This is a genomic window from Metabacillus indicus (assembly GCF_046603695.1).
In the GTDB taxonomy this organism is placed as follows: Bacteria; Bacillota; Bacilli; order Bacillales; family Bacillaceae; genus Bacillus_P; species Bacillus_P indicus.
Window position 1 is genome coordinate 515,091 of sequence record NZ_CP176757.1, and the last position, 57,671, is coordinate 572,761.

The following is a 57,671-nucleotide window of genomic DNA, read 5'->3' on the forward strand; positions in this document are numbered from 1 at the left end:
TTTGGGCATCGTTGACGATTTGCACAGACGGGTCGTCCTGGACAAGCGCAAAGAAGCTGTTAATCGGAGCTTCGGTTGTTCCGACCGGCTTTCTTACGTATTCAAGCGTTTTTTCGTGAACATCTTTAATGGATGAGGCAATCGTTTGGTCTTTTGCTGTGACCGTAGTGATCGGCACGGCCTTTGACTGTGAGTCTGCTACTGACCAGTCGCCGTTTTGCTCAGTCAGCTTCAGGTCGATTACCCCTAAATGACTGCCCCAGTTTTTCGGCATGACAACAGGCACGCCGTTCACCGTTCCTTTTACATTATCAATGGAAGCGATGCCGTCATATTTTTTGTCGCCGGGGAAGATGCCGTGCTGATGGCCTGATACGATGGCGTCAATGTCTTTCACTTCTTTAGCCAGGTCGAACACCATGTTTTCAGAGCCTGCAGAGCTTGAAGCTGTTTCAATCCCGGAGTGAGCCATGACAACGATCAGGTCTGCGCCCTGGGCTTTCATTTCAGGAATGACTTTGTTTGCTGTATCGACAATATCCTTCGTCACAACTTTTCCTTCAAGGTGCTTTTTGTCCCATACGTTTATTTGCGGCGGAACAAAGCCTGTGTAGCCAATCTTGACAAGATGTTTATTGCCGTTTGCATCGATCAGTTCTTTTTCCTGGATATCGTACTGCTTAAAATACGGCTCATTTGTTGCAGCATCGTAAACGTTCGCGCTTACTACAGGAAAATTCGTATTCTTAAGCGATCCTTTCAGATACTCAAGACCGTAGTTGAATTCATGATTTCCGAGTGTCCCCGCATCATAGTCAAGTGTGCCAAGTGCATCGAATATCGGATTTGTTTTCGTGCCGGCCGCAATCTCTGCGCCAAGGTTTTTGAAAACATATTCCCCGAGCGGATTTCCCTGGATCAGATCTCCGTTATCGACAAGGATGCTGTTTTTGGCAGAGCTTCTGTACTGATCAATCAGGACTGCTGTTCTGGCGAGCCCGTACGAAGCTGTTTCTTTATCAGAATAATAGTCATAATCCATAATGTGTGCGTGAATATCAGTTGTTTCAATCAGGCGAAGATCGACTGCAGCCGTTACCTCGGCTGAAGCTTTTGGGGCAGAAAAAGGAAGAATACTTAAAAAAACAAGAGAAGCAGCAAATGAGTGCAGGAATTTCTTACTGACTGTTTTCGGTTTACTTTTCACAAACATCCACCTTTCGGAAATTTTCGCAACAGTTAAATTTTATAAATAATCTGTCTATAATGCTATGAGTATTTTGTCTAATATTGTTAAAAAATCGTAAATGATAGGAGAACAAAAGATTTACAATTGGCAGAGTTTTGCAGGAGGATGGACCTGTTTGAAGAGGGGATGACCGTATTTTTCAAAAGAAGGCAGGTCATTAGTCTTAGACGCGGAGATGATTCTGCTCCATCAATCGACAAAAGCATCGTGTGTTTTATTTTTGGGGCAAAAGGGTAATTTATACATTGTCAATCAAATAGGAGGGTTCTAATCGATGAGTAAAAAAATCGCAGTAGTTATGACCGATCATTTTGAGGACTCTGAATACACAGATCCTGCAAAAGCGTTCAAAGAAGCAGGACATTCGCTGACAGTTATTGAGAATGAAAAAGGAAAAACCGTTAAAGGGAAACAGGGACAGGAATCTGTCAAGGTGGATGCGCCCATTGATGACGTAAAGCCGGAAGACTTTGATGCACTGTTCATTCCAGGAGGCTTCTCGCCGGATATCCTCCGCGCAGACGATAAATTTGTAACGTTCGCCAAAGCGTTCATGGATGAGAAAAAGCCGGTGTTTGCCATCTGCCACGGCCCGCAGCTTCTCATTACAGCAGAGACGCTTAACGGACGCGATGCAACAGGCTACACGTCGATTGCCGTTGATCTTAAAAATGCAGGTGCAAACTTCCATGACAAAGAGGTTGTCGTTTGCGGCAATCAGCTTGTCACAAGCCGTACGCCGGATGATCTGCCGGCATTCACACGTGAATCGCTTACCCTTTTAAAATAAAAAAAAGAGCCCGGGCGTAAAAACGCACCGGGTTACTTCTTGTCTTCAGCTTCCTCTTTTTCAGGCGGATCTTCTTCAGCATTTTCTTCCGAATTCTCCGCTTCAGGCAGCGGATCAATCGTGACAGCATCCTCTGTATGAATAGCCGATTTTAAGGCGTAAATGACAAAAACGATACAGACGACCAATAATAAGAACAGCACAAGTGTTGCAAACCACCACATTACAGCCATGATTTCAGCCCCCTTTTTACACATATATGCAAAAGGGGACTGGCTTTAGAATCTTTTTCTTTGCCGGAGCTTATACTTTGCGGAGGTTGCCTAGCTCTTCAACGATCGCCTGCATTTCATTAGGCGAGAACGTGTTCTTTTTCATCACATGATCATAAATGTCTTTCAGTTCTTCATACATTTCCTCGTCAAAATGAGAAGGCTTGATGGCGCCGATATTGATGACGCGAAGCTTTTCTTTAATTTGCTCAATCATAAATTCTACGTTTTCAACCGATTTTTCAGACAGATTATTCAAACGGATTCATCCTTTCAGCTTGCCAATGTAAGTATGATTTATTGTAACATGTTTTATATGGATTAAAGATGCTAATTCTTGAATCACTTATGAAAGAATAGAGAAAAGTACCATAAAGGCGGCATGTACAGTCATACATATAAAATAACGTGCGGTTTATGGACATCACCCGGGAGGATATTGATGATTAAAGTAGTATTTGTTTGTTTAGGGAATATATGCCGTTCGCCGATGGCAGAAGGGATCATGAGACATTTAATTAAAAAAGAAGGCTTGAGCGGGCTTATTTCCGCTGATTCAGCAGGGACCGGGAACTGGCACATCGGGAAGGGCCCCCACGAAGGCACAAGGCGGATGCTTGAAGAGAACCAGATCAGCTTTGAAGGGATCACGGCAAGACAGGTTTCAATGGGAGACTTAACAGAAAGTGATTATATTATCGCCATGGATAATGAAAATCTGGGTTTTCTCAGAAGGCTTGCCGGTTATTCAAAGACAGGATACGTCGGCCGTTTAATGGATTTTGTACCGGATTCAGATATAGCTGATGTGCCGGACCCTTATTACACCGACAATTTTGAAGAAGTATATGACATGGTTTATAACGGCTGCAGGCTTTTGTTAAAAAGGATTATGGAAGATCATCATTTAAAAGAAGCGGGGGATATTGATGAGTGAATCGAACAGTTTGTTTTTAAAGGGTGTTTTTGCAGGTGCAGCAATCGGAGGAGCCATTACTCTTTTGCACAAGCCGACAAGAGACCAGTTTGTCCGGCAGGGAATCGCACTGAAGGATAAAACAGCTGTCTACATTGAAAATCCGTCGCTCCTGACTGAAGAGATTAAGGAACAGATCGATAAGGCGAGGGCCGTTGTGCAGGAAGCGAAAGATGATATTGATTTTATTAATGAAAAAATCAATGAACTGAAGGAAACAACTCCGCAGGTACTCCAAATGATTGAAGAAACAAAAGAAAGGTTTCTGACGGATAAATAAGCGGAGGAGCGTGCAGCAAGTGAAGGAATCCATCATCAGAAGTCTGATCAGGCGTTTTTCAAAAGACGAGCTGATTGGCCTCTCAGCAGAGCTTGCATACTTTTTTCTGCTGTCTCTCTTTCCGTTTTTAATCTTTTTAATTACATTGATTGCTTTTTTGCCGCTGTCCCAAGATGATCTGCTGAATTTCCTCGCGCAGTACGCACCGGGGGAATCCATAAAATTAATTGAGAGAACACTGACTGAAATCGTGGCCGGATCAAGCGGGGGATTACTCTCCTTTGGAATCCTGGCAACCCTCTGGTCGGCGTCAAATGGCATCAATGCCATCGTCCGCGCATTTAACCGTGCCTATGAAGTGGAAGAAAGCAGGTCATTCATCGTGGCACGGGGGATGGCGGTTCTTTTAACGGTTGCGATGGTATTTGTCATTCTTGTTGCGCTTTTGCTGCCTGTTTTCGGAAAAGAGCTCGGGATTTTTCTGTTTTCTGTATTTGGACTGTCAGATGCCTTTCTTGCACTTTGGAACATGGCAAGGTGGCTTGTGAGTGCCGTCATTCTATTCATCGTGTTTACCGCTCTGTACTTTTTTGCGCCGAATAAACGGCTGCATATCAAGGATGTTTTTCCGGGTGCTGTCTTTGCAACAGTCGGATGGGCAGCGGTCTCCTTTGCTTTCTCTTATTATGTTTCAAGCTTCGGAAATTACAGCGCCGCTTACGGGAGCCTCGGTGGGATCATCGTCTTAATGATTTGGTTTTACTTGTCCGGCATGATCATCATGCTTGGCGGTGAGCTGAATGCGGTTCTTTATTCGCGGAAAAAACAAACGTAGCTTTCCAGTGATTGTGACTCATACTCACCGGCTGCCTGTGAGACAGTAATGGAGAAGACCCAGGTCTTCAAACTACAGCCGGGATGGTGACCAATCATGACAAAGCATACGAAAAAGGGCGGAAGCCACACAAAACAAAGCTCGAAAAGCAAGCCGCAGAACAAGACAAGCGGAAGCGCCAACGGGCAGAACGGCTACCATTAAATATAAAAAAGCAAACCGCATGGGGCGGTTTGCTTTTTTGGTGTGTTTTGCTTTTTCTCACTGTCCAGCTCCGCCTCCCAGCCCTTCCGTCAGAACAAAATCGCCTTAAAAGTCAAACCCGGACTTTTAAGGCGATTTCTTTTCTGCCTGTCAGGGCTAAGCGGTCGGCTCCGCTTTTCTTTATTCACTCCATTGAATATAAGAATGATAAGCCGATGTGTAGATATGCTCGATGTCCTCATCCGTCATGTACATAAGTGTTTCTGACTCGATATCCTTCATTTTAGCGATAAACTCAATCATATTTTTGCGTTCCTGTCTTTTCATTTCACTCATCCTCCTGTTATTGTTTGTTATGATACAGTTTGTATTTGTTAATGCTATTATATAACAGATAATTCAAAATGTTCAACCTATATTTTAAAAAAACCGCCAATTTTTTTGATTGGCGGTTTTGGTTATGAATTTGCGTTTACAGGTTCCAGCTTCTTCTGCCTGTAAAAGGCGAGTGTAATAAAAATAAGAAGCAGGATAAAGCTGACGACGTGCAGGAAATTGGCTGAATCCACGGCTTCGATGTAGAGTCCGCCAAGGAACGGGCCTGATATGCTGCCGATGCTGAAGAAAATGCCGCAGAGCAGATTGCCCGCCGGCAAAAGGTTTTTAGGCAGAAGGTCAGCCATGAAACTGATGCCGAGAGAAAAGGTCGATCCGACCATCATTCCAGCTGTGAAAAAGCAGATCATGAGCGGGACAAGGGTTTCCGCAAAGCTTGCCGCCATAAACGCAGCGAAGCCGGAGAGCATGACAAATAACAGGGTGTTTCTTCTGCCGTACCGGTCACTGATGATGCCAAGCGGCAGCTGAAAAAGAATGGCGCCGACGGCGAATGAGGTCAGGATAATGGATACAGATGCGACATCAATCCCTGTTCTGAGAGCATAAACCGGATAGTTGCCATTCAGGGAAGCTTCAAGAAATCCATATCCGAAGGTCGGTAGGAAGGCAACCCAGGCAAGACGCGATGCTTTGGCAAATCGTTTAGCTGTTCCAAAGAAAGAGGTTGATCCTGTATCATGCTCAGGAAAGTCGTTTCTCAGGAAAAAGACGAATGCCCAGGCGATCAGACTGATGCTGCCTGATACGATAAACGGCAGGGACGTATTGATTTCTGCAAGAGGGACCATCAGCGGCCCGGCTGCAAATCCCAGTCCGAAAAACAGACCGTAGAGCGAAATGTTCCGTCCTCTCCGCTCTTCGGAGGAAATCGATGTAATCCATGTCTGGGTGGAGAAGTGGAGCATATGGTCTCCAACGCCAATTAAAAGCCTCAGCAAAAACCAGAACCAGAAGGACTGAAGCCATAAAAAGCCGAACAGGCTCAGCGCCACCATAAGTCCGCCGACAAGGATCAGCGGCTTAAAGCCGAATTTTTTCAGCGGGCCTTCCATGAACGGGGACGCAAGCAGCACCCCAATATAAAGTCCTGTGGCATGAAGACCGTTTACAGAGGAGGAATATCCTTCTTTTTCAAAAATAACGGCAATCAGGGGCAGCAGCATCCCCTGGGAAAAGCCTGAGATGGCAACAATGCTGACTAAAATCGCAAATTTGAATTTTGACATATGTATGACTCCTAATTTGAATTTCCACCCTGAATGTTACACGCAACTTTTCATGCAGACAAGCGCATTTCTTTTTCTCTTTAAGAAAGTTGGGGTATGATGGCAAAAAAGAGAGGATGATTCAGATGGAATTTAAAATGAGGGAAGTTGGCTTTTCTGCTGAATTTGAATACGGGGAACTGCATGTGGCAGGGAACGAAGAATACGGTTTCCGTCCCTATCAGCTGATGGTCTCATCCATTGCTGTCTGCAGCGGGGGTGTTCTTCGCGGAATTCTTGAGAAGAAAAGACTTGAGGTAGAGGATATCACGATTCAGGCATCCGTGAAACGAAATGAAGAGGAAGCGAACCGCATTGAGAGCATTGCCATTCATTACGTCATCACAGGAAATGATTTAAAGGAAGAAAAAGTGGATGGGGCCGTGAAGCTTGCAAGAAAAAACTGCCCGATGGTGCGTTCCGTTGAGGGGAGTATTCAGATCACAGAAACATTTGAAATCAAAAATTAAGACCGTGCGCAGGCACGGTCTATTTGTTTACATATTGATGACTTCAGGCTCGCTTCCCGCCTTTTGATAATACCTGATTGATGAAGGCTGAATCTTCAGCAGCACGTAGTTTGGATCATCCGGTCCTGAAATCCACTCTTTCAAATCCTCCTGCCAGAATTTCTTTTTCAATTCGGCAGATTCTTCAAAAGATGCTGTTCCCTCAACTTCTGCGTATTCATTGTTCCAACCGCTGCCTTCAAGCCCCAGGAGAACATGGACATTCGGATTGCTTTCAATGTCATCTGCTTTATGCGTTTCTTTATTGGTTGCCGTGTATAACGTCAGATCTTCGTGGAAAAACAGCATGAATCTCGAGAATGGCTTGTTCTCGCGAATGGTCGCAAGTGTTCCGATTTTATGGTCTTTGAGCATCTGCTGGACTCTTTGTTTTGTATCGCTCATCATCATCCACTCCTTTCATATCTATCATTAATCTGCATCAATTTACCCGTTTCATACGCAGGAAAAGGGTGTGGTTTATTTTTTTGCAAAATAGAGAAAGAATAAGACATAGAAAGGGTGGGATATGAGTGAATCGAATCTTTTTCATCGTCGTTTTGGCCGGTGTGCCGCTTTCAGTGATCGGAAGACTGCTTCACTGGCCTGAAGTGATCATGTTTGCCGTATACTGCCTGACGATTATTGCTCTTGCAGGCTATATGGGGCGGGCAACGGAGAGTCTTGCTGTTGTGGCGGGCCCGAGAGTCGGGGGGCTGCTTAATGCTACGTTTGGAAATGCCGTTGAGCTGATCATTTCAATATTTGCCTTAAAGGCTGGTCTAATCGGGGTTGTGCTGGCATCCCTTACTGGCTCAGTACTTGGGAACCTGCTGCTTGTCGCCGGTCTTTCTTTTTTTGTTGGAGGGTTAAAATACAAACGGCAGGAGTTCAGCGTGTATGATGCGAGGCATAATTCAGGGCTGCTGATCTTTGCAGTCGTTGTCGCTTTTGTCATTCCGGAAATTTTTTCGATGGACATGGACGAGACAAAGACGTTAAACTTGAGCATAGGAATATCTGTCATTTTAATTCTTTTATATCTTGCCGCGCTGTTCTTTAAGCTTGTGACCCACCGCGGTGTTTATAAGCATAAGACAGATGAAGCCGGACATGACGAAGAAGCGGAATGGTCGGCGAAAAAGGCGCTGCTGATTCTCCTGCTTGCAACCGCTGCTGTTGCCTATGTGTCTGAAAGCCTTGTACATACATTTGAAGCAGTGGGAGAGAGATTCGGCTGGAGCGAATTGTTTATCGGGGTCATCATCGTAGCCATCGTCGGAAATGCTGCAGAGCATGCTTCCGCGATCATTATGGCTTATAAAAATAAAATGAATGTTGCAGTCGAAATTGCGGTCGGGTCAACGCTTCAGGTGGCCATGTTCGTGGCGCCTGTTCTCGTCCTGATTTCACTGCTGTTTACAAAGAAAATGCCTCTTGTCTTTACAGTGCCGGAACTGATCTCCATGATTACAGCTGTTCTTCTGACGATATCAATCACCAATGACGGTGATACGAACTGGTTTGAAGGGGCGACGCTGCTTGCAGCTTACCTGATTATGGGCATCGGGTTTTATCTTCTGTAAAAAAAGAGACTCTGTGCAGACAGCACAGAGTCTTTTATGTGTAGGACGAAACAATTTGTAACGATTACCTCTAAGGTAACATATTGGTTAAACTTTGTAAATATTCAGTTATTTAGAGTGGCTGCGTGGACATACATATAGAACATAAAGGAGTTGGGGGAACATGATGTTTCGGTTGATTTTTTTCGCGGCCGGTCTATTTATTCTGGCCTTTGGGGTGACATTAACGATTAAAGCAAACCTTGGCGCCGGCGCCTGGGATGCGCTGAATGTAGGACTGACAGATCAAATTGGGCTGACAGTCGGAAGCTGGATCTTCATCGTCGGCATTCTGATTATTATCCTTAATGCCCTGATCATGCGGGAGACTCCTAAAGTGCTTGGCATCATCACGATTTTGCTGATCGGCTTTTTTGTCGACTTCTGGATGCTGCGCGTTTTTCAGGATTTTGAGATGCAGAGCTTTGCAGGCAGAGCGGGTATCCTGTTCTCAGGAATTTTACTGATCGCGATTGGCGTTTCCATCTATCTTCAAACGAATTTCCCGGCTAATCCGATTGATCAGCTCATGCTCACACTGCACGAGAGATTCGGGCTCAGCCTGATGGCGGCAAAAACGATCGGTGAAGTAGCTGCTTTGCTGCTTGCCCTCCTGTTCGCGGGACCGATCGGCCTTGGCACCATCATCATCACATTCGCGATTGGACCGCTTATTCAGCTCTGCAATCCAAGGGTACATGCGGTGCTTGGAAAATGGATCGCAAAAACGTAATGAAAGTGTGGATAAAGACATAAGGGCTTGAAAACAATAAGGGAAAGCAACCGAAAGGGGTTTAAGAAATGAGAAAATGGATGCTCGTTTCAATGGCTTTGCTCTTATCAATCAGTTTTTCAGGCTCTGTGTCTGCGGCACCGAAAGCAAAAGTCCCGAGTTCGGTTTTGGATATCTCAAAAGAGAACACGTATCCGAATCCCACCCAGGACCTTCCGTATCTGCAGCCTAGCGAGTTTACACAAGGGTTAATCGATACATCAAAAATAGCGATTGTGAATCCGAATCTGATTCGTCTCTTAAACGAATCATCGATTCCGGACAATAAGCTTGCAATCGGCTACAGAGCAACAATTTTTCTCGGCCAGTGGGCACTGAACTATGAGTCGTCCGAAACCGCAGTAAACTGGGAATACCAAAAGATCAACACAAACTTTTTCGACAACAGGGGCGGAAAAGCAGCCGTTCAGATCCATTACAAGCAGGAATCTCAAAAGCAGGTCAAAGGCGGACTGACAGCCCGGATCCCGAACGAAGAAGATGTGAAAAAGATGATGCTGCTTAAAGCGATGAAGAAAACAAATCTTCCACTGTCTTTTCAAACCATCATCGGGACAGGCTCTAAAAAAGACCAGGTCTATAATGTCCCGGTTAAGCGCCTTGGCTATCTAAACGCCTACGCACCTGCCGTCAGTGAAAAAGGCAAGGTGACTTACGGCGAAGTGTACTTAGTACTGAAAGGCAGCAAGCGCAAAATCGTTGTCCAAAACGTAACATCACAGGGAATTGGAGCCTGGATTCCTGTACAGGATCACGCTTCCTTCGGATTTACCGTTTCTGAACAGCCACGATAAAAAGCGAGCCATTTGAAATGCACCCCAAATGTTAGACACACAATCTAACATTTGGAGGTGCATTTTTGTGGCTCGCTTTTTGGGTTTAAATCACTGATTTTCTCGTCATGAAATCTACATCAGGGTAGTAGGCGTTTTTAACAAGCAGGTTAGGTCCAAGACAGGATACGGCCGGGCAGTGGCAGTTCAGACCGCGCGCAAGCTCTGTATCATTCCAGCGGTCGTAGGCAGACTGGAGGGTGTCGCGCTGAATGTTCCCAAGCTCAGGCGTATCCCCGAAATCCGTCACAATGATATCGCCGTTAAAAATGTTGACATTCAGTCTTGAACGGCCGTCGGGATCATTCCTTACTGTCACGTTTTTGGAAGCGCGAAGCCTCTTAATCAGTTCTGTATCCTCAACATTCGTGCTGCACGCGTAAAACGGCAGCGTGCCGAACAGCATCCAGACATCCTCGTTCCGAATATCAAGCAGGTGATGAATGGCAGCTCTCGTTTCTTCGAGAGACAGCGTTTCGAGCGTGCTGGCAAAGTCAGATGGGTACATAGGGTGCACCTCATGCCGCTGGCACTTCATATCCTCTGTAATCTGTTTATGTATCTTTTCCATATGAGGAAGCGTCCGCTTGTTCAGCATCGTTTCAGCAGAGACCATGATGCCGCCATCTACAAGCGCCCGGCTGTTTTCAACAATCCTGTCAAAATACGCCGTGCGCTGAGCGTAAGACGGTTTTTTCTCCATCATCGCAAAGCCGCCTTCAGCGAAATCTTCAAGTGTTCCCCAGTTATGGGAGATATGCAGCACATCAAGGTACGGGGCAATCTTTTCATACCTGGCCAGATCAAGCGTCAAATTCGAATTTATTTGCGTACGCACCCCGCGTTCCCGGGCATACTTTAAAAGAGGAAGCACATACTGATCAACGGATTTTCTTGAAAGCATCGGTTCTCCGCCTGTAATACTGATCGAACGGAGCGTCTCAACCTCTTCAAGCCGTTTCAAGATAAGCTCGAGCGGAAGTGCCTGGGGATCCTTTGGAGAAAGGGTGTATCCCACGGCGCAATGCTCACACCGCATATTGCAAAGTGTCGTCGTTGTAAACTCCACGTTTGTAAGGGTCATTTTTCCATATTGTTTAACATCTAAATAAGCCTCCCACGGGTCGTGAGAAGGGGTGATAGGCAGCAGATTCACAGCTGATGCATTCATTCATAAAACTCCTTTTTCAAGTTCACATAAAGAACATTCTAACATGAACCCGTCAGTTTGGAACACCTCGCGTTCAGGAGCGGTTGTCAAAGTTCCCTGAATGAGCTACGATAACTGTAACAGTGAAAGGAGAGATACATCTTGGGCAACGCCGTTCATGATAAAGACTCACAACTACAATATTTAAAATCACGGCTGAATATGTTCATGAATGTGATTGATTCAATGGATCCCGAATCAACCGACCTTGAAGACATCGACCGTTTAATAAACATGCTGGACGAACTTGAAATCAAGCAGGAGCAGTTTAAAAAAGACTGGAACAAAGAATAGATGACGTGAGAGCACCTGATGAGGGTGTTCTTTTTGTTTGTTTTTTTTTCGAAAACACTGTTGATGGTTCCGTTCTTCTTGATAAGTGCAATTGATCAAGAGAAAAACAATGGAAGGGGCACAAAAGCAGTTAGATTGTGCCTTTCAGCAAGCGGAAATCCGATCGAAGGTCACAAAAGCGTTAGGATTGTTTCCTTCAGTAAGCGGCAACCAGAGGGAAGGTCACAAAAGCGTTAGGATTGTGCCCTTCAGCAAGCGTCAACCAGAGGGAAGGTCACAAAAGCGTTAGGATTGTGCCCTTCAGCAAGCGTCAACCAGAGGGAAGGTCACAAAAGCGTTAGGATTGTGCCCTTCAGCAAGCGTCAACCAGAGGGAAGGTCACAAAAGCGTTAGGATTGTGCCCTTCAGTAAGCGGCAACCAGAGGGAAGGTCACAAAAGCGATTGGATTGCTCCCTTCAGCGAGCGGCAACCAGTGGGAAGGTCACAAAAGCGGTTGGATTGTTCGATTCATCAAGTGGTAACCAGTGGGAAGGTCACAAAAGCAGTTAGATTGTGCCCTTCAGCGAGCGGAAATCGGTGCGAAGGGCACAAAAGCAGTTAGATTGTTCCCTTCAGCGAGCGTAAATCGGTGCGAAGGTCACAAAAGCAGATGAAATGTTTCCCTCAGCAAGCGGCAACCAGCGCGAAGGGCACAAAAACTTCTGGATTGTTCCCCTCCCTACCCGCAGGAAAGGAACGGGTGCCGACTGCCAAAAAAGAAAAAGGTACGATAGAAACAAAAAACAAAACAGCCTCCATCCTTTGCCAACCCAAAGACCTGAATTAAATGTAATTTTCTTCTATTTTATCTAGTCCATACCTCACCCCTTTACACAAAATCCACACTCACCGGTACTTTTAGCCCTAAAAAATTTACAAGCATTAAAAAAAATACCAAATCCTATCAACAATTCCCTTCTAGAATAGAGTAGTACAAACTACGATCCGGAGGTGCAAGATGAAAGGGAAAAACAAGCTTGCCGTCATGCTGATGGCCTGCACGCTTTTGATTCAGCCTGTTTCTGTTCTTGGAGAAGATACCGTGCCGTCAGAAAAAAGCACAGTGTTAAAAGCGGAGCAGATTTCTTCAGGCATTACACACACTGAGAAGCAAATCGAGAATTTCGGGGGAACCGCGGGAAACAGCCAGAGAGTGAACGTTCTTGAGGCTGATCTTTCAAATCCGAATGTATCCGTTGTCACATCGAAGGCACTTGAACGAGTTGTTGCTGCAGAGACCCTCCCGTCACAGGCTGCCAGAGAAGAATTCAAGGGAAAAGACATTGTTGCAGGCGTGAATGCGGATATGTTCAATATGCAGACAGGCATCAATATGACGCTCCAGGTGCAAAACCGTAATCTTCTTATTAATCACAGCTATCCTTCAGGCGTTGCTCTTCATCCTGTTTTTGCCATTGACCAAGACAAGAAACCTTTTATCGGAGAGGTTGAAATGAGAGGTTCGCTGTCCTACAGCGGCAAAAATGTAAAAGTGGATACACTAAACCGCAACGAAAACGCGGGAGAAAAGCTTGGCATTTTCACACCAAAGCTAAACCAAAGGGGTACATTAACCTTTGATGACCGTAATGAGACCTTCATTAAAAATGGAGCCATGGCAGTCGTTAAAGAGGTTAAGGATGCTTCTGCCATCAAAGCTGGACATGCCTACACAGGAAAAATTGAAAAGATCTACCCTGCTTATGAGAGCATTGATATTCCATCAGACAGTGTCATCATTGCCGGATTCGGGTCAAAAGCGGAAATGATCCGGAATGAATTAAAAGAAGGCATGGACATATCCTTCCAGTTTGATCTTTTCACTGGAGAAGACAGAGTACTCAAAAATGATATCACAGAGGCTACAGGCGGCTATAACTGGCTTGTTAAAGACGGAAAGGCCCTCACAAAAGATGAGCTCCAGTCCAAATACGGCAGCCACGTGAATCTTAAGAGCGCCAGAACCGCCATCGGAATAACAGCAGAGCAAAAGGTCATCACGATGACGATTGATAAACCAAGCACTCTTTTTGATAAAAGCCAGGGGGTAACGCTAGTTGAAATGGCTGAAATCATGGAAGAGCACGGCGCGGTTTCGGCTCTTGGCCTTGACGGCGGAGGATCGACCGAGATGATCGTCCAGCCAAAAGGAAAAAGCGCGCTTGAGACGGCCAATCACCCGAGTGACGGGCAGTCAAGATCGATCACAAACGGCCTTCTCTTTGTCAATCATTCAACTAAAACAGGTGAAATTGGCGAAGTCATCGTAGAAAAAGATCTGACCATTTTCAAGAATGCAGCTTTTCCATTTGGAGTAAAAGCGACTGACAGCAACGGCAACCCCGTCATGATTGCAAGCCGCTCCATCCAGTGGAAAGCTTCAAAAGGAACCATTGATAAAACGGGTCTTTACAAGGCCCCTGCTCAGGCAGGGACAGACACAGTGGAAGCTGTCATCAACGGAGTAAGCGGGAAGGCATCCGTTACGGTCATCGACCAAGTGGATGACTTCCAATTTGCCGATCAGGGTCCGGTCATTCTTCAGCCTGGTGAAGAAAAGAAACTAGAGGCTGCAGCCGTGAAAGACGGCAAAGAAGTCATCCTCACAGGAGACGCAATCGACTGGGAGATGGACGAGCAGTTTGGTGAAATCACTCCAGACGGCACCATCCAAATTAAAGAGGATGTACCTGAGGGAACAAGAACAACTGTTACTGCAAAGCTTGGCTCCATTGAAAAACAGATTGAGTTATTAATAGGGCTGAAAGAACAAGTCATCGATGACTATGAAACGTATCCAAAGGAAGGGTATGAAGTATCAGGCTTCATGGGCGGCACACATCAGCTGTCCGGGGACGAGGCTAAGTTCGGAGAACGCAGCCTGCGTGTGGATTACGATTCGAAAAAGTGGGAACGCAAATACAACGGCACGATCAATGTCATCCCGCACTGGTACAAGTCAGCATCTGGTGCATGGCCAGATGAGCTTGCTGATTCCATGTATGAAACGTATAAAACAGACATCCGACCGAAGAAATTCGGCGTATGGGTTTACGGCGACGGCAAAGCTCCGTGGGCACGCCTGATTTTCAAAGCAAACGGCGTCAACAAGACGCTTGATCTTGCACCGAAAGTAGACTGGACCGGCTGGAAATACCTTGAGGTTGAGCTTCCGCAGGACTGGGCGCTGCCAATCGTTTTCAACTATCTTTATTTTGTAGAAACGAACAAAAGCATCCCTGACTACAGCGGCAGTGTTTACATCGATCACATGCGATATATTTACACGAACGAAACAGAAGACTTTAACGGTCCGGAATTCAAAGAGATCACACCTGCCGGAAATACTGTGTATGAAAACAAAATCGCATTTTCTTCCCTTCTTGTTGATGAAGAATCGGGTTTAGATGCTGAATCGATCGAAGTGAAACTAAACGGTGAAAAGCTTCCTCATACCTATGATGCTGAAACAGGCAAAGTGGAAGCAACAGCTGAAAACCTTGCAGAGGGCACCTATCATCTGACGGCTTCAGCACGAGACACAAACGGAAATATGTCCGTTCCGTCCGTCGATAAAATGATCAAAGTAGACTTGAGCGATGATACAGAAAAACCGGTACTTTCAAACGTGACGCCAACAGGAAAAGCGGTTGAGAAAACAGCAGAACCGCGTATTACCTTTAAACTGAAAGATGAAAAAAGCGGAGTGAAGAAAAACAGTATTGCCGTGAAAATTGACGGCAAACCTGCACCTGTTCACTACGATGAAAAAACGGGCTGGGCATACGCCGTTCCAGAGAAACAGCTAAAAGACGGCCAGCATTCCTTTATCATTGAAGCAAAAGACAACAGCGGTAATGTCATGACACCATTTGTGAAGGAATTTAATACAAAACAGCTTCAGCAGCCGGAAAAGGCCAATCAATTCGCCATTTCTGTCCTGCCTGATACACAAGGGTTTATGTACTCGAAACGCCTTTTTGACCGTGCCGCAAAAGAAGAAACAGACTTCGTGATGCATGTCGGCGACATCGTGGATACCTCTTCACAGGCAGAATGGGACAGAGCCGTTAGTGACCTTGCCCTGCTTGGGGATAAACCGTTTTTCGCAACGCCTGGAAACCACGAATCGTTCCAGGGCAACATTGATTTCTACTCAGACATCATTGGATCCCCAACGTATCATTTAGAATATGGAAACACGCTGATTATCAGTTTGAACAGTGCGTTCGGACAAAGTATTTCAGCATCCGACTCGACCCAGTTCCATTACCTTCAAGAGCTCCTGAAGGAAAATAAAAAGAAGAATGTTCTTGTCGTGACACACAACACGACAAATGACGATTTCGGCACGAAGCACGAAATGAACCCGGCTGATGCCAAGCAATTTGAAGACATTCTCGGAGCCTATAAAAAGAAAAACAGCGGCGTGAACGTTCAAGTATTGTTCGGTCACCTTCACCTCCTGCAGTCATGGGAAAAAGACGGCGTCAACTACACAATCACAGGCAACGGCGCAAGCAAAGGATATGTCTCAAACGACAAAGGCAATATCCTTGGAAGCGGAGTGCTCCAAGTGACGAAGTCTGGAATGGACTACAATTTCAACCCATTGCTGACGGAAGTATCCATCGTCGATGATGCACTCAGCGAACAGCGCGAAATGAAAATGGCAGCAGGTGCAGAGCGCACACTCAACCTTTTCGGCGATTTTAGAGAAATCTACGGAAACTATCTCGTCAACCTGAGCTCGTTCGAAGACGTTCATACAGTCTGGACCTCTGATAATGAAAAAGCTGTAAAAGTACTTCAGGACGGAACCATCCAGACAATCAAACCAGGTACAGCGAACATCACGGCCGTTTCAGGAGGTAAAAGCAGCACCATTAAAGTGACTGTAGTTGACCCGAACACAATCAAGCCTGTCAACGTTGAACTCAATCCAAATAACGAAACAGTCATTGAAGGAAAGAACATCCGCCTGACAGCAACAGCCATCGACAAAGACGGCAACCGATTTGCCATGGACCCTGACAAGCTCTTCATGGAGCTTTCGCCCCCAGACCTCGCAGAATGGAAAAACGGCAAAATCAAAACAAAGAAAAGCGGAACCCTGACCATTTCCTATCAGTACCTTGATATCAAAAAAAGCATGGAGATTAACATTCTTCCTAAAAGATAGAATTAGCAGAAGCCGCCCGGTCATTAGCCGGGCGATTTTTGGTCTTTAAATGAAACGCCAGTGGATTGCAGCGGAAGGAACTTGACTCCTTGTCCAGCTGCAGCGCCCAACTCCTCTGTCAGAACAAAATCCCCCAAAAAGTCAAACCCGGACTTTTCGGGTGATTTCTTATCTGACTGCCGGAGCAAAACGGGCGCTTCCGCTTTTCCAGGGGATGAAGAGGGCACGGAAGATCCCGCAAGCGCAGCGAGGAAGCTTCCGGCACTCCCCGCGGAAAGCAAGTTCCTGGAGCGAAAAGGAACGGGTAGGAAGTCAGGCAATTAGCGCAAAGACACTCTTGTCGGGAATGAAAAGGCATTCAAGATGAAAGCCTTTCCAACCATTTAACAAAGGAGTATAATAAAAATTGAATGAAATTGACCGAATTCTATAGACAATAAGGGGAGAAACAGGATGGATCGTTTTTATGAGAGCATGTATGAACTGATCGTGGAAACATCAACGAAGCTTCCGAAGGATGTACGCCGCGCGATTTTAAGAGCGAAGCAGCAGGAGAACGCAGGCACGCGCGCTGCGATGTCTCTTGCGACAATATCCGAGAATATCAAAATGGCGGACGAGAACGTATCGCCGATTTGCCAGGACACAGGACTGCCGACATTTAAACTGAAGGTTCCCGTAGGAGCCAACCAGCTGAATATGAAAGAAGACATCTACCGTGCGATTGCACAGGCAACAAAGGACGGAAAGCTGCGCCCAAATTCAGTTGACTCGCTGACTGGCGACAACAGCGGGGACAACCTTGGCTTCGGCACTCCTGTCATCAAATTCGAGCAGTGGGAAAAAGACTACATCGACGCGCGCCTGATTTTAAAAGGCGGCGGCTGTGAAAATAAAAACATCCAGTACAGCCTTCCATGCGAGCTTGACGGACTCGGCAAAGCAGGACGCGACCTTGACGGCATCCGCAAATGCATCCTTCATTCCGTGTATCAGGCACAGGGTCAGGGCTGCAGCGCAGGCTTCATCGGCGTCGGCATCGGCGGAGACCGGACTTCAGGCTACGAGCTTGCGAAGGATCAGCTTTTCAGAAGCGCGGATGACACGAATCCGAATCAGGATCTGCAACGACTTGAAGAATATATCGTAGATAAAGCAAACAAGCTTGGCATCGGTACAATGGGCTTTGGCGGGGAAGCCACGCTTCTCGGCTGTAAAGTCGGCGTGATGAACCGGATTCCGGCAAGCTTCTTTGTTTCTGTTGCGTACAATTGCTGGGCATACCGCCGTTTAGGCGTCAAGATTGATGCGGGCAGTGGAGCGATTCAGGACTGGCTGTACCAGGAAGGCGACATGCCGAACCTCCAGGACGACGAGCCTGCAGAGGCGCCGGCAGAAAGCCCGCGTGAAGTCGTGCTTGAAGCGCCAATCACAGAAGAAAAAATCCGCGAGCTGAGAGTCGGAGATGTAGTGCGCATCAACGGCATGATGTACACAGGACGCGATGCCATCCACAAGTACCTTTCAACCAATGACTCACCAGTGGATCTGAACGGCCAGATCATTTATCACTGCGGACCAGTTATGCTGAAGGATGAGGATGAAAACTGGCATGTAAAAGCAGCCGGACCGACAACAAGCATCCGCGAAGAGCCTTACCAGGGCGACATCATGAAAAAATTCGGCATCCGCGCTGTCATCGGAAAAGGCGGCATGGGTCCGAAAACACTGAAAGCGCTGAATGAACACGGCGGCGTTTACTTGAATGCCATCGGCGGAGCTGCCCAGTACTATGCAGACTGCATCAAATCTGTTGAAGGCGTAGACCTAATGCAGTTTGGGATTCCTGAGGCGATGTGGCACCTGAAGGTAGAAGGCTTTACAGCCGTTGTAACGATGGATTCCCACGGGAACAGCCTCCATGCAGACGTAGATCAGTCGTCTCTTGAGAAGCTCTCACAATTTAAAGAACCAGTATTCATTTAATGAGGAGCCGGAGAAATCCGGCTTTTTGTATTCCATTTATTACATAATTATTCCCAGTATGTAATTCCCTCACTTCCCGACACTATAAGTAGAACAATGTCAGGGGAGTGAAGAAGTTGAAATATTGGACACTTGCAACATGCCTATTGCTGTTTTTCCTTTCAGGCATTCAGCCAGCAGCAGCTGTTTCCAACCAGCCGATCAACTGGGGCTTTGAAAAAAGCAGAAACCACAAATCCGCGAACCCCGGGGAACCGCTAGTGAAGCTGCTTGAGAAATATGACGCTTTTTTTATGGGAGATCCGAGCCAAAAATACATTTATCTCACCTTCGACAATGGCTATGAAAATGGCTACACAGAAGGGGTTCTGGATGTTTTGAAAAAGCAGAAGGTGCCGGCAGCCTTTTTTGTGACGGGACATTACCTGCTTGACCAGCCAAACCTTGTAAAACGGATGGCAGATGAGGGGCACATTGTCGGAAACCACTCGTGGCACCATCCCGATCTGACAAAAGTCACGGACGAACGACTGAAAAAAGAGCTGGACTCCGTGAAAGAAAAGACGGAAAAGCTGACGGGTTATCAGGGAATTCAGTATCTCCGTCCGCCGAGGGGCGTTTTCAGCGAGCGGGTGCTGGCCAAGTCAAAAGAGCTTGGGTACCAGCCGGTTTTCTGGTCGCTTGCTTTCGTAGACTGGCATACGAACGCACAAAAGGGCTGGAGATATTCCTACGATCAGATGATGAGCCAGATCCATCCCGGCAGCATCCTTCTGCTTCATACTGTTTCAAAAGACAACGCGGAGGCGCTTGACAGAGCGATTACTGATCTTCGAAAAGAGGGCTATATCTTCAAGAGCCTGGACGATCTCATGATAGACCGAACTTTTCATCAGCCTTACTTTTTCTCCCTCTGACACACGTCACAGGGAGTTTTCTCTTTTCCCCGGGCGTTTCATGATATAATAGTCAGTATCAAAATTAAGGGGTTTGAGAACGAATGTGGGAAGAGCGAGTGAAAATAGATCCTCCATATGATTTTGACCGTGTCCTTGACCGTTTATCCATGGATCCGCTGCATCACGTGAAGATGGCTGAACGCGAGGTATCCATTCCGATGAGGGACGGGGATAAAAAGCCGTTTGTTGTAAAGGTGAAGGCTCTTGGAACGAAGGATGCACCTGTGTTTTTAGTGAGCGGAAGCGGGAACCGCGAGGCTGCGCTCCAAGAAACGATGCGCATTTTTCAGTGGGATACGTCCCTTCTTGACGTTCAAACCCACTTTCGTTCCTCAAACATCGCCGGTATTTTTCAGGAGCATGACGGCACGCCGCTCGTGCTGGAATTTGGCCTGTATGAGTGCCTGATGAAATGCATCATCCACCAGCAGCTGAACCTGAAGTTCGCCCATACACTGACAGAACGGTTCGTCCATACATTCGGCGAGCAGGTGGACGGAGTCTGGTTTTATCCGCTTTCTGAAAAAGTGGCGGCACTCGACTACAGCGACCTGCGGGAGCTGCAGTTCAGCGGACGCAAATCAGAGTACGTCATTGATACATCAAAGCTCATTGCAGAAGGCAAAATAAACCTGGAAGAATTGAAGGATCAGCCGGACGAGGACATCCTGAAGGAGCTCGTGAAAATCCGCGGAGTAGGGCCATGGACGGTCCAGAACCTGCTCCTGTTCGGACTTGGGCGTCCCAACCTGTTCCCGGTTGCCGATATCGGCATTCAAAACGCGATGAAAAAGCATTTCGGACTCGACCGCAAGCCAACCATGGAAGAAATGCAGGAGCTGAGCAGGGAGTGGGACCCTTATTTAAGCTATGCTTCCCTTTATTTATGGAGAAGCATTGAATAGAAATGGAGCGTCAAACATGAAGACCAATGAACAAAAGAACAAAGGTGTGCCTCTGGAAAAGGGACAAACCTTTCCATTAACCATAAAAAGACTCGGAATCAACGGAGAAGGAGTCGGCTATTTCAAAAAGCAGGTCGTATTCGTACCTGGTGCCCTGCCAAATGAAGAAGTGGTCGTGGAAGCAACGAACATCAGCCCCAAATTTGCCGAGGGCAAAGTGAAAAAAATCAGGAAGGCCTCCCCTCACAGAGTGGACCCGCCGTGCCCGATCTACCACGAATGCGGCGGCTGCCAGCTTCAGCACCTTTCCTATGAAAAACAGCTGCATGAAAAAAGAGACATTGTCGTCCAGGCGATGGAGCGCTTCTCGGGACTTGACCTCGGAAAAACCGACATCAGACAGACGATCGTCATGGAGGACCCGTGGAACTACCGCAACAAAAGCCAGTTCCAGACAGGGCTCAGAAACGGGAAAGTCATCGCGGGACTGTACAGCAAGAATTCCCACCACCTTGTAAACATCGATCACTGCATCGTGCAGCACGAAGCTACAAATAAAGCTGTTCAGACAGTGAAGCAAATTCTGCAGGACCTGAAAGTATCCATCTACGACGAGCGAAAACGCAAAGGCATCGTCCGGACCATCGTCAGCAGAGTCGGCTTCAAGAGCGGACAAGTTCAGATCGTCCTCATCACCGCACAGGATGACCTGCCGCGCAAGGACCTGATTGTCAGCGAAATCAACAAACGTCTCCCTGAAGTCAAATCCATCATGCAAAACATCAACGGCGAAAAAACATCCCTGATCTTCGGCGAAAAAACCGTCCACTTAGACGGGGAAGAAGTCATCCAGGAACAGCTCGGCGACCTGACCTTTGACCTCTCAGCACGGGCCTTCTTCCAGCTCAACCCCGTCCAGACCGTCAAACTCTACGACGAAGTCAAAAAAGCCGCCCAGCTCACCGGCAAAGAAAAAATCGTCGACGCCTACTGCGGCGTAGGCACCATCGGCATGTGGCTCGCAGACGGCGCCAAAGAAATCAGAGGCATGGACACCATCGCCGACTCCGTCGAAGACGCCAAAAAGAACGCCAAAAAACATGGCTTCCAAAACGCCACCTACGTAAAAGGCACAGCCGAACACTGGCTCCCAAAATGGCTCGGCGAAGGCTGGCGCCCAGACGCTGTCGTCGTCGATCCGCCAAGAACAGGCTGCGACCAAAAGCTGCTTGGTGCGATATTGAAGGTGAAACCGAAGAAATTTATCTATGTGTCGTGTAACCCGTCTACATTGGCGAAGGATATAAAGACACTTTCGAAAGCGTATAAGGTTGAGTATATTCAGCCTGTGGATATGTTTCCGCATACTGCGCATGTGGAGTGTGTGGTGAGGTTTGTGTTGAAGTAAGGAAAAAGAGGGAATCTGGATAATATAATGCTTCTGGCTGTTGAAAAATCCCCCTATTTGGGGTGATTATCCATAGTTTTTTATAATGTAGATAGATTAAACAAAGCCAAGCATTGATCTCATTATTAGGTTTTAAATGACATTCATTCAACACCCTATCAATATTCGCTCGATGAGACGAGATCAACTATTGAAGAGATTAAAATGCATATAGCTACCGATGGTTTTTAGGTTCCTAATTTCATGACAGGTGCCTATCTTCTCAACTTTCGATAAGAACTATGAGAGACGTTTTAAAGTTACGGATCTATTTGAGCAGTTCTTTACTTCATCTTAAATAAAGCGGTGGAAAAAAATCTAAACGTAAAGAAACCATTAAAAAGGTCTCTGCGGATGCTTATTTTTGCTACCATGAACTTGAAAATGCACTTCCTGTACATGGAAGTCTAAAGTAGGTTAAAAATAGCCAATAAAAAGACTCATATTAATGTATAAATCCCTCATAATGACAGAATGCAACCGGATGGAGGCCATCCGGTTGCATTCTGTTTATACTCTGAAAAAACTGCTCTTGGCAACTTACTATCAAATGATATTCATCAATTTTTATCTTTTAATAAAGATGGGACTAACTAGAATAGCTTTAAAGTATAAAACTTTAATCTGAAAATTAAGCTCCAAGAAAGTGCGGGTTACTTGACTTAATCCAAATCTTAAACACGGAATGTATTCTGTTTCTAGTTCTGGTCATCTTTTTTAAAAATTATCCTTAAGTATTTATCCACATCTTCACTCATTATCACTTCAGTATCCTCTGTGAAAATATCATATTTTTCAGTGGATAGGAAAGAATGGATCTCAGATTTGTTGGTATCAGGGCTTCCGAATTTTGCAGAGACATATTCCCCTAAAGCAATAAAGTCCTTTTCTAAGAATGGGTTGTATTCAAAACAAGCACTTATTTCTAATAGTTTATCACTATCATTAGAAGATTTTAAAACTTCTTTGAACAAATTTAGAATGTGATAGTAAGTCACAGAGTTCTTTTTAAAACTAATGCTTTGACTTTCTTCATTAATAAATTTTCCTTTAAGCTGAACTGTAGCTCTACCTTCATAGTTTGATTTGTAAATTATAATCTTAAAGGACTCTCCTCCTATCTCTAAATACGGCTGCTGATCTTCTCCAGAGAATAAACTCATAACTGTTATCTCAGTTTGAATGTTATTAAGGACACCTTTATATAGTTTTTTATAGCTTTCAAATTCTGACCGAGTCATAAGAGCAACATTGTGGGCCCAGAAATTCCTTAAATTATATAATTTCTCCCAATCCGAAGCCAGTGGAGGTGTCAGATGAGTGTAAAGCTGAGTATAACTTATATCTTTATTTTTATTATTATTTGGCAAATTCGTAAGCTCGTCTATTTTTAAAAGAACATCGTCTTTAATTTTATCGAGATCACTTGAGGAATTAATATTTAAAATACTTTCCCCTATTAGCTTTAACTTTGTTTGTAGAGCTTGATCGATAATACTAATTTGCTCTTTGACAAATCGGTTGAGATGAATAAAATCCCAATCGTCTAGTGGGTTATCTAAGTATGTAATCGGTTTACCTCTTTTGGCCTTTCTATCATGACCTAGAGTAGGGAATACTTCCTTCCAATTAGATTTAAATTTTTTTAAGAATACGAATTCTATTAATGTCCGAAAACCGCGCTCCAAGTCATATATGGTTTTCCCAATCTCTTCTATATAATTCTTTGTAATGGAATCATGAGAAATAGATAAATACTCTGTAATATTATTTAAATACTGGATTAGGAGATCGCGTTTTTTCTCAAATGACTTGTGATCTTTAGAATAGACCGTAAGTGTATAGATATCTTCTGATTGAGCCTGGTATCTATAAGATAGTCCATCAAACATCTCTTCTTTTAGTAGGGATTTAAGAGTATTTTCATCCAATCCATTTTTATTGAGAAATTTAAGTAAAATGTGGGTATGTACTACATTCATTGTTGTTCCCCCTCGGGTATCTTAACTAGCTCTTGGATTTGAGTAAGTGTCAACTTTGGTATCTCTCTAGTAGAAAGTTGCTCTATTTTCTCTTTCACTAATTCAAAGCTCTTAATAAAATCTGCTATTACTTCTATTTGTCCGTCTTCTTCAAAATCAATACCTAATTCATTCTCAGATAAATAAATATATCTGTTTACAAGTGGAATAAATAGGTCGAGCTCTGGCTCCATTACTTCAAGAGTTTCCAACTTTCTGTTTATGTAAATATATTTTTGGATGGCATCATACGTAGATTTTGTTTGACTACTACTTCCGGTATATTTGTAGTACATAGAAACTGGGAGCAAGTCATTTAGTTTATCTGAAACAGTTTCTCTTATTTTACTTGTAATATCCTCATGTTGTTGTTCTGTACTTTTTAAGTCAAGAGCTTTAAGCGAAGAGATTAAAGCATCTGTTACTGCAACTAAAGCAACTCGTTTGACCCAAAATTCTCTTTTAAGTTTTACATTGCCAATCTGATTAATATGATTAAATACTGCATCGAGGAAACATTTCTGTATACCGAAGTAAGTTTCATCTTTATGATATGGCTGTGTAAACATGGTATCACGTTGATCTTTTTTCAATATTCGTGGAAAGGCTTTGTTAATTAATTCAATACATTTTACAAGGTGTAAATAGACAATCTTTTCATCAGACTGCTCACTTTCCCATTCCACCCATTCTTTATATTCTAAATTATCAGCAATGTAACGTAGACAAATTAAATTTTGAGTGTTAGGTTCAAATCTCTCAGATACTACGCTTCCAACCTTTTCTGCATTTTGGTTGATCTCATTAAATAGAGTACGATGTTCCTCTGGTTCTAAACTTTCAATAAGAACAAATGGTATTACGTGGTTTTTCACCTTTAGTGCTATATCTTTAAACTCGCCTTGGGTAAGAATCTCTTTAATAGCTGTTAAGCGATGTTGGCCATCAATTATTTTCACTTTATTAAGGTGATCAAGAGATATTTCCATATCTTTTGAGTTGAATTTTATCCCATTTCCACTATCACTATTTAATATTACTGGTGGAAAAAATAGATTATCAGCTTTATTATCGATGTGCTTTATAATTTCTGCCACTCGAGCTTTATCTACATCACGGTTCATGGAGAAATCAACATCATTGTTAACTAGGTGTTCAACCTGATTAAAAGGCAATAAGCCTAAATAGTTATTATATTTCCCCCAAGTATACTGTAGTACTTTTATCTTAGTCATAGTCTTCCCCCATAATTATTGCTTTGATTTTCTATCCAACTTAAAAGATAGTGCATTATGTTTACTGAATTATCTACAATTTTTAGTAGACCAATTGTGATAAATAAACTTTAACATATTTACCAATGTTTATATTATATTTAATAATTTTATCTACTTAGTTTAATCATAAATATAAGCTTATTTATTAAATAGCTGCCCTAATGTTGTTTACCTGATTTAAATTTGTGGTAGTTTAAATTCAGTCAATAATAATAATCAATTTGTTAGAAATCTAATAAATCAAAAAAAGTTTTTACGTTGAGAATAGCCGCCTAGAAGATTTCTTCTGTGAATTTTTTTTCAACAGATGTGGAGTGTGATGTGAGGTTTGTATCGAAGTAAGAAAAAGCAGGAAACCAGTTTGAGGTTTCCTGCTTTTTCTCGATTAGATTAATACAAAGTTAAGAGTTTCAAGTAGGTGCAGTACACTTACAAATTGTTAAATAACACTAAATCTTCTTTATTAACTATGTGTGAAAGAGAAAACCGAACAGTATTTCTAACTTGTTCCAAACTAAAACCAGCAGATTGGAGAACATGACTTGGCTTACTAGAACTACAAGCTGATCCAGTAGAAACTGCCATAATAGGGGCTAATTTTTTAACAAGAATCTCATTATTAATTCCAATGAATTGTACATTTAAAACACCTGGAATTTTATCTTTGGAATCATTGTTAAAAAGAATATGACTTGAGAATTTCTTTTCTAAGACGGTGATTAGTTCTTCTTCAAGCTCGACTAATGTTTCAATATTTATTTTGAGATTTCGTAATGCAAGCTCTGCAGCTTTCCCCATCCCAACAATGTTATGAACCGCGAGTGTTCCGCTTCTCAGCCCATTTTCCTGCCCCCCTCCATGAATGAGAGGAGTTATAGGTGTGGAAATACCGTACTGATCTTGTCGAATGTATGCAGTACCAGTTCCCTTGGGCCCGTGAAATTTGTGGGCTGAACAAGAGAGGAAAGTAATTCCGGGATAATCTTCTAGTGAAAAATGTATTTTTCCAACTACCTGTGTAGCATCAGTATGAAATAATACGTTCCTATTCAAACATATATTGGAGATTTGTTCTATAGGGTTTAAAGAACCTAATTCATTGTTTCCCCACATGAGAGTAACTAAAATCGTGGTGTCTTTAATTGAACCTTGTAAGTCTTCTACAGAAATTCTCCCATACCGATCCACCTCAAGATAAGTAACTTCATACCCTTTTGATTCTAAGAATTTACAAGTATCAAGAACAGAAGGATGTTCTGCTTTAGAAGTGATTATATGGTTTCCCTTTGAATGGTAATAATCTGCTGTGCCTTTAATAATCATATTGTTTGTCTCTGTAGAGCCGCTGGTAAACGTTATTTCATTATTAGAGCAGCCTATCAACCTTGCAACATGTGTTCTAGCTGATTCCACAGCTTCCTTTGCATTAATTGCAAGGGAATAATACTTGCTTGAAGGGTTTCCGAATTCTTCAAGCAAGTATGGTAACATTGCGTCTTTTACTTCAGGGAGCAGGGGAGTAGTGGCGCTGTTATCTAGATATAACATAGTGAACTCCACCTTTAAGAATTAATTTTCAACAAATTATTTAACAGTTTATCGTAATTTCCTGCGTGTTTATATTCGTTATCTAGAAGTTGGATGCCTCGCTCCAGATGAGCATTAAAGTAGTCTGGGAAATATTCTTCATCTCTCAAATTTCTTTTCGCATGTTGGCGAATTAAAGCTTTATAGATATAATCGTGCTCCCCGGTCATAGAATTACGATGAATATCTACTCCGCTTTTATCTTGGATAAGCTCTGGAATTTCCGGAATTCTTAGTGAGAGTCCAACTGCTATTCTTGAAAGAACATTCCATGTAAGTCCAGTTGAGGCTTGGAGGGACTTTAGTTTTTCACCAGTTCTTTGAGATGTTTTTATTCTGAAATTCATAACTAAACCTCCAAGCCTTTAAAAGAAAAATAATCTGAAACAATATTGGTTTCTTTTTTACTTACGTCAAAATCTAAGGTGTATTCTCTTGCAGTATATGTGTGCAGCAACTCATAAGTTTTCTCATCAATTTCAGAATCAGTTGAAAGTATAATGGCTTGCTTTCCGCAGTTCGGAATATAATGGTTGAGAATGCTGTTTTTATGTGTACGATCTAATCTTCCTAATAAGGTATCAAATATGAATGGGACATTTCTGCCAGAACATTTAAAAACTGCCCATGAAATGGATAGCAATAAGATTTCTTTTTCTCCGGCAGATAAAGTGGATTTTTCCATTTGTTCTCCATTTTGATCAAACAATGTTACTTCAAATGTGGATGATTCTACTTTGAGAGAAGAAATATAATTTTGTTTTCTCATTAATTTATTTAGCATTTTAGTCGCTTCGATTTGCACTTCCTGAAGCTTTTTCTTAAGCTGAAGATCTCTAAACTTTTTACTTAAAGAGATGATTTTTTGAGATTCTACGAAAGAGTTACGGCTTTTCTCTTGGTCTTTAAATTGAATTTCAATTGCCTCAATTGAGGAATTAATTTTTCGCAATGAATTTACTACTTCTTCCTTTACTGATTCTGTTTTTTCAATTTCTTGATTGATCAAAGCCAAACGTTTGCTGTGTAGTTCCATAGAAGCTAGCATATCGGCAAATTCAAAAGAAGTATCATGAACTCTTTGTTTTTCTTTAAGTAATTGAATGTCTTTGAGTTTAGTCTTATTTTCTTCAATAAGATCGATATATTTTAGTAATTGATTACTCTGGACGTCATTGAATATTGTTTCTACCTGTCTGCTTTCTGAAAAAGAAGCTCCATGAACAAGATTAATATCCTCAGAAGGCTTTACAGTAGAAAGAATTTCTCTTTTTAAGAGCTCTTGATTATTTTTCTCTGGCAACGTTTTAAGTCGTGTTAATATGCCAGTTAATTTTTCACTTGTTAATTTATTTTCTAATGAAGAAAAAAGCTGGAATTTTTCTTCATTAACCAGTTGAGAACGGGTTTCTTCCACAAGTCCTTTTGCTAAGAAAAATGGAAGAGAGTTTGATACAAATTGTCTAATTGTCTCATGATTTTGTTTACGCTCATTTTCAATCAAATTAATTTTCTGATTCAATTGATCGCGTTCTTCGCGGGCCAAGCCCCCATGAATTTGGAAATCGTTTTTTAGATTTTGATATCTTTCTTCTAAATCTTGTTGCTCGACAAGTAAGTGAGAGAGAGTATGGTCAATCTCATTTATTGCTAATATAGATTTATTTTTTTCTTCTTTAAGTTCAATTAATTCCCGTTCTTGCTTATTTAAAGAAGAGAGGTTTTCATTAAGAAGGCTGTACTGGTTTAAATCATCTTCAAGGACTTCAAATATGTCTAAATTAAATAAAACATATGTTAGTTTTTCTAGATAACTTGATAATTGATTATTGTTAATGATTCTTGAAATTTCTTCCCCATCAAATAGGCAGAGGTCTAATAAATGTGGAGGCATAATTTCTCTTAGTTTCGACTGAAAGATGTCTTTTTCATAATCGTTCATATGCTTTCCGTTTTGAATGATCTCAACCTGCTCTTTAATCACTGAGTTTTTGATTTTCCATGAACGGTACAGGGAATAACTCTTTCTAGATAGATCATCTGTTATTTCAAAATCTAATCTCAATCTAAAGTTATTCTCTTCTTTGAATCTGGCAGAGTGGTTTAGCATTGATTCAACTTTTTTAAAATATTCTTTATTCTCGGTTTTATAGCCGTATGCAAATGAGCCGAATAGTCCTAATTTAATCGAGTTAAGGAAAGTAGTCTTTCCTGCCCCATTTTCTCCACCAATTAGAATAGTATTGTTATTAGCTGTTGTGTCTAATTCAATGGAGTGGAGACCTCTATAAGGACCGATGTTTGTTATTTGAATCTGTTTTAGATACATGAAATAAACCCTCTCAAAGATGTAAGTAGTCTTGTTTTAATACTTTAGATATTTCATCCATTAATCCTCTTCGTACTTTATAACCGGAAAAATCCTTTTCAATGGAAAGGAGTTTCTTTAACACTTTAATATCTACTTTGTATTCGTCACATAGGAGATCCAAGTCTGAAAGTTGATCTTTGTTAAATAGAGGTCGGTCATCTACTTCCCAGTCTAGATCGTATCCCATTACTGAATTGAAAATAACTGGTAAATGATCATCCCATTCTCCCTTTTTGTACCAAACTTTACGAATTGCTTTTAGTTCTTCTTCTTTGATTAACTCGTAGTTGGGATCATCAGGATGTTGTAGATCTTTTTGAACTTGTAAAAGCCTCTCTAAGATCTCTCTGCGCGTTTCCATTGTAAATGGTCCTAGACCGAGTTGAGCAAGTTTTTTAGTATTTGTTTCTTCATCAAAATAGGAAACAAGAATTTTATGATCTTCAGCCGCACTCAAATCAATTCCATTTTCATCTACATATGCTTTTAATTGATCCTTTTCAACAATGACATATTGCTCAAGAGGAATAAATTGTTTAGGGCGGCTCCCTTTTTTTGGGATTACATGAGTTTCTACACCGTCAATTGTTTCGACTTTAATATCTTTAAAATAGATTTGACCGTTCATTCTGTATTTCATTCGTCTGCTGCGGTCATCACGAATAGATGAAAGCCAGTTCCTGAAATCTAATAGAGGTTTCATCCAATCATGCCCGCTTTGAATAAATCCTGATAAAGCCTTGTCTTCATTTACAACTGTACATACCCAGCAGCCAAACCTGCTGTTTCCACAAGAACCTGCAGTATCTTTTACTGTCTTATCAACAACCAAAGGACATTCGCCGCTGCTAGAATCCTGATACAAACGATGAAGTTCAAAATTATCGTCTCCCCATGGAGAAGGGCTGCTTAATAAGTAATCCCATACATCGTCCAATTTGAATCCTTTAATTGGTGCATAAACATAGGCATTAGACAGGGTAGAGTGCCTCATTAGCACTTTTCCTTCTACTGTATGTGATTTGATCACGTTTGCTCTCGTTGCACTTTCATCTTCACGAACTCCGAGAACCATAATAACTTCACCAAAAGAATTTACTTTGTCAGTAATAAATTGGTTTGCAGGATCAATTTTTAGCCGGTCAGTACACCATCTGAATTGCTGGTTTGGGGACGGATATCCTTTTCCTATGATGTTTAGCCAGAATGATTGTTCAACAACTGGCTTCACTTTATGTGTTTCAATAGGAAGTCCTAAGTCTAAGGACTTTTCTTGGATTTTTCGTAGGGTATGATTAATTGATTGAATAATCAATGGCGTTTCCACTAAGGTGTCTGAAGAAATGACATACACTTTCTTGTGCAGCTTCTTGCTTGGTAATTCTCGCAGTGCTTCAAAAACAAGCTGAACCACTACGGTAGAATCTTTACCACCGCTATATCCGACAACCCATGGCCGATCGTCTTGAAGATATACGTCAGTAATTTGACGTTTGGCATCCTCTATTATTTTCTTCTCATTACTGAGAAGACTTGAAATAATTCCATCACTCATGTTACATAACTCCCTGTTTAAATTTGTCTTCAATAGATTGCTCTGTTTCTAGTAATGGCAAATCTAATAAAGATTTAATTTTATTTGCGGTTAATTGAATCGTGTAATTGTTTTTTTGAATTCTTCCATTCTCATTAAAGGCACGACCTAGCCAGAAATCCGTATTTGTTCTGTTCCAGTCAATACCTGCCAGTTGTTCTATTTTAGAACGCCATTCGTCCGGGTGATATTCTCTTAAATATCTTCCTATGATCCCAATCGCTTCTATAAAAACTCCGTGACCAACAATATAATTTGCTCTTAAATCTCTCGGAGAAAGCTCTTTATTTAATACTTGATTCCATTCAGTCATTGAATTTGTTAGGATTGTCCAAAAATCAATTAAAAAATGAGTGTCTTCCTCAGTTATAGATTCACCTTTATGTTTTCCAAGCAACTTAAGATTTGTGTTGTATAAGTGATTAAGAGCTAATATCTTAGGTGAGTTTTTAGATAGAGATACACGTTCTTTGTCTGTATATCTTTTTAAAAGTGGAATCTCATTAATTATTTCTTTTGTCACAAGTGAAAGTCTATCCCGATGATCGTACAAAATTCCTATGGAAGAAGTAGTGTTGACCGCATGACGATTGAGATCGGAAAAGATTTGCTGAGATTTCTTTAATCCTTCATCATGAAAGAAGACTACAGAAATTGTTTCAGATCCTATTTCCGGTGATACCTTGAGAGCCTCTTCAATTGCCGCACGTCTGTGCTGTCCATCATTAATAAGAAAACGCGCATCTAATGAAATCCTTAACTGTCCTAAATCTTTTTCAGAGGAATCTTCACTAAATGAAACAAATTCAATTTCTCCATCAACAGAGGCAGTAAGCGAAGAAAATACATAATCTTTGTTATTCTCCACTATGTAGTTTGTTATTTCTGGAATTCTTGTCTTGTTTAAAATTCTTTGCGATCTATGTTCAGGCGGAATTTCTTCCTCATCGAATAAGAAAATTTTCGGGATAATTCTTAGAGGACACATGGCAACATAATACTCTTTATTTGCCTGAATTCCTCTAATAGCTGGAAAGCTATAGTTAAATGCTGCATCCATTGTAACCCCTCCTAATTACGTACGTAATTTCATGTTTTTATTATAAACTTTTTCAACATTATTCTCAATCAAAAGGTGAACTTTTGTTCGGTATTATTCAAGATTCCTATTTGGGTAGTAATAACTAATATAGCTAATAATTCCTATTGTGTTGTGATAAAATTATGACTATAGAAAAGCAATTTGGAGTTGATATAAATGAGTTCCACTGAGACATATTTTTTGAGTTTTTTAGAAGCCCTAAATCCAACTGCTTCCCACAACGCAAGAAAAATGGAAGAGCTTCTATACGAGGATCCTGCAAGTTCAATTGTAAAAGCAAGATTATTTGCGGAGTCAATTCTCAATGATGTTTTTAATCAAGAAAAAATAGAAGCACCCTATGTGAACTCCTTATTTGAAAGAATCGCATTTCTTACTAAAGAGGGATATATAGAAAAAGATATTCAGCAGGCATTCGATACGATAAGGAGATCTGGAAATAAAGCTGCACATGATGGAAGTTTCAATGAGATAACGGATGCTTTTAAACTTCACCGTGAAATGCATCGAATAGGGGTATGGTATTACGAAGTTTATTCATTAGAACAGTTGAAAGTTCCTTTATATGAAACTCCTAAACCACCAAAAGAAAATGTTGAGGAAATCATAAAAAAGCAAATTCTTGAATTTCTTAACGTTAACAAAATGAATAATCTAGGGGTTGTTTTAGAAACACCGTCTATAAAAGGAGATACTCTGCCAGCTTACGATGAGATTGAAGAAGAGATTATAGAAAAAGATCTTAAGGAAGATCAAAGCTACTTAATTCGCGAATTAAATCGCTTAAAAGATTCCTCTCAAGAGGCAATTGAAAATGCAAGCAAGTTTAGCCGGTTTAAAGACTACCTTCATGTAGACAGGAAAATTCAAATTGATTTTGAAAGAATTTTAGAAGAAAAAGCAAGCAATCCGAAGGGGAATTTGATTTTTCTTTGTGGCAGTGTCGGAGACGGGAAATCACACTTACTTGCATATGTAAGTAAGAAAAAACCTCAACTTATCAATGAATATAAAATTTACAATGATGCTACTGAAAGTTTTTCTCCCAATAAGAACGCAATGGAAACCTTAGAAGAAGCTCTCAAAGGCTTTTCTGACCAATTATATGCTAGTAATAGTGAAAATGTAATACTTGCAATCAATATGGGCGTTCTTCATAACTTTATCCATTCGGTACATAATACTTATTCTTTTGAAAGATTAAAAAGCTTTGTTAATCAAAGTGGTCTATTTTCACAAAATGTAACTACAGAATATTCAGAGGGCAATTTATCATTATTGAGCTTTGGAGATTACCATCCATTTGAGTTAACAGAAGAGGGACCAATCTCTAATTTTTATTCTTCGTTGTTAAAAAAGATATGCAGTTCTGAAAATCAAAATCCTTTCTATCTAGCTGCAAAAGAGGATGAGAAGAATAACATTTATACAATAGTACATGAGAATTACAATTATTTGAAGAATGAAGCAGTCCAAAAGCAGATCGTATATTTAATCATTAAAACGATTATTAAAAATAAAGTTGTCATTTCTGCACGTTCGTTTCTGAATTTTGTAGCAGATATTCTTATACCTGATCAAGTAATGAGCAGGCAATTAGTAAGTGATTTTGACTTGTTAAAAGGTTCTTTGCCAAATTTGCTTTTTGCAAGAAAAGAACGTTCTACCTTACTTAATTCAATGAGTCAAAATGATCCAATCCATATTCGCTCCGTTTACATTGATCAGTTAGTAATTGATTTTAATACGTTAGATAATTGGCGAGATCTAGTAAAGGAGTATGTTCACGACAATATTTCTTTAAAATGGATGGATCCATTTTTATTTGATTCAGATTTGACTGGATATTCTTTTAATCAGTTCTTTGAAGCATTTATTAGAATAGCTTACCTAAGTAATCAAGATTTTTCTCAAAAGCTTATTGATGAGAGTTATAAAAAATATATGGAGAATTTATACTCGTTTAATACAAAGAATCCTCAAAAAATCAAAACATTTTATGAGGAGATTAAGTCAGCAATTTTTGATTGGAGAGGAAGTCCAAAAAAAGATTACATCTACTTAAGTACTACAGAGAGTAAATTTAGATTTGCTCAGAAAATGAATCTTAAACCAAGTATTGATCACTTAAAACCAAATACTCAAACAGTTCTTGAATCTTTTAAATCTACCATTTTATTAGCATATCATGGAGGAGATGCTAGTAAAAAAATCTTTTTAGAAATAGATTATCCTCTATATCAATTAATATCAAAGGTATTGAATGGTTATAGACCCAATAAAAAAGATACAGAAGATGCAATTAGATTTGTTGAATTTATCGATAAACTTATGGCATTTGGAGAGAAAACAAATGAAATGCTTATTTTCTATCCGAATGACAATCGTTTTTATACAATTAAAAGAGATGATTTCGAAGGTTTTGTATTTGAAAGGGAGTTTTAATTTATGGCGGAAACTCTTGATAGAGGGTTTTTAAAAAATCACTTAGAAGATAAAAAAAAGCATGATGTGGGAAAGGTAGTTGACGTATTGCCTTTTCTTTCAAAAAGAACAAGAGCAGTGCGAGATAATTTTAACAAGGTTCTTGGCGAGTACGTTCGAAATATAAATTCCTTACAATTAACTAATAAGGAAATTCAAGGTGCTCAAATGGCAGAGCATGTAAACTTTAAAGAATTTGTTGCCGAACATGATTTTAAAAGATTTATAAGTCAGTATTTATTCGAACATGAAGAAATTAAACCTATCCATTCTTATTTATTTAATTACTTAAAAGTGGATGATAAGAACAGCAATGAGTTTAAGAAATACGCTCAATTTATGAGTGATACTTTATCGCAAGGCAATCAACAAATTAAGGATATATTTTTAGACAAAACTTCTGACAACATCTTAACCGAATTAATTCTCAGTCAATTAGAACCTTTAAAAGAATCCAAAAGGAAAGATCAGCAGTATGAGTTGTTGTTTCCTCCATTAATTAAAAATTACCAGGAAGATCTTATTTTTCTTAGTAAACATAAAGAATACTTTTTAGGCTCATTCCCTTTACTAACACACTTTTATACATTTATGTATGCCGTGCAGGTAATTACTATGTTTAGTCGTTTTACTAACGGCTCATCAGACGATATTAAACCATTTTACTTCGGTTTGGATTGGGAGGCTTTCAGTAAGAGAAGAAAAGCTGCTGATGAATTTGAAGGATACAAGTTTGTACGAGAACAATCAAAGAATTTATTTCCTCATATTCACACTATTTCACACTTAAGTCATAACGCACTAAATAATGAAAGGGAATCTGGTAATCTTGCGTTTATTCCTTATGGAAAACTTTATAAAATGATATCAGATAAAGGCAAAGAATTTGAGGATGCCTTTTTATATGAGTTAAAAGCTTGGATACAGGATTACAAGAACTTGCCATTTACAAAAGTAACTACTAATGATGATTCTTCGACCCTTCCAGAGGCATTTAAAATATTGTTTAACTGTTTGCGAGAAGGTACAAGCTCTGGTGTAAGTGAAAAATTTGGAGGGAATATAGAAGACCTTGGTTATAATCAGTTCACGAAAGTTCGAGGGAACTTGGGGACTGTGTTCAATTTAAAGCATGATTTTGTATTATTATTAACCGCCGTATGTGTGAAAGACGAACGAATTCCTTTAAATCAACTATTTGCTGAATACGAAAAACGTGGAGTAGCACTTGACAGGTATTCTAAGAAGGAAATAGTTAAACTATTTGACAACCTGAATATTTTAGACAAAAAAAGTGATAGTGGTGATGCACAGTATGTCAAACCAATTTTATAATTATATAGCCTCTATTTTAAATGAATTTTTTATGAAATCTTCTATGAGAGCTGGAGAACGATATTACTTACAATTGGATAATCAATCCGAAATATTTTCGCTGTTAAAAGCACTTATGGAGTTACCTAACCAGCATTTTCATTATCAGCATGAGCTGGGAGAAAAATATACAACATTCTCTATCCCTTACAACGATCTGCAGCTTGTCATTGCTAATACTTCGGAAGAAGTTAAGCCGGATTTTTTAGTTACTCTTCGTAATTTGGTTGGCGAGCAAGAAGGACCTTGGCAAAACACCGCGTTATTAAGCATAGTGGCAGAGCAGCTTGATTCTATTCAAGGAGGAAGCAGCGACTTACAAAAAGAAGGTATGCCATTACATCCTTCATCACTTTTTAATAAACTAAAAAGTGAAATTGAAAATAGTGTTATGGATAAAGTTGATCAAATTGTTTTATTGGATAATCTTGAAAATCTGCTGAAAGAACAAGCTTTTCAGCAAATAACAATATTCGAATTCGAAGATATTTTTACTACATTACAAAAAGGTTCCATTGATAACAATGAATACCATAAATTTGGCCTCTTTAAAGATCCGGAACTGGATAAATTTAAAGGGAAGGATCTGAAAAGAAGATTAGTTGAAAATAGAGAATTATATGATTTTGTTAAAAAAACACACGACTTTGGTCTTGGTAAGGACGAGTTAGAAAAACGCTTTACTTCTGAAGGTGCAAGAGAGCTTTTAGCTGAGCAATGGAGTGAGAACCTATTCCCGAGAGTATTCAAATTGCATGAAGATTTTAATGATGATAAAAAGAAAAAGAGAATTGAAATAGAGGAAATAGAGGTTTCTAATCGATTGACATTCTGGAACAGAGCTCATAAAGATACTACGGCAGGAAATAAGAAGCGACATATTCTTATATTTAATCAACAAAGTATTGAGCAAATACAAGTTAATATCAAATTTGAACTGAGTAAAAACGTAAAAAGCCTTTCAAAAGAATATTTAAGTATTCAAAATCAATTCAAAAAACATACTGAGATAGATGTGAAAAAAAGTAATATTTTCGCCACTATCAATTGCAGTAGAGATGAAGTTACTTTTACTAGAATAACTTATAAACACGATAAGAAATCTCAACTCGGTGCAGAACTTTTAATTGCAGTAGTACCTTCTATTGAACCAGTCTTTTTTGATAAGTATAAATCGTTTTATAGTATTGATCCAATAAGTGAACGAATTGGGTTGATGTACGAAGAAAATACTCTTACATTTGGACAAGGCTTCAATAAAAAAAATATTGAAGTTCATAGTCAAAACCAACAGGTGGATATAAACTCACTTGAAGAAGAGCAAGTGATCGTTACTCCGATGGTAGAAGCATTCGATGATAATGAAGAACTAAAATTAAATTTGAAAGTCCCAAAAGCGATTATCCCACTGATGCTAAAAAACGAAATTCCAGAATCTATGCCGATTACTGGTCAGAGATTATGGAAGCTTATTCGAGAAACCGGTAAAAACGTAGAATGGATTGAAGAAACTAACAGGCTTGTACTTGAAAATAGAGAGTATTACTTACATTCAGAATATAAAACATTTTTTGAATGGGAGAGACAGTGGGTTCAAAAGGAAATTAAAGCAGGCTTTTTTGAATCCGATAAGCTTAAGTCACAATACTTGAATTTGAATCCCTCGCTACTCGATGTCTATAACCAATTTATTCATTACTTTAAGAGGTTAAATTCCCTCCCAAGTCTTACATTTGTATCAGAAGAATATAGACAACTGGGTACAAATTTAGTTCAAGAATATATTAATCAGATTAAAACGTTTAAGGAAGGAACAGCTGCAGGAAAGAAAGGTTCAGATCTTTTTAAACTAGGTACACTGGTTACAAATGATAATTTCTATTTAACTCCTTTTCATCCTTTGGTAGTTGCCTTTAAATTGAAAATGTATGAGCTTGTGGAACAAGAAATTTTGGATAACAGCATTCTGAATAGGCTTAACTCTGACGCCTTACTTCCATTCATATATGATGACAAAGAGCAGCTACATAAACCAGATCATCAGCAAGCAGCAATGGAATGGCTGGTATTTAAGCCGGTGAGTAAAGTAACAGTCTCTGATGCTAGTCAATACTTAGCTAAGGTGATCAAAGATAAAATTTCACAATTTAAGGATCATTTTGCTTATCTATTTATTGAAAATTCAAGAGCTCCACTTCAATTAAATATAATTAATATTTCTAATGATAGAGAAGTAGTAAGTGGATTACTTCAATGGATGATTGATGAAATTGAACGTGTTGGAATAAATCACCTAGCCAACATTGAAGTTACCTTATATAACGATGTTGCATCAGAAAGTGCTTTCGACCTATATGCTCGTGCAGAAACTGTTAAGGATGTTAAGGAGCTTTTTAATCTAACAATCCGTACGAAAGAATATGACCAAGAGGATATTCTTAGAAAGATCAGAGAGAATTTGTCCTTCTTTAAAAGAAATATAGACGCTGAATACAAATACGCACATATTTCATTCTATAAAATGGAAGCTCAGGAGAAACACGCTGTTCAGCCAATGAGCGAGATGATAACTGGGCTTGCTTTAGAGGGGCTGTACTCAAGTGTTCCATCCATGAAAGATGAAGAGAACTATAAAAGTGGTTTTGGAATTAAAGCCTATCCGATTGATAATAGTAATCTATTGGCACAAGCAGCATACTACACCAACGAACTGACTGCGAACATGCGCAATAGTGGTAGTGATAGTTACCGTAAAGGTGAAGCCATCTTCTCAAGAACAACTTCATTGGATGAAAAGAACTTAAGAAAAATTTACGATGCATCCTACTGGGTTACATTTATAGATCCAGCTTTTGACTTAGAATACTTCAATCAACAAGATTCTAATCTTGTTGTTATTCATTACAGTGATCAGTATTCTTCTTCTAGCCGTTATGATGCGATTACAGTTACGAATAAATCAGGCCAATATTATAGTGTAATTAAGGACTTCCTAAAGAAGAAAGAAGTAAAGGGAACAGATGAGAACGTATTAAATACGATTAAAGCCTTCAATACATTTAATGGTGAATGGCTATTAAGAATTATTGGCAGTAAAGGTCACTATGATAGGGAAAAGTTAAGTATTATTTCTGCTATAAAATATGCTGTTTCGTATCTTGATCATCCAAATATCACATGGGTACCCGTCTCCCTGGAAGAAGTACTACGAGTAGCAGGTGCTGTTAGCTTGAGTAAATCTGATGGGATATTCACTGCCAAAAATCTTGGAGTTAAAGGGAGTCATAGTGATGACCTTCTTCTTATTGGATTAGAAAAAAACGATGAGAAACTGCTCATGCACTTTTATCCAATAGAAGTTAAGATCGGCTTCAACAAACTGGATGTTATTGAAAAAGCAAAGCATCAGGTAAATAAAACTAAGAGCCTCTTTATAGATACTTTAACCGGAGACGTTGGGGATACCTTTACCGGTAAATTTTATAGGAATTTCTTTGCACAATTGCTCATATCCAATGCAAAGAAACTTAAACAAAGTGAGTTTTGGAATGAGAAAGGATATGACTTTTCACTAAGTGAAATAGAACTCCTTTTAAAAGACGATTACGAAGTATCTAATGCTTTAGCATCTGTTATTGGAGAAGGAGCTGTTCTCTCGTTTCAGAAAGATGTCTATCATAGAAGTGCCAAGATTGATTCAAATATATTATTGATAACTTTAACTGAGATTGATGGATACGAAGGTCTGGTTCAGCCAATTGAAGGTCTATGGAAATGGATTCAAAAGAATGACAATGATTTTGTTAAAGAGGATATGCTGTCATATAAATATCGCAGAGTTAACGATGTGACAGAAATTATCGAGGAAAAAGAAGATCCAGAAATTATTGAGGAAAAAGAAGATATAGAAGTGGTCGATGTTTCTGAAGATATTGAGGAGCAAGATCCTGTAGATAGTCAAACGAAAGAAGTACAAACACAGGAAAAACGGAAGTTGGAAAATGCACGGATCCTCATCGGTAAAGCGGAAAACTCCAATAGAGATATTTATTGGGAATATGGTAATCCAGGTTTAGCAAATAGGCATCTGCTGATTTCAGGTAAATCCGGTCAAGGAAAAACCTATTTTATGCAGTGTATCCTACTTGAAAAATCAAAGCTCGGAATTCCGAGTATCATAATTGATTATACGGAAGGGTTTCTTCCAAACCAGTTAGAAAACGAATTTGTTACTGCTGTAGGAAATAAACTAAAACAAAAAATAGTTTATAGTGAAAAACTGCCTATAAATCCATTTGAAAAAAACACTAGGGATATTGGCGGCATTCGGCTTCCTGAATCAAATACGGACGTTGCAGAAAGAGTAAAAAGTGTCTTTGCATCTGTCTATAAATCACTTGGAATACAACAGCTAAATGCTATTTATGAGGCGATACTCAACGGTCTAGAGAAATATGAGGGAGAGATGAGCCTTCCTAAACTGAAAATTTTGTTGGAGGAAGATGGCAGCACTTATTCCAAAACTGCTCTTTCGCAGATCAGACCTCTTATTGATCGGAACCCGTTTAAAGTTGAAGACACGATAAACTGGAAAGATGTCATTGAGAGTAATGGAGAAGTATTTATTATCCAACTAACTGGATTCCCAAGAGATGTACAGTTAATTATCACAGAATTTGTTTTGTGGGACTTATGGAATTATTCCATTAAACATGGAAATAAAAATCAGCCAATGCCAGTAATAATGGATGAAGCACAAAACTTAGATCATACTGAAAAATCTCCATCAGCCAGGATTTTAACTGAAGGAAGAAAATTTGGCTGGTCGGCATGGTATGCTACACAATTTTTGAAATCTCAACTAGATGCAGATGAACTTGCAAGACTGCAGAATTCATCTCAAAAAATATACTTTGCGCCTCCTGAACAAGAAGTTTCTCATATTGCAAACAATCTATCAAAAGATCTTATTGATAAAAAACAATGGGAAAATAAGCTTGCAACATTGAAAAAAGGTCAATGCATTGTTCATGGGCCAGTTGAAAAAGAAAATGGGGAGTTGTCTAATCCAGCAATTACTGTGGTTAACATCACACCTCTTAAAGATCGTATTTAAACTATATGAGAAGGTATCCAGCAGTTTCTGTTGGATACCTTTTTTAAGTTAGCAAGTAGACGGTTTTACTATTTTTGCAGCAAGAGAACTTTGCCAGGCCAGTACCGTGCTTAACAGTGAGAGAAATGTAATTTTCTCTCTATTTTTTTTAAAAACTTAAGCTGGAAACACATATCACCGTTGAGATGATGTGGTGTTATTTGGATAGTGTATATGAATGGATCAGGAGATATATGAATGGAAAAAGAGTATCTGAATTTGGTGCTGTTTTTTGAGGGGGTTGTACGTAATTACAGAAGAATGAATTTATCGAGTATTTACAATCGATCAATGTTTACTCCAAGAAAGAATACTTATATTTCCAGATAAGCCCCCATTCATTAAACAAGTCTCACGGTTTTATTACAGTTTTGTATCATTAATTATCTTTAGTCCTCTAAAAAAGTCCGAAACTAATAGGTCAATTATTCCTTCCTGGAAAAGGAGTAAATTTACATTATTTTATTCGGTTAGTGAAAAATCCTTTTTGATTTGTTGAAAGCTCCTATTTGTTACTTCTGCAATATATTTCAATAAATCATCATATTTTTCTCGATTATTTAGTTTTTTAAATTTCTCAACAATGCCTTCAAAACCTATAAAATATTCACTATGATAATTTGGGTTGTTATAAATTTTAATAAATTCAAGATAATCTTTTGCATACATTTTATCTTTAATTTGAGTAAGAATATTATTCCAATTTTTAATTCTATTTTTATGAATAGGCTTTTTTATTCCCAATTCCTTATTTTCTTCATTTTTTATCTGTTCAATAAATTGTTCTACTTCAAGTATATATTGAAAAAGCTCGCTTCTGTTTTGGGTATCCAATTCCTTTAGTATTTTATTATATTGATTATATCGCATTTTCCTATGATGCAATTTTTCTTCTGTTTTGTTTGATTCATTTTTCTTAACAGTATTTTCTTTTATTACCTTTCCTCCAGCACTCAATAAACTTATTACTGCCGTAATTTCTTTGCGGTTTTCATTAATTATTTTCCCAGCTTTTTTTCCACCTTCAATAATTGGTCTAATTGGAATTCTACCCATAAGCCCCACCTTTAATAAAAGAGTTAGTTTTATATAATTAAATTCGACGCTAGATAGTCCGGTTCCTTTATATTAACCTGTTCTTTAATGGAATAGACTCGGTACATGTGGAGTGTATGGTGCAATTTACATTAAAAGGAGGCAACTAACCTTTGGGGAGTTGCCTATTTTGTTTATTGAAATGTGTAGGTATAAGATTAGTTTTTGATATAATTACTTATTAATAAAAGTTGCTATTAGATATTTTTGATATTAATGAAGGGCACTGTAGCACATTGTAATTTGATGAAGTCTGACTCTTTTTCTGATGTAATCCTATTTCTGAAACTATGAATTAAACAGCACAAGTTTAACAATTATTAATAAAGGCGGGATTAAAATTGAACCAACCAGGAACCCTATACTTCTTCTGCGGAAAAATGGGTGCCGGAAAATCTACTGAGTCAAAACGACTTGCGGCAGATAAGCACGCAGTACTGCTTTCAGAGGATGAATGGCTTTCATCTCTTTATCCCGATCAGATTGAATCATTTGAGGATTACAAACGATTTTCCCTTCAGTTAAAGCCACTGGTGAAAAAGCACGTCCAAAACATATTATGTGTTGGTACAGATGTAGTTATGGACTTTCCGGCCAACACTAAAAAGCTGCGAAAATGGTTTTTAATGTTGGCTGAAGAGGTCAATGCAGATCACCAGCTAATTTATCTCAACCTGAGTGACGAACAGTGCTTGCGCCAAATTGCTCAAAGACGTAAGGAACAACCCGAACGGGCGGTTTTTGATACGGAAGCGGTGTTTCACCATGTCACAAGTTTCTTCGAAGAGCCAGATGCTTCTGAGGGTTTACATGTTTTAGAATTTAGTGGAGGATCTAAAGAGTAGATGGTCCGGCAGACTGATCCTGAAGCATATTCCGGGTAATTTCGATTAAACAATGGAATAATGACTCCTATAGAAGAAAAAGAAAAAGAGGTAGAAAAAATGATTGCTAAGACAGAAGAAGATTTCAACGGTTTAAAGGAAATCGGAAAGATTATCGCATCCATTCGGGATGAGTTGGTTCAAAAAACGGTTCCCGGCATTACGACGAAAGAGCTTGATGAGTTGGCCGGGGAGCTTTTTGAAAAAGCAGGGGCCGTTTCAGCACCAAAAGGTGAATATGATTTTCCCGGGTTTACTTGCATCAGTGTGAATGAAGAGGTGGCACACGGGATTCCGGGTGACCGGGTAATCCAGGAAGGGGATCTCGTCAATATCGATGTGTCTGCTTCCAAGAACGGTTATTTTGCCGATACGGGAATCTCATTTGTCGTGGGAAAAGGCGAAGAAGTCTTAACGAAATTATGTGAAGCTGCAAAGAAAGCTTTTGAAGCGGGCCTTGAGAAAGCAAAGCCAGGTTCCAAAAAAAGCAGAATTGGAAAAGCGGTATTCGAAACTGCGCGACAGCATGGATTCACGGTTATCAAAAACCTTACAGGACACGGAATTGGACGTAAGATCCACGAAGCCCCTGACCATATTTTAAATTATAATGACCCGTGGGATGATGAGATACTGAAGGAGGGAATGGTCATCGCCTTCGAACCGTTTATCTCCACCTCTGAAGAAGAAGTGTTCCAATTGGATGACGGCTGGACCTTTGCTACGGAGAAGAGCTATGTCGCTCAATTGGAACATACGATCATCCTGACGAAGAACTGGCCGATTATTTTAACTCTTTAATGCTAGATAGAAGCAATTTTGAGAAAAGGTAACTAATATGATGGCAGCTCTGTTACCCTGATGGAGTGCGTTATAATTAGTTCTAAAAAAGAAGCAGGAACCCGTTAACAGGTTCCTGCTTCTTTTCATTTACATTTAAACAGGAGCCCACTAAGACCAATCAACCCCTCCCCAAGAAGATTGTAACTTCCGAAGCAAAACAATTTGTCCAATATGATAAGAATCATGCATCATAATACTGCTGATTAAGCGCTCAATGGAGGGCCTGTTCGCTGCATAGGGGGCTTTTAGCTTTTCGTCATCTAGTTCCGCGATGACGGTTTTGAATCGATTCATGACTTCATCAAGGCGCTGTAGTGTTTGGGCCCAGCCATATTCGTCTTCCGGATCCCCGGGATCTGCAAAGGTTTCTTCATTATCCTTTATTTTATGCGGGTTTTCTGTGCCCTTGATTCTGTGAATGACGTCATCATTCCAATAAATCAAATGGTTGACAATCTGCCATATCGAATTGCTCTTTCCTGAACCTGTCCATGATGCTTCAGGCGCGGATACTCCATCAAGCGCCTGCTCCAAGGATGCAAACCAGTCATTCTCTCGCCAATGCATGTCGAACTGATCTGAAAAAAGGTTGGTTACCGTTTGCATACATCCCATCTCCTCACTGATTAGGGTAATCTACTAAAGGAACAACAGTTTTTCTATTCGGCTAATCCAACTTACATTCCTGCAACATGTCGCCTAAATCCCACGATGATTCTGCTGATTTGATAGCAAGTGAATCGGACTGCCCCATGCTTTTTTAAACAACTAACCAGATATGATAGATGATCATGTAGAAATCAAACCAAATCTAATAGATAGTGAGATACCTACTCTGATAAACTTAGATGATAAGAATTTTCCAATAAGGTTGTTTTAACTAGATAAGGGGGGATAGACTTGGGGAAAGGAACCATCTATAAAAAGGATGGGAAAAGGCTGATCACTCAGCATTACGATAACTATCTGAAGTCATTCGATATTGATGTGGAGCAGATTTATATTGATACAAGCTATGGTAAAACGCATGTGCTTGCAGCAGGACCACCGGAAGGAAAACCTGTTTTTGTTTTCCAGGGCGGCAATTGCATCAATCCAATGACGTTATCCTGGTTTTTGCCGCTCACGGAAAAATACAGAGTGTATGCGCCAGATACAATTGGTCATCCGGGCTACAGCAGTGAGGGCAGAATTTCAGCGAGGGACAATAGCTTTGCCCTATGGATAAAAGAATTAATGGACCACTTTCAAATAGCCAGCAGCGCGTTTGTCGGCCCTTCCTACGGTGCAGGGATTATTATGAGGTTGGCAGCCTTCATGCCGGATAAAATTGACTGTTCTGTATTGGTATCACCTGCAGGGATAAGCTTGGGATCCAAAGCCAAAATGATTCAGAAAATCTTGTTTCCTTTAGTTTTATTTCATGGCACTTCATCGCAAAGACACCTTGATAAGATTGCTGATACAATGTCAGATCATAGTATGAAGGAAATGGATAAGAGGATTATTGGAGATGTATTCAAATATATTCGCCTTGAACAGGAAATGCCGAAATTAACGACCAGGGAAGAGCTGTCAGATTACAACGCGCCAACTTTAGTAATAGCAGGGACAAAAGATATCTTTTTTCCTGAAAGCAGTTTGAATAAAGCGACTAAAGAAATCATACCGAATTTAACGGCGTTCAAGAGCTATGATATGGGGCATTTCCCTTCTGAAGAACATTTGGTGAAGATTAATCAAGATATTGCAGCGTTTTTAAAAATGCATTACTAATCATGACAAAACCCGGCTCCTTCAAAAGAACCGGGTCAAAAAAATTATACAATTGGTTCAAACTGCTTTGAATAGAGAAGCGAATAAGCTCCTTGCCTTGCAAGCAGTTCATCATGTGTTCCTTCTTCGGCAATACCTTCTTCTGTTAAAACGATGATCCGGTGTGCGTTCCGGATTGTGGAGAGGCGGTGGGCGATGACGATGGTTGTTCGGCCTTTTGCGAGCAGTTCCAGTGAGTCTTTGATGATGCTTTCACTTTCGTTATCAAGCGCGCTCGTTGCCTCATCTAAAATCAGGACTGGCGGATTTTTAAGGAAGACGCGGGCGATGCTGAGCCGCTGCTTTTGTCCGCCCGAAAGTCTTACACCCCGCTGGCCGATTTCTGATTGATAGCCGTCCGGCAGTTTCATGATAAAGTCGTGGGCATTGGCGCTCCTGGCTGCAGCGATAATTTCATTATCACTTGCTTCGGGGTTTCCGTAGCGGATATTTTCCATCACTGTCCCGGCAAACAGATAAACATCCTGCTGAACGATCCCAATGTTGTTCCTTAATGAGGCTAAATCAATCGTTCGCACATCGAGCCCGTCAAGCATCACTTTACCAGCGCTTACATCATAAAAGCGGGGGATGAGAGAGCAAAATGTTGTTTTGCCTGCTCCTGACGGGCCAACCAGGGCAACGTATTCCCCGGGGTTTATTTTCAGCGACAAATGATTAAGGACGTTGTTCAGGTCTTCTTCGTACCGGAATTGAACATTATTAAACTCAATTTCGCCGCGCACGTTCCCCAGTGTAACCGCACCTGGTCTATTTTCAATTGTGGGTTTCAGCTTCATGATTTCCGTAAAGCGCTGGAAGCCTGTGATTCCTTCCTGGAATAACGTGCTCATTTGGGCCATTTTTTGAACCGGCTCGAGCATGTAGTTTATATACAGCATAAACGTGATCAAGTCGGCTAAATCCAACGTCTTATTTACGATGCTTGAACTTCCGAAGATGATGACCGCGATCGTAATCAGCTGGATGAACGTTTGGGTGACATTGTAAAAGTTGGCTTCTGTCTTATAGAAGCTGATTCTGCTTTCAAGAAAACGGTTATTTTCACGGGTGAATTTCCCGATTTCTACCTGCTCATTGGCAAAAGATTTCACAACCCGGATGCCGGCCAGACTATCCTCCACCTGAGCGTTCACATCTCCAATTCTTTCTTTGTTTCGGATCAGCGCCTTGTTTTCAAGTTTATTGAAATAGAAGATGATGAACCCAAGGACAGGCAAAAAGCAGAAGATCACAATCGTCAGCGGCGCGTTAATAAAGAACAAGATGAAAAAGGCTCCGATAAAGCGGACGAGATATTTTAAGTAGTCTTCAGGTCCGTGGTGATACAGCTCGGACAGCCAAAGCAGGTCGTTTGTAATTCTGGCCATGAGCTGACCGGTCTTTTCCTTATCATAAAAGCTGAACGAAAGCTTCTGCATGTGTTCAAACAGCTCGGTGCGGAGGCTGCTTTCCATTCTGGCACCAAGTTCATGGCCTTTGTAATCCACGATATAGTTTCCGATATTTTGAACGGCGGTAACCAAGAGCATCAGCCCGCCAACCCAATACACCTGCAGAATCGCATTTGACAAGTCTCCCGCCAAAACTTCCTTGGTGATATACCGTACAAGCAGCGGAAATACCAAAGACAATGCCGATACAATCAAAGCACATGCCAAAATGGATAAAAATAATCTCAGATGCGGCTTATAATAAGAGAAAAACTTTTTGACTGGAAAATCCATGATTTACCCCTTTATGTGTTATTTAAATGAACACATATAAGGGGGTACACCGTGACAATTAAAGAAGTGCTGCCCCCTTATATGTTTGTACGGTATTGTTCATGATCTTTCTCATTGAAAATTCCTCCTTAAGGGTTGATAAGAAAATTATAGTCTAAATCTTTTTGTTGAGTACAGAAAATTCATTAAATTAACGGTAATCGTTTTAAAACAGTTTTTCCTAACTACAAAACAAATCCTACCCATAACATATTTGATTAAGGAGAATCCAACATGTTCACAATCCACGACAGCAAAATCCTTGCCTATCAAGTTGATTTTGAAAACTTGCACATTGAAATAAAGGCAGTGGATGAAAAGGGGAACAAGGCTAATCTGCTGTTTGAAGATTTCTTTGCTTACCATTTTGAAAACCAGCTGCCGGGCAGCATTCTTTTTGACATTACTGAAGGTGATATCAAGGATTTTGCTGAGAATCATAAGGAGCTGCTGAAGGAATCAAAAGACTATGGATGGCCGATGGGTTATAGAAATGCAAAGGAATTGACCAATCATATTAAGAAAAAAGGTTATATGTACTATAAAGTAGAAGCTTCTTACGGGTTAAACGGCTGGATTTTAGCCAGGGGGATGCGTACGGAAGAGTGTTCATCCTGAAATCAACAGCAAAACCCGGGAACGCATTCCCGGGTTTCTTTTATTTCTTCATTAAGAAAAACTGGTCATAAAATCAATCTTCCTAAACGGACTGTGCTTTGAGGCCATCAGTTTAATCAGAGTGCTTTTTTGTGCATTCAGATATTTTTCCTGTTGGTCTTTGCTTTTTTGGACGAATTCGGCTCCTGCTGTGCAGGCTGTCAGGTACTCACGCCAGCTGGTGTACATAGTCTGTGCAAGTCTGACTGCGCGGAGCTCGTAGTATTGCGCTTCTTCCTGAGTAAGGAGGCCGTTCTGTTGTGCGTGTTTTGCAATAAAAAGGGCGTTGGAGAGATCAAGTGCACCGATGCTGTGTTCATTTAAGCGATGCATGTACTTTTTTACGGCTGAGAGCTTTGCCTTCAGTCCTTCTTCTTCCTCTCCGGAAATCAGCTCCTGGGCTTCATTCTCTGTGAGGAACAAAAGGGAGCTTTGAAGGACGTAAAATTCTCTCCTGTTTCCTATTGTTAAAAACCACTCCAGCAGGTCCTTTGCAGTATTTTTGTCTGTGACCCCATAATGCTTCAGATGGTTTTTGGCGGCGCTTTTGCTGAACGGAACATCTGTCAGAAAGAGAGAGTAATAGAAGGTGGGATAGCCGATCATACACAGTGGTGCCATTGTGTTCATATATTTTTTCTGTTTACGGTTCATAAAGATGCTCCTCCTTTCTATAAAACCATTTTCCGTACGCGGTTCCACTCTCTCAAAATCGTAATCACAGAATAGATCCATAATACTGACCAGAACAGCGGAATCAGGGTGTACTCAAAATAGAGTGATAAATTAATATACTGAAAGAGTGAATAGACGGCGTATAAGACTTTAAGAATCGGATGATCAAACCAATTCTCTCCGCCAAGAGCCTGCAGTTTGTTGTGGCTCACTAGTAGAAAAATGAAAGCGAAAAAGATCCTCCATTTCAAGTGGCAATACAGAAAAATACGCAGCTTATCTTTAAACGTATCAGGCCTGATCTCTTTCTTAATTTCCTTCTTCGTCAGCGGCTTCCGCTTATAGCTGTTTCGGAACAGAAAATCATTGATTTTAGCCAGATAAACAATGGTCTCTGCATCTTTTCCCTGAATCCTCTCCAGGTGCATAAAGGTTTCACGGGCTTTCTGCCATTCTTCTTTTTGAAAATAGATTCTGCCTAAAAGGCTGAGAGCATCCGGGTGGTCCGGGTGGTCAGAAAGGATTTTCAGGCAGGCTTGTTCCGCCTCTTCATATTTTCCTGTTTTAAATAGCAGCTGTGCAAGTAGCATTCGATTTTTGATGTTTTCAGGCTGAAGCACGCATGCTTTTTTAAAAGCATCAGCCGCTTCTTCAAATCTTCCGCTCCGTTCATAAATCATTCCGGCAATTGTCTGCAGCTGCGGATCATCCTGGAAAATAGACAGGGCCGTATTCACATAGGTTTCTGCTTCTTCCAGCCGGTTTTCAAGGAGTTCATCGAGGGCTTTTTCCCGATTCATCAGATAGAGATCATAGGGAATGTCCTCGATATGTAAAAGTGGCTGATAAGAAAGCGATGGATAGAGCCCTGTATTGTCTTTGAGACGACGCAGAAATTCCTCGGTTTCTTCTTCGCCGAGAAGATACGGGTCCTCCCTCAGCATGTCAGTCCACTGGAAGGTGTCTTCAAGCAGTTTCCAGATGTAATCCGGGAGATAAGGATTCAGCTCGAGAAAGGACAGGAGCCGTTCACTCAGATAATCTCTTTGCTCCATATCCCACAATGCATCATCATTGAGGAGTTCAAGCCATTTCTCCTTGTTTATGCGGGAAGGGAAGTGGTCATAGAGCTGCTCCACTTTCTCCATGAACAAATCGATTGTTGAGCGGGAATCTGTTTCTGTCTCCTGCCATTCTGAAAATGGGAAATGAGACGGGAGGGGAGGGGCAGGTTCCTCCTCCATTTGTACATGTACGCTCTCTTCATATGCTCTTTCTTCAGCAGGACGTAAGTTTCGGTTTTTCCATGCCTTTTTGACGGTGTCAAAGGCCTCCCGCAGCCTCTGATAGCCTTCCGGATCGTCTTCAGGGTGATGAATTTTGAGCTTTGCCGAGTAGGCTTTTTTAATAACGGTCATGTCGTCAGTCGGTTCGATGCCTAATATCTTCCACGCTGAATTCATCGCTGTCTGCTCCAGTTTTCCATCTCTTCCAGGATCTCTTTTAAGCGCGCTGCGGCTGCGCGGATCTTCTGGTCATCCTGTGACGCAAGGATGTGCTCGAACTGTTCCAGGGCAGCGGCTGCAGCTTCCCGTTCGCGTCCAAGTGTTTCTTCATATAACCGTTCGCCCCTTGCGAGAAGGAGCCTGTTTTCCGTCCGGTCTCTCGGATGAATTTTAAGAGCCTTCAGCTCTTCCATTCTTTTTTCCATTTCAAGAGGGGTCATGCTTCCTGCATTTTTTTCAATCATCATGTTTTGTTTGCTGCCGGTGCTGATGGTTGTGACCTCAACCTCAAGCAAGCCGTTTATGTCGTATGTATAGCGCACATCGACAGCTTCTTTTCCCGCAGGCGACTTCGGAATCTGAACGGTCAGTTCGCCGATTTTCAAGTTATTTTCAACGCGTCTGCTTTCTCCCTGATAGATGTCAATGACAATCCGGTCCTGGTTGTCCTTGATCGTGTAGAGGCGTTCGACTCTGCTGACGGGAATCGGCGTATTTCGCTCAATGATCGGAAGGAAATGGCCGGACGTGTAGGAGTCGGCATCATGCTGCTTCACGACATCTGTTCCGAGTGAATAAGGGCACACATCGGTCAGGATGAGTTCGTCCACGGCTTCATTCCGCTCTTTCAGCGCAACCTGGACGGCAGTTCCAAGGACTACTGCTTCATCAGGATGAATCGTCAGGAAGGGAAGCTTGCCGAAAATCTTTGTGACAATGCCTTTAATCATCGGAAGTCTTGTGGCTCCGCCAATCAGGATCACAGCGTCAATCTCGTCTGTCTGCAGGTCGGCGTCCCGCAGTGCGCGTTCGATTGGATTTCGAAGTTTCAGCACGAGAGGCTGGGCTATTTTTTCAAAAGTAGTCCTGTCTAAGCTGGTTGAATACTCCTGACCGTTGTGATGAAGCACCATCCGGCCGCGCTGATGATGGTTGCCAAGCTCCCGTTTGCATGTTTCCGCCTGCTTGAACAGGACAGATTGCGCCCGTGCATCCAGGTCATCTGCCGCAAGCTTGTGGTCGTTCAAAAAATAGTGCATGAGCAGGTGCGTAAAGTCCTCGCCGCCGAGAAAATTGTCTCCTGCAATAGATTTAACCTCCATGACTCCTTCAAAAAGCTCAAGAATCGATACGTCAAACGTTCCGCCGCCAAGGTCAAAGACGAGGAAGCGGGTGTCATCATTCTGCTTGTGAAAGCCGTATGCAATAGCTGCAGCTGTCGGCTCGCTGATCAGACGGTCAACCGTAAGACCTGCAAGCTCGGCTGCGCGCTTTGTCGCTTTTCGCTGCTGGTCATTAAAATAGGCCGGAACACTGATGACCGCATTTGTGATCTCTTCATTCAAAAACGTTTCTGCATCTCTTTTTAAAGACTGAAGAACAAAGGAGGACAATTCCTCCGGAGACAAATGATAGGTTCCGAGATGATAGGTTTTAGCCGTGCCCATATAACGCTTAAAAGCGGATGCTGTGAGGTGGGGATGTGAAATCTGGCGCTCTTTTGCAATTTCGCCGACGAGGATTTCGCCGTTGTCATCAATGCTGACAATGGATGGAGTCAAATTGCTGCCGAGTACATTTGGAATAATTTTTGGCCCTTCTTCAGACCAAAACGCTGCAAGACTATTGGATGTGCCCAGGTCGATGCCAATGACAGTCATTCTGTTCTCTCCTCTATGAAAAGTTCTATTTATGGAGTCTATTATATAAGCTGGAAACGAAAAGTTAAAACAATAACTGGTAATTTTAAGGATATTCTTGTAGGCGGAAGAACAAGAGCTGTTTTTCCCTCAGCCGAAATGGTATATAATAAGAAAATGCGTCTTTCTCAAGAAAGACGGACTTCAGATACGAAAAGGTGAAAACAAATGAACAGCACATGGTCAATGCTTGAAGAAGCAAAACCATTTTTAAAGGAAGCCTGGGAAAAGGCTTCGTATACAACTCCAACAGCTATTCAGGAAAAGGCGGTTCCTGCCATTCTGGACGGACGCGACGTGATTGCAGAATCGCCGACGGGAACAGGCAAAACGCTTGCCTATTTGCTGCCTGTCCTGCAGCGCATCAATCCTGAGAGCAAGAATATCCAGACACTGATCATGGCGTCTTCAAGGGAACTGGTCATGCAGATCCATGAGGAAATTCAAAAGTGGTCAGCAGGGAGCGGAATCTTGGGCGCAAGCTTCATCGGCGGAGCCAATGTGAAAAGACAGCTTGAAAAGCTGAAGAAGCGCCCGCAGATTATCGTCGGAACACCCGGACGTGTTTATGAACTGATCAACCAGAAAAAAATCAAGATGCACGAGGTTAAGACGATTGTTCTTGATGAAGGTGATCAGCTGCTGCAGCCGGAGCATCTTTCGAACATCAAAAACATCATTAAAACAACATTGAAAGACAGACAGCTTCTTCTTTTCTCGGCGACTCTTCCTGAAAAAACGGAAGCTGAAGCTAAAAAGCTGATGCAAAATCCGGAGCTGATTAAAATCAGCCGCGGAGAAGCCGTTCAGTCTGATGTTGAACATATTTATTTCCCATCAGAACAGCGCGACAAAATTGATCTTCTTCAAAAGCTTTCAAGAGTGGAAGGGACAAAAGCGATTGCATTCGTAAAGGATATCGGTAATGCAGCGGTCCTTGCTGAAAAGCTGATGTACAAAGGCATTGAACTCGGCATCCTGCACGGCGACTCTTCAAAGCGCGAGCGCGAACTTGCGATGAAGAGCTTCCGAACAGGGGAGATCTCCATGCTGCTTGCAACAGATGTCGCAGCACGCGGCCTTGATATTGAAGGTGTGACGCACGTTATCCACTATGACCTGCCGGAAACGTCTGAACAATATGTTCACCGCTCAGGCCGTACGGGAAGAAACGGTGCCAGCGGAACGGTCGTATCTCTCGTGACAGAACGTGAAGAACGCGAATTAAAGCAACTGTGCCGCAACCTCAAAATTGAGCTGCACAAAAAGCGTTTTTACCACGGGGAAGTTGTGGATTCAAAGTGAGTTAAGTGAAGGTCCTGCACTTAGTGCGGGGCTTTTTCAGTTGATGTTACATTATACAGCTATAAAAAAGAAAAAGCCGCCGGGAAGGCAGCTTTGCACATATCATGGGGCCAATCTTGGATGTATTTTTAAAGTGTGTATATCTTTAAGAAACTATTCATGATTATCCACAATGGGATAAAAGAGGCATGTACGAAGATATCCACAGATGATTTACGTTTCGAAACAATAATGTAAAGCGTTTACACGACTTATGCACATTATCAACAGTTTAAACACAGACTTTCCGTGAAATCTGTGGACTGTGGGAATAAGGTGAATAGAGGGGATGTTCATGCCGGAAAGATATTATTCACATTATCAACAGGTGTGTGGATAACTTTATCCCCATTTGAAAGCCAGTGACGGAAGAACCATCACTGGCTGATTTTTTTCTGCTATAATGATTTTCCCTGACGCTGGTCGGCAGCTTTTGCTCTAGCCTGAGCTTCTTTGTCTGCACTGTCTGCGAGTTCAGCTGAATATTCCTCGTAAACACCGTCAGCTTCTTTTTTTAAGTTTTTCGGTACTTGAGGCAAGTTGCTCTTGTTTTTGGACTGCTGGCTGTTTGCTCTTCCCATGGTAAAAGCCCCCCTAAAAAAAGTTGAACGCAAGGTTCTTGTTTAGTGTGGATTATTTGGGAGGACTTATGCTGGTAGTTGCTGACTTTAGGCGTTAAGCTCACATACGGTCAAGCGGTTATTTGTCTTTGAGCTGGTTAAGAACACTTTCCAGGGAGCGATCATGAAAGTTTGTGTTGCTAACTCAGATTAAGAACACTTTCCAGGGAGCGATCATGAAAGTTTGTGTTGCTAACTCAGATTAAGAACACTTTCCAGTGAACAATCAACAGAGTTTGTGCTGCTAACTCAGGTTAAGAACATTTTCCAGTGAACGATCAACAGAGTTTGTGCTGTTAACTCAGATTAAGAACACTTTCCAGTGAACAATCAACAAAGAAAATGCTGCAAACCAAGGTTCACAGCACTTTCAAAAAATATTCACCAGCGTTTATGCTCCAGCCTCAACGCCCGCTTTTGCTGCCTATGTACCCGCCCGCGCGGTCCGCCATTTTAAATTCCCGGGAATAGGTTACTTCTTGAGCGCCGCTTAGAGAGTTGCGTGTTTTTTCGCGTTTTCTTTTGTCCGACATGCTTTTTCACCCTTTCGAATTTGTGTCACATCTATTTTCGTCATCCCGGCAAAAACTCATACAAAAAAACCTGCTTCTTATGAGCAGGTTTTTAGGCTTTTCTTATTTTAGGCTTCTTTAAGATGCTGTTCCTCTGTTTCTGCAGCGGTGCGCACCGTATAGAAGGTGTAAAGGTCTTTTGAAATTTCGTAAAGGTTATAGATATCTTCACCCTGATTGATTTCATCAAGGAGTGGTTTTCGTGTTTCGTTCGCGTTGACAACGTACGGCAGTTTTTCAGCTGCTTTTGTTGAGCGGACGTTTTTCTTGCGGATGCGAAGGAAAATCCGATCAATGCCAAGCTCAAAAAAGAGTTCATTAAAGAAGGCATCTTTTGCGGCCTGGTTATAGCCTTTTCCGTGGTATGGTTTCCCGAGCCATGTGCCGAGAAATCCTGCGTTGTCCTGGATGTCAAACAGACTGATCGTTCCGATTGGAGAGCCCCATTCATCAAGAATGGTACGTGAAATTAGTTCCCCGCGCTCTTCTGCTTCAATTGTCTGTTTGGTTAAAAAAAGATATTCATCAATTGATGCTGCTTTGTGGCGCACAAATGGGAAGACATCAGGGTGGATCATATGATCATATAGCGGCTGACTGTCATGAATATCACGTTTTTTAAGCATTTGCTGTCCCTCCAACCAGAGGGCAGACTTACAGACTTGTCGTGTGAAAGTCCCACCCTCGAAATTTTTTAAATTAGCCAAAAAATTTCGGGGTGGGAATCGAACCCACTAGGACCAGTTTACTGGTGGCGCACCATTTGCCTTCCCACGCAATTGCATCATTCGGTTTTTAGTAATAACTTCAGGAATACTTAGACTCGGTTTTCGATGTCCAGCTGCAGCGCCCAACTCCTCTGTCAGAACAAAATCCCCCAAAAAGTCAAACCCGGACTTTTCGGGTGATTTCTTATCTGACTGCCGGAGCAAAACGGGCGCTTCCGCTTTTCTAGCATATTACTCTTTCCTCAAGTATCATACTCGATTTTTTTTCAAAATGGAACAATTTTTTTTGTTAATTTTATGTGAATTTGAGCACATTTTTTGAGACTGAGAAAGCGCTGTTTTTCAAGAGGGAAATTCAGGTTTTTTGGTAGACTATTTTCCCATTTATCATTGTCAGCTCGGGCTTTGCGAGGTAGTGGAACGGGTGGTGGTTCCACAGGACGATGTCGGCGTCTTTTCCCGGTTCAAGGCTTCCGACAAGGTGGTCGATCATCAGGTTTTTGGCAGCAGTTATGGTGATGGATTCAAGAGCGAGTTTTTCGTCAAAACCTTCCCTTACGGCGATGGATGCGACCACGTTCAAATACTGGATCGGGGTGTAGGGGTGATCCGTCGTGATGGAGACTTCCACCCCCCGGTCAGCGAGTGCCTGATACGTTTCCCAGCTTTTGTTTTTGAGTTCGATTTTTGATTTGCGGGTAAGGGTCGGGCCTACGCTTACTTTGATGTTTTTACCGATAAATTCATCTGCGATCAGATGGCCTTCTGTACAGTGTTCAATCCTGAAATCCAGATCGAATTCTTCTGCAAACCGTATTGCAGACAGGATGTCATCTGCTCTGTGTGCGTGAATGCGGACTGGGATTTCACGGTTCAGCACTTTTTTAATGGGGATGGATCTGAAGTCATCGCAGTCATTCATGCTGCATTTGGCTTTATAAAAAGCTTCCCTGAGCATGCCCATGATGCCCATTCTTGTAATGGAATCCTTATTGCCGTGGCTGTGAATGCGCTTCGGGTTTTCGCCCAAAGCAATTTTAAGAGCAGCCGTTTCCACCACGAGCATGTCTTTGATATTGATGCCGTGGGTTTTGATGACGGATGTTGTTCCGCCGATTACGTTCGCGCTGCCCGGCATGACGTGCACGGTCGTGATGCCGTACCGAACAGCATCTTTAAAGCCCTGATCAAGCGGATGAACGCCGTCGAGCGCGCGGATGTGAGGCGAGAGCACTTCAATGGTTTCATTCGCATCATTGCCTGCCCAGCCTGTTCCTTCATCATACAGGCCCAGATGTGTATGAACATCGATAAAGCCTGGGAAAAGAAACTGCTCCCCGCAATCAATGATGGCTGCATCAGGCGGGGCAGGGAGGTTCTTGCCGATTGCTTTGATTTTGCCTCCTGTCACGAGCAGATCTGATTGATAGAGCGTTTTTGACGTTATGGGGTATATGGTTGCATTCCTGAATAAAAAGCTGTCCATGGCAAACTCCTATTCTGAGTGACCTATCTTGATTTTAATAAGTCTGACAAAGCATCCTCGAGTATTGGAAATGTAAAAGTAAAGCCGTTTTCTGCCGCTGCCTTCGGAATGACCCGCTGCCCTTCAAGGACAAGGATGCTTCGCTCCCCAAGCGCCAGTTTCAACGCAAATCCCGGGGCCGGAATCCAGTGGGGGCGGTTCATCACTTTTGCCGCGGTCTTCCCGAATTCCTTCATCTGCACGGGATTTGGAGAAACGGCATTCACGGGACCTTCTATTGTGCTGTCTTTCATCACGAAATGTATAAGTCTCACTACATCATGTATATGAACCCATGACATCCATTGTGTGCCTGAGCCCACTGTCCCGCCCGCAAATAATTTATATGGAAGAAGAATGGCCGGAAGCGCCCCTTTGTCACCGAGAATGATTCCGAAGCGGACAAAAACGGTGCGGACCCCAAGTTTTCCGATTTCCTCTGCTTCCTGCTCCCATTTCATGACGGTCTCTGACAGAAAATCAGTAGCGCCAGGTGCGGATTCTTCCGTAAAGGTCTCGGTCTCTGACGTACCGTAAATGCCGACGGCGCTCGCGTTCACATGGACTTCAGGTTTCTTATGAAGGCTGTCAATGATTCTGTATACTTCACGCGTTGTTTTGATTCTGCTTTCGACGATTTCTTTTTTGTTTTCCTCCGTCCATCTGTCGTTGATGGATTTGCCTGCAAGATTGATAAAGGCATCAATGCCCTCGAGTTCTTTTTCAGGAGCGGCGCCGTCTGTCATCCATTCAACAAACCGGACACCGCTTTTATCGCTTTCTTTTTTCGATCTGGTTAAAATCAGCACTTCATTTCCGTTTTCAGCGAGATAGTCGGTCAGTTCGTTTCCGACAAAGCCCGTTCCGCCTGCGATTGCTATTTTCACGGTCATCACTCCTTGT

At 41.4% G+C, this 57,671-nt stretch carries 47 protein-coding genes (1 of these 47 only partly in view); 22 read left to right on the forward strand and 25 right to left on the reverse strand.

What is annotated here, in order from left to right:
- Nucleotides 1-1,213, reverse strand: the start of a protein-coding gene (locus ACK1LH_RS02745; protein ID WP_411334411.1) for a bifunctional 2',3'-cyclic-nucleotide 2'-phosphodiesterase/3'-nucleotidase. It extends 2,996 nt beyond the left edge of the window; the window shows 1,213 of its 4,209 coding nt (coding positions 1-1,213); it begins with the start codon at nt 1,211-1,213; the stop codon falls past the left edge of the window.
- Between the two features lie 310 nt (nt 1,214-1,523).
- Here ACK1LH_RS02745 and ACK1LH_RS02750 point away from each other — a divergent pair, with 310 nt between their 5' ends.
- Nucleotides 1,524-2,039, forward strand: coding sequence for a type 1 glutamine amidotransferase domain-containing protein (locus ACK1LH_RS02750; RefSeq protein ID WP_411334412.1), 516 nt, complete (start codon nt 1,524-1,526; stop codon nt 2,037-2,039).
- Nucleotides 2,040-2,071: 32 nt separating this feature from the next.
- On the opposite strand, the gene ACK1LH_RS02755 is transcribed toward ACK1LH_RS02750, so the two are convergent.
- Nucleotides 2,072-2,272, reverse strand: coding sequence for a hypothetical protein (locus ACK1LH_RS02755; RefSeq protein ID WP_029285867.1), 201 nt, complete (start codon nt 2,270-2,272; stop codon nt 2,072-2,074).
- 70 nt (nt 2,273-2,342) lie between these two features.
- A complete protein-coding gene (locus ACK1LH_RS02760; protein ID WP_029285869.1) occupies nt 2,343-2,570 on the reverse strand; it encodes a DUF1128 domain-containing protein in 228 nt (75 codons plus the stop codon).
- 183 nt (nt 2,571-2,753) lie between these two features.
- Between ACK1LH_RS02760 and ACK1LH_RS02765 the strand changes: the two genes are divergently transcribed.
- Genes ACK1LH_RS02765 through ACK1LH_RS02775 form a run of 3 tightly spaced genes read left to right on the forward strand, consistent with a single transcriptional unit; the run spans nt 2,754 to nt 4,402 of the window.
- Nucleotides 2,754-3,248 carry a low molecular weight protein-tyrosine-phosphatase gene (locus ACK1LH_RS02765; protein ID WP_411334413.1) on the forward strand — a complete coding sequence of 165 codons (495 nt, stop codon included), beginning with the start codon at nt 2,754-2,756 and terminating at the stop codon, nt 3,246-3,248.
- Nucleotides 3,241-3,567 carry a YtxH domain-containing protein gene (locus tag ACK1LH_RS02770; RefSeq protein ID WP_320154920.1) on the forward strand — a complete coding sequence of 109 codons (327 nt, stop codon included), beginning with the start codon at nt 3,241-3,243 and terminating at the stop codon, nt 3,565-3,567. The genes ACK1LH_RS02765 and ACK1LH_RS02770 overlap by 8 nt, the downstream gene beginning before the upstream one ends.
- A 10-nt stretch (nt 3,568-3,577) precedes the next feature.
- Nucleotides 3,578-4,402 (forward strand): YihY/virulence factor BrkB family protein, encoded by an 825-nt coding sequence (locus ACK1LH_RS02775; RefSeq protein WP_411334414.1) that lies wholly within the window; start codon nt 3,578-3,580, stop codon nt 4,400-4,402.
- Nucleotides 4,403-4,786: 384 nt separating this feature from the next.
- Here the strand turns inward: ACK1LH_RS02775 and ACK1LH_RS02780 are convergent, their stop codons facing one another.
- Nucleotides 4,787-4,933, reverse strand: a complete 147-nt coding sequence (locus tag ACK1LH_RS02780; RefSeq protein ID WP_035207669.1) for a BH0509 family protein — start codon at nt 4,931-4,933, stop codon at nt 4,787-4,789.
- A 131-nt stretch (nt 4,934-5,064) separates the two neighbouring features.
- Nucleotides 5,065-6,231, reverse strand: coding sequence for an MFS transporter (locus tag ACK1LH_RS02785; RefSeq protein WP_411334415.1), 1,167 nt, complete (start codon nt 6,229-6,231; stop codon nt 5,065-5,067).
- 125 nt (nt 6,232-6,356) lie between these two features.
- Here ACK1LH_RS02785 and ACK1LH_RS02790 point away from each other — a divergent pair, with 125 nt between their 5' ends.
- The gene (locus ACK1LH_RS02790) at nt 6,357-6,740 is read left to right on the forward strand and encodes an OsmC family protein (RefSeq protein ID WP_411334416.1); all 384 of its coding nucleotides are present in this window, start codon (nt 6,357-6,359) and stop codon (nt 6,738-6,740) included.
- Nucleotides 6,741-6,767: 27 nt separating this feature from the next.
- On the opposite strand, the gene ACK1LH_RS02795 is transcribed toward ACK1LH_RS02790, so the two are convergent.
- Nucleotides 6,768-7,184 carry a pyridoxamine 5'-phosphate oxidase family protein gene (locus ACK1LH_RS02795; protein WP_324606990.1) on the reverse strand — a complete coding sequence of 139 codons (417 nt, stop codon included), beginning with the start codon at nt 7,182-7,184 and terminating at the stop codon, nt 6,768-6,770.
- Between the two features lie 128 nt (nt 7,185-7,312).
- Here ACK1LH_RS02795 and cax point away from each other — a divergent pair, with 128 nt between their 5' ends.
- From cax to ACK1LH_RS02810, 3 genes are all read left to right on the forward strand, one after another.
- Nucleotides 7,313-8,365, forward strand: coding sequence for a calcium/proton exchanger (gene cax, locus ACK1LH_RS02800; RefSeq protein WP_029567105.1), 1,053 nt, complete (start codon nt 7,313-7,315; stop codon nt 8,363-8,365).
- Between the two features lie 166 nt (nt 8,366-8,531).
- Entirely contained in the window at nt 8,532-9,137 is a 606-nt protein-coding gene (locus tag ACK1LH_RS02805) for a YczE/YyaS/YitT family protein (protein WP_411334417.1), read from the forward strand.
- Nucleotides 9,138-9,205: 68 nt separating this feature from the next.
- Complete coding sequence (locus ACK1LH_RS02810; protein WP_411334418.1) at nt 9,206-9,991, forward strand: YfkD family protein; 786 nt, start codon at nt 9,206-9,208, stop codon at nt 9,989-9,991.
- Between the two features lie 85 nt (nt 9,992-10,076).
- Here ACK1LH_RS02810 and yfkAB read toward each other — a convergent pair whose 3' ends face one another.
- Complete coding sequence (yfkAB, locus tag ACK1LH_RS02815; protein ID WP_411334419.1) at nt 10,077-11,201, reverse strand: radical SAM/CxCxxxxC motif protein YfkAB; 1,125 nt, start codon at nt 11,199-11,201, stop codon at nt 10,077-10,079.
- A gap of 141 nt (nt 11,202-11,342) precedes the next feature.
- On the opposite strand from yfkAB, the gene ACK1LH_RS02820 reads away from it, so the two are divergent.
- The 6 genes from ACK1LH_RS02820 (at nt 11,343) to rlmD (ending at nt 22,014) form a co-directional block, all read left to right on the forward strand.
- Nucleotides 11,343-11,534 carry an SE1561 family protein gene (locus tag ACK1LH_RS02820; RefSeq protein ID WP_029285889.1) on the forward strand — a complete coding sequence of 64 codons (192 nt, stop codon included), beginning with the start codon at nt 11,343-11,345 and terminating at the stop codon, nt 11,532-11,534.
- A gap of 998 nt (nt 11,535-12,532) precedes the next feature.
- Nucleotides 12,533-16,756: a phosphodiester glycosidase family protein gene (locus ACK1LH_RS02825; protein WP_411334420.1), complete on the forward strand. Its 4,224-nt coding sequence runs from the start codon at nt 12,533-12,535 to the stop codon at nt 16,754-16,756.
- 453 nt (nt 16,757-17,209) lie between these two features.
- Nucleotides 17,210-18,742 carry a fumarate hydratase gene (locus ACK1LH_RS02830; RefSeq protein ID WP_411334421.1) on the forward strand — a complete coding sequence of 511 codons (1,533 nt, stop codon included), beginning with the start codon at nt 17,210-17,212 and terminating at the stop codon, nt 18,740-18,742.
- A 107-nt stretch (nt 18,743-18,849) separates the two neighbouring features.
- Nucleotides 18,850-19,659, forward strand: coding sequence for a delta-lactam-biosynthetic de-N-acetylase (gene pdaA, locus ACK1LH_RS02835; protein WP_411334422.1), 810 nt, complete (start codon nt 18,850-18,852; stop codon nt 19,657-19,659).
- An 83-nt stretch (nt 19,660-19,742) separates the two neighbouring features.
- Nucleotides 19,743-20,606, forward strand: coding sequence for a DNA-3-methyladenine glycosylase family protein (locus ACK1LH_RS02840; protein WP_411334423.1), 864 nt, complete (start codon nt 19,743-19,745; stop codon nt 20,604-20,606).
- Between the two features lie 16 nt (nt 20,607-20,622).
- A complete protein-coding gene (rlmD, locus tag ACK1LH_RS02845) occupies nt 20,623-22,014 on the forward strand; it encodes a 23S rRNA (uracil(1939)-C(5))-methyltransferase RlmD (RefSeq protein ID WP_411334424.1) in 1,392 nt (463 codons plus the stop codon).
- 737 nt (nt 22,015-22,751) lie between these two features.
- Here rlmD and ACK1LH_RS02850 read toward each other — a convergent pair.
- The 7 genes from ACK1LH_RS02850 to dndB all read right to left on the reverse strand — a co-directional run bounded on the left by ACK1LH_RS02850 (nt 22,752) and on the right by dndB (nt 31,963).
- Entirely contained in the window at nt 22,752-24,035 is a 1,284-nt protein-coding gene (locus ACK1LH_RS02850; RefSeq protein ID WP_411334425.1) for a hypothetical protein, read from the reverse strand.
- Nucleotides 24,032-25,309 (reverse strand): DGQHR domain-containing protein, encoded by a 1,278-nt coding sequence (locus ACK1LH_RS02855; RefSeq protein ID WP_411334426.1) that lies wholly within the window; start codon nt 25,307-25,309, stop codon nt 24,032-24,034. The genes ACK1LH_RS02850 and ACK1LH_RS02855 overlap by 4 nt, the downstream gene beginning before the upstream one ends.
- A gap of 471 nt (nt 25,310-25,780) precedes the next feature.
- Complete coding sequence (locus ACK1LH_RS02860; protein WP_411334427.1) at nt 25,781-26,899, reverse strand: cysteine desulfurase family protein; 1,119 nt, start codon at nt 26,897-26,899, stop codon at nt 25,781-25,783.
- 14 nt (nt 26,900-26,913) lie between these two features.
- Nucleotides 26,914-27,285, reverse strand: a complete 372-nt coding sequence (gene dndE / locus ACK1LH_RS02865) for a DNA sulfur modification protein DndE (protein WP_411334428.1) — start codon at nt 27,283-27,285, stop codon at nt 26,914-26,916.
- 2 nt (nt 27,286-27,287) lie between these two features.
- A complete protein-coding gene (gene dndD / locus ACK1LH_RS02870) occupies nt 27,288-29,267 on the reverse strand; it encodes a DNA sulfur modification protein DndD (RefSeq protein ID WP_411334429.1) in 1,980 nt (659 codons plus the stop codon).
- A 13-nt stretch (nt 29,268-29,280) separates the two neighbouring features.
- Nucleotides 29,281-30,864: a DNA phosphorothioation system sulfurtransferase DndC gene (gene dndC / locus ACK1LH_RS02875; protein ID WP_411334430.1), complete on the reverse strand. Its 1,584-nt coding sequence runs from the start codon at nt 30,862-30,864 to the stop codon at nt 29,281-29,283.
- A 1-nt stretch (nt 30,865) separates the two neighbouring features.
- Nucleotides 30,866-31,963: a DNA sulfur modification protein DndB gene (gene dndB / locus ACK1LH_RS02880; protein WP_411334431.1), complete on the reverse strand. Its 1,098-nt coding sequence runs from the start codon at nt 31,961-31,963 to the stop codon at nt 30,866-30,868.
- 198 nt (nt 31,964-32,161) lie between these two features.
- On the opposite strand from dndB, the gene dptF reads away from it, so the two are divergent.
- From dptF to dptH, 3 genes are read left to right on the forward strand one after another with little or no spacing between them, the layout of a single operon-like run.
- Nucleotides 32,162-34,450 carry a DNA phosphorothioation-dependent restriction protein DptF gene (gene dptF / locus ACK1LH_RS02885; protein WP_411334432.1) on the forward strand — a complete coding sequence of 763 codons (2,289 nt, stop codon included), beginning with the start codon at nt 32,162-32,164 and terminating at the stop codon, nt 34,448-34,450.
- Between the two features lie 3 nt (nt 34,451-34,453).
- Nucleotides 34,454-35,824: a DNA phosphorothioation-dependent restriction protein DptG gene (gene dptG, locus ACK1LH_RS02890; RefSeq protein WP_411334433.1), complete on the forward strand. Its 1,371-nt coding sequence runs from the start codon at nt 34,454-34,456 to the stop codon at nt 35,822-35,824.
- Entirely contained in the window at nt 35,805-40,979 is a 5,175-nt protein-coding gene (gene dptH / locus ACK1LH_RS02895) for a DNA phosphorothioation-dependent restriction protein DptH (protein ID WP_411334434.1), read from the forward strand. Before dptG ends, dptH begins: the two co-directional genes overlap by 20 nt.
- 501 nt (nt 40,980-41,480) lie before the next feature.
- On the opposite strand, the gene ACK1LH_RS02900 is transcribed toward dptH, so the two are convergent.
- Nucleotides 41,481-42,074 carry a hypothetical protein gene (locus ACK1LH_RS02900; RefSeq protein WP_411334435.1) on the reverse strand — a complete coding sequence of 198 codons (594 nt, stop codon included), beginning with the start codon at nt 42,072-42,074 and terminating at the stop codon, nt 41,481-41,483.
- A gap of 380 nt (nt 42,075-42,454) precedes the next feature.
- Between ACK1LH_RS02900 and ACK1LH_RS02905 the strand changes: the two genes are divergently transcribed.
- A complete protein-coding gene (locus ACK1LH_RS02905) occupies nt 42,455-42,958 on the forward strand; it encodes an AAA family ATPase (protein WP_411334436.1) in 504 nt (167 codons plus the stop codon).
- A gap of 99 nt (nt 42,959-43,057) precedes the next feature.
- Nucleotides 43,058-43,798, forward strand: coding sequence for a type I methionyl aminopeptidase (map, locus tag ACK1LH_RS02910; protein WP_411334437.1), 741 nt, complete (start codon nt 43,058-43,060; stop codon nt 43,796-43,798).
- 150 nt (nt 43,799-43,948) lie between these two features.
- Here map and ACK1LH_RS02915 read toward each other — a convergent pair whose 3' ends face one another.
- Nucleotides 43,949-44,446, reverse strand: coding sequence for a DinB family protein (locus ACK1LH_RS02915; RefSeq protein ID WP_411334438.1), 498 nt, complete (start codon nt 44,444-44,446; stop codon nt 43,949-43,951).
- Between the two features lie 381 nt (nt 44,447-44,827).
- Between ACK1LH_RS02915 and ACK1LH_RS02920 the strand changes: the two genes are divergently transcribed.
- Nucleotides 44,828-45,616, forward strand: coding sequence for an alpha/beta fold hydrolase (locus ACK1LH_RS02920; protein WP_411334439.1), 789 nt, complete (start codon nt 44,828-44,830; stop codon nt 45,614-45,616).
- A gap of 44 nt (nt 45,617-45,660) precedes the next feature.
- On the opposite strand, the gene ACK1LH_RS02925 is transcribed toward ACK1LH_RS02920, so the two are convergent.
- Complete coding sequence (locus ACK1LH_RS02925; protein ID WP_411334440.1) at nt 45,661-47,403, reverse strand: ABC transporter ATP-binding protein; 1,743 nt, start codon at nt 47,401-47,403, stop codon at nt 45,661-45,663.
- 273 nt (nt 47,404-47,676) lie between these two features.
- Here ACK1LH_RS02925 and ACK1LH_RS02930 point away from each other — a divergent pair, with 273 nt between their 5' ends.
- Nucleotides 47,677-48,060 carry a hypothetical protein gene (locus ACK1LH_RS02930; protein WP_411334441.1) on the forward strand — a complete coding sequence of 128 codons (384 nt, stop codon included), beginning with the start codon at nt 47,677-47,679 and terminating at the stop codon, nt 48,058-48,060.
- Between the two features lie 51 nt (nt 48,061-48,111).
- On the opposite strand, the gene ACK1LH_RS02935 is transcribed toward ACK1LH_RS02930, so the two are convergent.
- From ACK1LH_RS02935 to ACK1LH_RS02945, 3 genes are read right to left on the reverse strand one after another with little or no spacing between them, the layout of a single operon-like run.
- Nucleotides 48,112-48,753: a DUF1266 domain-containing protein gene (locus tag ACK1LH_RS02935; RefSeq protein ID WP_029567084.1), complete on the reverse strand. Its 642-nt coding sequence runs from the start codon at nt 48,751-48,753 to the stop codon at nt 48,112-48,114.
- Nucleotides 48,754-48,770: 17 nt separating this feature from the next.
- Nucleotides 48,771-50,237 (reverse strand): tetratricopeptide repeat protein, encoded by a 1,467-nt coding sequence (locus ACK1LH_RS02940; protein ID WP_411334442.1) that lies wholly within the window; start codon nt 50,235-50,237, stop codon nt 48,771-48,773.
- The gene (locus ACK1LH_RS02945; protein WP_411334443.1) at nt 50,234-51,940 is read right to left on the reverse strand and encodes a molecular chaperone HscC; all 1,707 of its coding nucleotides are present in this window, start codon (nt 51,938-51,940) and stop codon (nt 50,234-50,236) included. Before ACK1LH_RS02945 ends, ACK1LH_RS02940 begins: the two co-directional genes overlap by 4 nt.
- A gap of 207 nt (nt 51,941-52,147) precedes the next feature.
- On the opposite strand from ACK1LH_RS02945, the gene ACK1LH_RS02950 reads away from it, so the two are divergent.
- A complete protein-coding gene (locus ACK1LH_RS02950; protein ID WP_342826764.1) occupies nt 52,148-53,284 on the forward strand; it encodes a DEAD/DEAH box helicase in 1,137 nt (378 codons plus the stop codon).
- A 437-nt stretch (nt 53,285-53,721) separates the two neighbouring features.
- On the opposite strand, the gene ACK1LH_RS02955 is transcribed toward ACK1LH_RS02950, so the two are convergent.
- The 5 genes from ACK1LH_RS02955 to ACK1LH_RS02975 form a co-directional block, all read right to left on the reverse strand.
- Complete coding sequence (locus tag ACK1LH_RS02955) at nt 53,722-53,904, reverse strand: YfhD family protein (RefSeq protein ID WP_029285923.1); 183 nt, start codon at nt 53,902-53,904, stop codon at nt 53,722-53,724.
- A 443-nt stretch (nt 53,905-54,347) separates the two neighbouring features.
- On the reverse strand, nt 54,348-54,476 hold the full coding sequence (locus tag ACK1LH_RS02960; RefSeq protein ID WP_081414248.1) for a YfhE family protein: 129 nt from the start codon (nt 54,474-54,476) through the stop codon (nt 54,348-54,350).
- Nucleotides 54,477-54,583: 107 nt separating this feature from the next.
- Entirely contained in the window at nt 54,584-55,141 is a 558-nt protein-coding gene (locus tag ACK1LH_RS02965; protein WP_411334444.1) for a GNAT family N-acetyltransferase, read from the reverse strand.
- Nucleotides 55,142-55,598: 457 nt separating this feature from the next.
- Complete coding sequence (locus ACK1LH_RS02970; protein ID WP_411334445.1) at nt 55,599-56,729, reverse strand: amidohydrolase; 1,131 nt, start codon at nt 56,727-56,729, stop codon at nt 55,599-55,601.
- Between the two features lie 23 nt (nt 56,730-56,752).
- The gene (locus ACK1LH_RS02975) at nt 56,753-57,655 is read right to left on the reverse strand and encodes a TIGR01777 family oxidoreductase (protein ID WP_411334446.1); all 903 of its coding nucleotides are present in this window, start codon (nt 57,653-57,655) and stop codon (nt 56,753-56,755) included.
- Nucleotides 57,656-57,671 lie beyond the last annotated feature (16 nt).

Coding starts and splice junctions, on each gene's coding strand:
- ACK1LH_RS02750 (WP_411334412.1), top strand. CDS start 1,524: ATGAGTAAAAAAATCGCAGTAGTTATGACCGATCATTTTGAGGACTCT.
- ACK1LH_RS02755 (WP_029285867.1), bottom strand. CDS start 2,272: ATGGCTGTAATGTGGTGGTTTGCAACACTTGTGCTGTTCTTATTATTG.
- ACK1LH_RS02765 (WP_411334413.1), top strand. CDS start 2,754: ATGATTAAAGTAGTATTTGTTTGTTTAGGGAATATATGCCGTTCGCCG.
- ACK1LH_RS02770 (WP_320154920.1), top strand. CDS start 3,241: ATGAGTGAATCGAACAGTTTGTTTTTAAAGGGTGTTTTTGCAGGTGCA.
- ACK1LH_RS02780 (WP_035207669.1), bottom strand. CDS start 4,933: ATGAAAAGACAGGAACGCAAAAATATGATTGAGTTTATCGCTAAAATG.
- ACK1LH_RS02785 (WP_411334415.1), bottom strand. CDS start 6,231: ATGTCAAAATTCAAATTTGCGATTTTAGTCAGCATTGTTGCCATCTCA.
- ACK1LH_RS02790 (WP_411334416.1), top strand. CDS start 6,357: ATGGAATTTAAAATGAGGGAAGTTGGCTTTTCTGCTGAATTTGAATAC.
- ACK1LH_RS02795 (WP_324606990.1), bottom strand. CDS start 7,184: ATGAGCGATACAAAACAAAGAGTCCAGCAGATGCTCAAAGACCATAAA.
- ACK1LH_RS02805 (WP_411334417.1), top strand. CDS start 8,532: ATGTTTCGGTTGATTTTTTTCGCGGCCGGTCTATTTATTCTGGCCTTT.
- ACK1LH_RS02810 (WP_411334418.1), top strand. CDS start 9,206: ATGAGAAAATGGATGCTCGTTTCAATGGCTTTGCTCTTATCAATCAGT.
- yfkAB (WP_411334419.1), bottom strand. CDS start 11,201: ATGAATGCATCAGCTGTGAATCTGCTGCCTATCACCCCTTCTCACGAC.
- ACK1LH_RS02825 (WP_411334420.1), top strand. CDS start 12,533: ATGAAAGGGAAAAACAAGCTTGCCGTCATGCTGATGGCCTGCACGCTT.
- ACK1LH_RS02830 (WP_411334421.1), top strand. CDS start 17,210: ATGGATCGTTTTTATGAGAGCATGTATGAACTGATCGTGGAAACATCA.
- ACK1LH_RS02840 (WP_411334423.1), top strand. CDS start 19,743: ATGTGGGAAGAGCGAGTGAAAATAGATCCTCCATATGATTTTGACCGT.
- rlmD (WP_411334424.1), top strand. CDS start 20,623: ATGAAGACCAATGAACAAAAGAACAAAGGTGTGCCTCTGGAAAAGGGA.
- ACK1LH_RS02850 (WP_411334425.1), bottom strand. CDS start 24,035: ATGAATGTAGTACATACCCACATTTTACTTAAATTTCTCAATAAAAAT.
- ACK1LH_RS02855 (WP_411334426.1), bottom strand. CDS start 25,309: ATGACTAAGATAAAAGTACTACAGTATACTTGGGGGAAATATAATAAC.
- ACK1LH_RS02860 (WP_411334427.1), bottom strand. CDS start 26,899: ATGTTATATCTAGATAACAGCGCCACTACTCCCCTGCTCCCTGAAGTA.
- dndE (WP_411334428.1), bottom strand. CDS start 27,285: ATGAATTTCAGAATAAAAACATCTCAAAGAACTGGTGAAAAACTAAAG.
- dndD (WP_411334429.1), bottom strand. CDS start 29,267: ATGTATCTAAAACAGATTCAAATAACAAACATCGGTCCTTATAGAGGT.
- dndC (WP_411334430.1), bottom strand. CDS start 30,864: ATGAGTGATGGAATTATTTCAAGTCTTCTCAGTAATGAGAAGAAAATA.
- dndB (WP_411334431.1), bottom strand. CDS start 31,963: ATGGATGCAGCATTTAACTATAGCTTTCCAGCTATTAGAGGAATTCAG.
- dptF (WP_411334432.1), top strand. CDS start 32,162: ATGAGTTCCACTGAGACATATTTTTTGAGTTTTTTAGAAGCCCTAAAT.
- dptG (WP_411334433.1), top strand. CDS start 34,454: ATGGCGGAAACTCTTGATAGAGGGTTTTTAAAAAATCACTTAGAAGAT.
- dptH (WP_411334434.1), top strand. CDS start 35,805: ATGTCAAACCAATTTTATAATTATATAGCCTCTATTTTAAATGAATTT.
- ACK1LH_RS02900 (WP_411334435.1), bottom strand. CDS start 42,074: ATGGGTAGAATTCCAATTAGACCAATTATTGAAGGTGGAAAAAAAGCT.
- map (WP_411334437.1), top strand. CDS start 43,058: ATGATTGCTAAGACAGAAGAAGATTTCAACGGTTTAAAGGAAATCGGA.
- ACK1LH_RS02915 (WP_411334438.1), bottom strand. CDS start 44,446: ATGCAAACGGTAACCAACCTTTTTTCAGATCAGTTCGACATGCATTGG.
- ACK1LH_RS02925 (WP_411334440.1), bottom strand. CDS start 47,403: ATGGATTTTCCAGTCAAAAAGTTTTTCTCTTATTATAAGCCGCATCTG.
- ACK1LH_RS02930 (WP_411334441.1), top strand. CDS start 47,677: ATGTTCACAATCCACGACAGCAAAATCCTTGCCTATCAAGTTGATTTT.
- ACK1LH_RS02935 (WP_029567084.1), bottom strand. CDS start 48,753: ATGAACCGTAAACAGAAAAAATATATGAACACAATGGCACCACTGTGT.
- ACK1LH_RS02940 (WP_411334442.1), bottom strand. CDS start 50,237: ATGAATTCAGCGTGGAAGATATTAGGCATCGAACCGACTGACGACATG.
- ACK1LH_RS02945 (WP_411334443.1), bottom strand. CDS start 51,940: ATGACTGTCATTGGCATCGACCTGGGCACATCCAATAGTCTTGCAGCG.
- ACK1LH_RS02950 (WP_342826764.1), top strand. CDS start 52,148: ATGAACAGCACATGGTCAATGCTTGAAGAAGCAAAACCATTTTTAAAG.
- ACK1LH_RS02955 (WP_029285923.1), bottom strand. CDS start 53,904: ATGGGAAGAGCAAACAGCCAGCAGTCCAAAAACAAGAGCAACTTGCCT.
- ACK1LH_RS02960 (WP_081414248.1), bottom strand. CDS start 54,476: ATGTCGGACAAAAGAAAACGCGAAAAAACACGCAACTCTCTAAGCGGC.
- ACK1LH_RS02965 (WP_411334444.1), bottom strand. CDS start 55,141: ATGCTTAAAAAACGTGATATTCATGACAGTCAGCCGCTATATGATCAT.
- ACK1LH_RS02970 (WP_411334445.1), bottom strand. CDS start 56,729: ATGGACAGCTTTTTATTCAGGAATGCAACCATATACCCCATAACGTCA.